The following is a 56,697-nucleotide window of genomic DNA, read 5'->3' on the forward strand; positions in this document are numbered from 1 at the left end:
GACCTCGGATCCGTGAACGCCTGCAGCGAGTCGTTCGAGTCCCGGCGCGGGAGCGGGATCGGGCACGGGGGTGGCCGGGACCAGCCCCTCGGTGACCGTGAACCAGTCGGACTTGAGTCCGAGCTTGGAGCGTGCCTCCTTGCCCGACACCCTGGCCGTTCCGTCGGACCCGACGACCTCGAGCGTGGTGACACGCCCGCCGTCGGTACCGAGATTGTTGCGCTCGACGACGGAGACGCTGTGCAGTTCCCCGACGCCGAAGGCCTTTCCGATCTCGCCGGCGGTGAGGGTCTGTGTCCAGTTGTGGTTGGGCGAGAGGGAGTCGCCGAGGTCCTCGACGGCGTCGAAGTCGCCGCCCGCGGTGTACCCGCCCGTGGAGGAGGAGAACTCGGCGGCGACGGGCTGTCCGCCCCGCGTGATCACCTTGCCCGCCGTGCTCCGAACCGCCTCGGTGGTGCGGGGGTCCTCCTTCTCCGATCCCCCGTAGACCTGACAGTCCTGGGTGTCGCAGGTCTCGGCATAGGGATACCGGTGCTCGGCGGCGGCATACGAGCGCGCGGCGATCGCCTGGGCGCGCAGGGCCTCCGCGCCGCCGGTGTCGGCCCAGTCGGCGCGGGCCTCGACCGGGACGACGCCGAGGAGGTAGTCCTCGATGTCGAGGTTGTTCAGGACCCGTGGCTCCGCGCCGTCGAGGGCGACGCCGAGCGATCCGCGGTACGCGGCTCCGCCGCAGAGGGTCAGGTGCTCGTTCGCGGGACGGTCGGGTCCGAGGTCGACGGGGTCGATCCACGGATGGTCGGTGGCGCCCTGCCACAGCACCTCGCCGTCGCAGCCCCGAGTGACGACCACGCCCGCGCCGCCGCCGGGGGTCGGCGTCAGGTGTACGCCGTCACCCGGTGCGACGTCGCGGCCCGCGACCCGAGCACCGGTATCCGAGAAGGCGTTGAGGGTGCCACCGTCGAGGCCGACGAGGCGGACACCGATCCGGGTTTCGGCGAGCTGACCGAGTTCGGTGCCGCTGTAGTAGTGGCCGACGATCCGCTCGGCGGACCAGCCGTCGTTCCTGGCATATCCGTATGCGCCCCACTGCCCCATGCCTCGCCCGTGCCCGTTGCCGCGCCCGGAGACGGTGAACGGGGTGTCCGCCGCGACCGCGACCGCGACATCGGGGCCGGAGCCACGGGTGTCGGTGACGACAACCCCGACCGCGCCCGCCGCGAGAAGCGCCGGAACCGTGCCGAGCGCGAGCGCCCACCGGATCGGCGAGGTGCGGCCTCCACGGTCGATGCGCCCACGCGGGGTCGTCGTGCGACGGACTTTCGCCATGTCCGGCCTCCTCGGTGGGCTGCGGCTTCGCTGGGTCGAGTCGAACCAGGTCTCGATAAAGTCTCAATCTAAGGTTGAGGCTTAGGCATTGTGTGGCTAGTGTTGCAAGAGTGTCTGGCGTTAGCAACATCTGTCACACCAGTCACACGAGTAACAGCAGTACGACCTCCGTCCCACCAACTAGGGAGCCGACTTGCCGCACCGTCGACCGAAGTCGTCGATCGTCCTGGGGACGGTCGCTGCCGTTGCCATCGCAACCCCTTTCGCGGTCTGGGGCGTCACCAGCACGTCCGGCGTCCGCTCGACCGCCGACACGACACCCGTCGCGATCCCCACCCAGATCGACGAGATCGCGCTCACGCAGGTACCCGACATCGCCATCCCGCTCGGCGACCTGATCGGAATGGGACTGCCCAACTTCCGCCTGTCGGACCTCAAGAAGCTTCCGATTCCGTCGGAAATCCTGGTCCCGCAGGGCCTTCCGCTCCCCGAGGGCGTGACGCTGCCGGAGACGATCAAGATCCCGACCGAGCTGATCCCCTCGCCGCCGGGCGAGTCCACCGCACCGGAGCCCACGCCGTCCGCACCCACTCCGCCGTCTGCCACCGCACCCGCCGACGTCGCCGCTCCCGTCACGCCGGGTGCGCCCGAGCAGCTCGGCGCCGCGGTCAAGGAGATCACCCGCGACACCCCGTTCAGCATGGTCGCGCTGACCTCCGAGCTCGGCGCCACCGCGGCCCAGATCCGCGCCCGGCTCGCGGACGGTTCATGGGGGCCCTGGTACTCCACCGAACAGCTCGAGACAAACCGGTCCGATCAGACCGCGCCGTCCGGCAAGACCGGCACCGAGCCGATCTTCGTCGGCGCGACCACTGCGGTGCAGGTGCTGGTCACCGAGGCCGCCGACGCGCTCGGCATCCCGGCGACCGGGTCCTCGGACCAGGCGCCTACCGATCAGGCGCCGCTGCCCAACGAACTCACGCCGACCGAGCCGGGCGCCGAACCCATCCCGTTCGCACCCGCAGCGGTGAGCACGCCGCTGCGTGGCCAGGACCAGCAGCGCAACCTCGCCGACGCGGTCACCGCGGTGCTGATCCAGCCGGGTTCCGGCAACACCGACAACTCGCTCTCCGACATCGCCACCTCGATCGGCGGCAGCGGGCCGAAGGTCATCACCCGTGCCCAGTGGGGTGCCGACGAGTCGCAGCGCTGCCAGGACCCCGTCTACGACGACATGCTCGGCGGAGCGACGGTGCACCACACCGCCGGCAGCAACGACTACACCCGCGCCGAGTCCGCGGAGATCGTCCGGTCCATCTACGCGTACCACGCACAGACGCTCGGCTGGTGCGACATCGGCTACAACGCCCTGGTCGACCGCTACGGGCAGATCTTCGAGGGCCGAGCGGGCGGGCTCGACCGGAACGTGCAGGGCGCCCACGCGGGCGGATTCAACGAGAACACCTTCGGTATCGCGATGATGGGCGACTTCTCCACCGTCGCGCCGCCGCAGGCGGCGATCGACTCGGTCGGCCGTTTTCTCGGCTGGCGTCTCGCGAAGGCGGGCCTCGATCCGACGGGACGCACCACGATGTGGTCGGAGGGAACGGACTTCACGCCGTACGCGCAGGGTCAGGCGGTCGACCTGCCGATCATCTTCGCGCACCGCGACGTCGGACTGACGAGCTGCCCGGGTGACGCGGCCTACGCGCTGATGGACCAGATCCGTGGAATCGCGAAGGCGAACCCGGGCGGTGGATCGATCGGGTCGGGCGTGCTGGCGGCGGCACCGGCCAACCCCGCAGCGGACCCCGTCACCGCACCCGACACCGCTGCCGGATCGTCCGCGGACTCCGTCACCGCGCTCGTCAACGAGGTCCTGCGGCTCACCGATCAGTCCCCGATCGCGCAGAAGTGGCTCGCGGAGGGCGGAGACACCGGCCGTCTCGGTGCCGCGCTGACCGGTGAACTGCCCGCCAAGGCCGGGAACCTGCTGGTCAAGTTCGTCAACGGCGTCATCTCCACCTCACCGAACGGTGGTGTGTGGACGGTGCTGGGCGAGATCTACGACGCGTGGGAGTCCAGCGGTCTCGATGCGGGCGCGCTCGGTCTGCCGGTGAGCGACGAGTACCCGGTGCCGGACGGCATGCGCACCGACTTCGAGCAGGGGTCGTTGATCTTCAACCAGGTCACGGGGATCGTCACGACCGTCCTCAAGACGTACGGCGACACCTACCAGCAGGCCCTGACCGCGCCCGCCGACGCCGCCGCTCCGGTGGCACCGGCACCAGCCGAGGCGGCGCCCGCGCCGGCTCCGGCACCCGCCCCGGCCGAGGCACCGGCCCCGGCACCCGCCAGCTGACAGCCCGAACGCGGCAGGGGCCCTCCGGTCGGAGGGCCCCTGCCGTCGTCTTCGGTTCAGTTCCACCAGCGTTCGAGCACCCGCGCGACACCGTGGTTGGAGTTCGACGCCGTCACCTCGTCGGCGGCGGCGATCGCGTCGTCGTGGGCGTTGGCGACCGCGACACCGTGCCGCGCCATCGTCAACATCGGGATGTCGTTCGGCATGTCTCCGAACGCGAGGATCGCCGAATCGTCCATGCCGAGGTGCTCGGCGAGTGCAGTGAGTCCCGACGCCTTCGTCACCCCGGGCGCCGACACCTCGATCAGACCGTTGTTGGTCGAGTAGGTCAGGTCGACGCTGTCGCCGACCAGCGGGGTGAGCCGCTCGATCATGAACGAGCTCGCGATGCCGGGCATCCGGATGAGGAGCTTGATCGCCGGGTGCGCCAGCACCTCCTCCGTCGACACCTCCGTGTTGTCCGGGTTCAGCCAGGCGTGCTGGTAGTCGGGTGAGCTGACGAACTGCGGGGTCGCGGCGTCGTGGGCGCTGGCCCCGACCCGTTCCGCGGCGAGCCCGCAGCCGGGCAGCGCGGCGACCGCCAGCTGCGCCACCCAGGTCAAGGTGTCGGTGTCGACGGTGCGGGCGCTGATCACCCGGTCGGCGTCACTGTCGTAGAGGACCGCGCCGTTCGCGCAGACCGCGAGGGGTGCGTAGCCGAGGCCGTCGACGACCGGCCCGATCCACCGCGGCGGACGGCCCGTGGCCAGCACGAACCGGGTTCCGTCCGCGACCGCGGCCTGCACGGCGGCGCGGGTGCGGTCGCTGATCCGTTCGTCGTCGCCGATCAGGGTGCCGTCGACGTCGCTGGCGATCAGTTCGGGTTTCGCGTGGCTGTTGTCCTGCACTGCATCCATATTGCCGCACACCTCCGACGGACACATGCGAGGTCACCGCGGCGAGCCGCGCATCGTCACCGCGGCGGCCGCATCGTCGGCGTCGGCGGGTCATTCCCCGGTGCCGGCCAGTGCCCGCTCCAGCGCGTCGGTCGGCGCCGTCTCCACCTTCGGCGGGCGGTTCGAGAACATGTCCAGCACCGCCTTCGGCCGGGCAAGCCACTCACGAGCGGTGTTGCGCGCCACCGTGATCGAGCGGCAGTCGTGGCAGTAGCCGCGGACTCCGTGGGCGTCGATGCCTGCGTGCTCGCAGAGCGCGACCGCTCGCGACACGTGCGGTTCCTGGCTGACGATCAGCGCGCGCGTCACCCCGTACGTCTGCGCAGCGCGCACGCAGGTGTCGTAGGTGTCGAGCCCGTATCCGTCGCCGACGATCAGGTCGCGGTCCACTCCCTTGTCGACCAGGTAGTCCGTCATCGCGGCGATCTCGTCACCGGAGGTCCCGTTCGCGTCGCCGGACACGAGCACGGCGCGGGCCTTGCCCGTCCGCACGAGTTCGGCTCCGACGTCGAGGCGTCCGGCGAGCATGGGCATCGGGGCGCCGCCGCGCACCTTGGCGCCGAGCACGATCACCACCGGCGCGTCCGGAGCGTCGTCGACCTCGTGCACCCGGCCCGCCGCAGCGCCCGCGACCACGGCCATCGACCCGACCGCGGCGAAGACGCCTGCCGCGACGACGGCACCACCGGCGACCAGCAGCAGGCGAACCCTCCGCCGGACGGGCACGTCAGGCGCCGCCGCCCGCTGCCCGGCGTGCGGCCTTCGCCTGCGCCTCCTCGGCGTCCATCCGGTTGGCCTCCTCCAGCGTCGGCGCGCTGCCGCCGAGCCGGGCTGGAACCCAGTACTCCCCGGCCGGGTGGTCGTAGCTCTCCTGCAGCGTGTGCAGCATCGACTCCATGGTCGCGTGCAGCTTCGCCGACAGCGCCTCGGCCGGCTCGATGGGGGCGATCGGTTCCCCGACGGCCATCGAGATCGGAGTGTTGGTGCGGCCCAGGCGCTTCGGGAACCCCTTCGTCCACACCCGCTGCGATCCCCAGAGCACCAGCGGGATGATCGGCACACCGGCCTCGATCGCCATCCGAGCGGCGCCGGACTTGAATTCCTTGATCTCGAAGCTCCGGCTGATCGTCGCCTCCGGGAACACCCCGATCAGTTCGCCGGCGCGCAGCGCCTCGACGGCGGCGTGGTACGAGTCGGCGCCCGCCGAGCGATCGACGGGGATGTGCTTCATGGTCCGCATCATCGGGCCGGAGATCTTGTTGTCGAAGACCTCCTTCTTCGCCATGAACCGGACGTACCGCTTGACGTCGCGCGCGGGGATGCCCGCGTAGGTGAAGTCCATGTAGCCGGTGTGGTTGATCGCGATCACCGCGCCACCGCGGGCGGGGACGTGTTCCGATCCCGAGATGGTGAACTTCAGGCCCTGCGCGAAGAACAGCGTGCGGGCGACACCGATGATCGAGCGATAGAAGGGTTCCACGCGGCCAGCCTAGTGTGCGCCCGGACACCGCGCTCCTCCCCGGGACCTTGGTCCCGATCCGGGCACCGGCCACGCGCAACCCGGGGACGGTTTGCCCCACCGCCTACCCTGGTAGGCGTCGCACATCCGTAGGAGGCAGTTGAAGTGCAGGTCACGAGCGTCGGACACGCCGGATTCCACATCCAGACCGAGGCGGGGTCGATCCTCTGCGACCCGTGGGTGAACCCGGCCTACTTCGCGTCGTGGTTCCCGTTCCCGGACAACACGGGCCTCGACTGGGACACGCTCGGCGACGTCGACTACCTGTACGTCTCGCACCTGCACAAGGACCACTTCGACCCGAAGACCCTGGTCGATCACGTCAACAAGGACGCGACGGTCCTGCTGCCCGACTACCCGGTGCCGGACCTGCGCCGCGAGCTCGAGAAGCTCGGGTTCACGAAGTTCTTCGAGACCGAGGACTCGGTCAAGCACACGGTGAGCGGCCCCAAGGGCGACCTCGACGTGATGATCATCGCGCTGCGCGCCCCCGCGGACGGCCCGATCGGTGATTCCGGTCTCGTCGTCTCCGACGGCGAGACGACCTGCTTCAACATGAACGACGCCCGCCCCGTCGACATGGACGTGCTGCACGACGCGTTCGGCAAGGTCGACATCCACCTGCTGCAGTACTCGGGTGCCATCTGGTACCCGATGGTCTACGACATCCCGGCGGGCACGAAGCGGAACTTCGGCAAGCAGAAGCGCCAGCGCGGCATGGACCGCTGCCGCTCCTACATCGAGCAGGTCGACGCGACGTGGGTGGTGCCGTCGGCAGGCCCGCCGGTGTTCCTCGACGAGGCGCTGCGCGACCTCAACGACGACCACGGCGACGAGGGCAACATCTTCCCCGACCAGATCGTGTTCCTGGAGCAGATGCGCATCCACGGCAACGACGGCGGGCTGCTCATGATCCCCGGTTCCGTGGTGGACATCCACGGCTCCGAGCAGACGCTGACGCATCCGATCCCGGACGCCGAGGTCGACGCGATCTTCTCCGACAAGGCCGCCTACATCGAGGCGATGGCGCAGCGGATGGCGCCGGTGATCGCGGCGGAGAAGGCGTCGTGGGCGCCTGCGGAGGGCGAGCCGCTGCTCGCTCCGCTGAAGGCGAAGTTCGAGCCGATCATGGCGCAGTCGGACCTGATCTGCGACGGCATCGGCTACCCCATCGGCCTCGTGATGGGCGACGAGACCGTCGTCCTCGACTTCCCGAAGCGTGTCGTCCGCGAGCCGATCGACGGAGAAGGCAAGTACCGCTACGGTTTCCGCATTGCACCGGAGCTGGTGCGTACGGTGCTGCGCGACGACGAGCCGGACTGGGTGAACACCATCTTCCTGTCCACCCGCTTCGAGGCGTGGCGTGTCGGCGGCTACAACGAGTTCCTCTACACCTTCTTCAAGTGCCTCACCGACGAGCGGATCGCCTACGCGGACGGCTGGTTCGCCGAGGCGCACGACGACTCGGCGTCGATCGAGCTGGGCGGCTACGAGATTCAGCGCCGCTGCCCGCACCTCAAGGCGGACCTGTCGAAGTTCGGTGTCGTCGACGGCAACACCCTCACCTGCAACCTGCACGGCTGGCAGTGGGACCTCGAGTCCGGCCGCTGCAAGACGTCGAAGGGCCACGAACTCCGCACGGCCAAGCTCTGACCCCCCTTGCCTGGGGCACAATGTCACATCGTGTGCATCTGACGCGCACGATGTGACATTGTGCCCACGCCGGGGCGCCCAGCTGTCATCCCACGGCTGTCAGGCGACCGCGTCGGGCGCTGCCATCCAGGTGTTGCAGGCGCTCAACAGGTTTCGCTCGGCACCCCGGACGAACCACGCACCGGAGTTCTCCGGGGTGCCGTGGTCCCGGTCGCGCCCTGCATAGTCGCCGCGGTTGCGGTTGTCCTCCGCAGCGAGGGCGAGCGTCGTGGGGTCGACGGTCGCGGCGAGGTACATGCCGGACAGACACTGTGCCTGCAATTCCAGGCGCCTGCTGACCTCCAGGCCCGCAGGCGTGTCCCGTCCTGCATCCTTCCGCTCACGCTGCGCTGCGGTGGACGTCCCGCTCAACCACTGGACATGGTGCGCGTACTCGTGCGCGAGCATCGCGAAGGCCACCGCGGGCTGCCCATCCGGTCCGGTTCTCGTGGACAGGTAACTCTTCGGCACGATGTGGATCGAGCCTGCGCAGTGGAAGCTGTTCTCGTGCGGGACGTCGCAGTCGCTGCTCGTCACCTCGACGGAGATCTCGAACTTCGGTGTCGCCCAAGGAAGTTTCAGCTTCCTGAGGACGGGCTCCCAGGACCGGTCGAGGCACTCCAGGGCGGTCGCGAACCACTCACGCACCCCCTCCTCGAACCGCGACCACTGCGGTAGTGCACATCCCGCACGGGGCAGCGAGACGTCCGCCATCAGCGGGTTTGTCGCTGTCGCCGCCACCGCTGCCGGGGTAGTCGCCGTGGTCGGTACCTGTTCGGCCGCGGGCGCTGCCGCACCCCCGAATCCCGTGCGCTCGCCCGAGCATGCGGTCACGGCGGCCGCCACCAGCAATGTGGCTGCGAGCGCACGGAAACGGACCGTCATCGAATCCCCCTGACCGGACGTCCCCACGCCCGACGAGACTGTAGACCCTCGCCGGGCGGCCGGGGGGGACCCGCCCACACTCCTGACGGTGAGGCTGACTACATTGGCGTCCGATCACGACACGGCTGGGGGGCTTGCATGGGGGGAATGGCGGCGGACGCCGACGCGCTGACGGCGTTGAGCGGCACACTCCGGGCGCTCGCCGAGGAGGCTGCGGACCTGCGAACCGGGCGAGCTGCGGGCTACCTTCCGATCATGGGCGGGGTGATGCCGTCGGTTCTGGAGGCGTCGTCGATCTCGGCGGATCTCATCGACGGCACGCTGGTTCCGGCCCTTGCCGAACGCCTCGGGGAGACCGGTGAGGTGATGGGCCGCATCGCCGACGAGTACCGCGACGCGGACGATGCGGCGGCCGCCGGACTCGCCGCCGCGTACACCTCCGCGACGGGCGACTGGTCGGCGGAATGAACCGTACGGACATCGACTCCTGGAACCCTCTGGCGCTCAGTGACATCGCTCGGTCGTGGACCGAGTTCGGGGCACGCGTCGAGGAGCTGATCGACCGCTATGTCTCCTCCGTGACCAAGGTCGGCGACAACTACTGGGAGGGGATCGCCGCGGAGGCGGCGCAGAATCGCGCGCAGGCGGACCGCTCCACGGTGGTCACGGTCGTCGATCACATTGCCTCGCTGGCGCAGCGTGCCGAACAGGGCTACCACGAGATCGACGCGCCGCTCCGACGCGCCCGCGCCGCCATCGCCGGCGCCGAAGCCGACCTGTTCGTCGTCTCGGACACCCTTCAGGTGACGGACCCCGCGCCGTCCGAGGAACGCGCCACCGCGCTCGCCGACTGGCAGCGGGAGATCCTCGAATCAGCAGCTGCGACGGCGGACGCCGACCGCCAGGTACGGGACGCACTCGCTGCAGCTCGGGACGGCCTGCGAGCCGTGTTCGTCACAGCGGTCGGGCTCGGCGCCGATCAGGGACGTTCCGACGCGGACGCGCTCGCCTCGGGTGATCTCGATCCGGAGCAGCGTCGCCGTCTCGTGGAGGCAGGCACCCTGACCGCCGACCAACTCGCCGATCTCGTCTCCGGAGGCACCACCGCGATTCCCGCGTCTCAGATGGAGTACCTGAACCAGGTGGCACGCGAGCTCGACGGTCGGAGCCCGGACGAGATCGCGAAGCTCATGGAGTCACTGCCTCCGGATGCGCGGACCGGACTGGCCAACTCGCTCCAGTTGGTGTCGAACCCCGACGTCACGACAACGGTCGCAGGCGATTCCGAGGTGCCAACTGCCGGAGGGAAAGACCTGTTGCCGGACGGGATCCGGGAGTCTCTCACTCGCGACGACCTCGTCGTCGGCGGCTACGAGTTCACCAACAGCGGGATGATCTCCACCGTCGAACTCAACGGTGTCGCGGACAACCAGGCGATCGCGCAGATCGCGGCGGCAGCCGACCCCGCATACAGGTCTGGAACCGATCTCGACCGGGCGCTGCTCGACGTCGGCAATCAGTATCTCGAGGCGCAGATCAAGCACGAACGCGACCCGAACGCCGACTTCTCGATCTTCACCGTCGACGGCCACTCGAACTTCGACCCCCGAATCACGGAGGGCATCTTCGCCGCCGTCGCCGACGACAAGGAGGCAGTGCTCGCCAAGGTGGAGGGGGAACACGGCGCGTTGTTCGTCGAGAACGTCCTCACGCGGGACTGGCCTGACGACGGCAAGGAAGTATCGGCGCTGTTCGCCTTCGCCGACGGCGACGCCACCATCACCGACCCTGCCGACCGCTATGACGTCGGGAAGGCGGTCCTCGCCGAGAAGGTCATGGAGTCTGTCGGGCAGCAGATCAGCACCAAGGAAATGTGGGATTCGCTGTCAAACGTAACCGGCACCGACAATTTGTCGGTCGGACAACTTAACCCGGAAATGATTCGGACACTCGCTCACTCGATGTCGCCGTACATCCCGGACCTCGCAGGCGGAAACTCATCGGCGAGCACGGCATTCGACCAGGGCGGTGGTTGGAATGAGTGGAACGGCTGGGAGGAGGGAAAATTCGGCGGAGCGTCGCAGGTGTTCGGGCTGATGACCACGGACCAGGCCGCGTCAGCCGAGTTCGTCAGCGCAGCGTGGCAACACCAGTATTCGTTCGAAGCCGGGTACGCCGCCGAGCCGGAAAGTCCCTTTGCGAACAGAAACTTGACGAACGCGGGCGTCGTGATGGGTCTCGTCGACAAGGGGCTCTACCTCTCCACCGACAACGCACATCAGAACGAAGCAGACCAGGCGAAGGCCATCTACGACCGCAAGTCCGACGCTTTCAACTTCTGGAAAGGTATCGGATCGATTGCCGCGGATCCTCTCGGTATCACCGGTGCCGCGATTACCGGGCTCGTTGACGCCGGTGGCGATCCACTGAAGGAGTCCTTCATCGGCAAGGAACCCGACCCTGCAAAGCCGACGGAATTGGATGGGCCAGGCCTCACCGCTTCCCAGTACCGCATTCTGTCGTCGCTACCCCAGCTTCCGGGCGATGTGATTGCTGACTTCCCCGACCTGATCGATGGCGACCAACTCCGGAGCTGGGAGCAGCTGCAAGCAGGCCAGGCTTCCGGCGGTCTCAGAGCAGACCTACGGACGATGTTCAGCAGGATCGGCCATCCAAGTGATGGCCACGAATCAGTAATGAAGGAGGCATACTCGCTTGTCACTCTCAAGGATGGCTGACAAATCCACACCGATCCTGTCGGCTGCATTCGTGTTCGCGCTCCTGACGGCCACAGCTTGCGCGACCGAACGCGACGGCGTGGAGGACGCGCCTCCACAACAGCCGGCGCCGCCGCTGTACAGCACCGTATGGTCGGCGGACGCAGGCACAGACCTGTTCGGACGTCCCGGCGAACTGATTCGTGCAACATCCGAGGCAGCCGAATTCTCGACGTATGCCGGCAGCGGCCACTCGTATCCCGGGTATGTCGATGCACTGAACACTTCCCGCGAAGCGCCAAACCCGGGAATCGACCCGATACTCCTATCGGTGACTGGATCGCCGCAGCGACCCGTCACCTTTGTCAGACACATCGTCGAAATGGAAAGCGGTCCGCATTCCGTTGCCGCGACGGTGTGCGGGTTCACGGTCCAACCCACTCCTGGCGAGAACTACAGCATGAATCCGCTTCGCCGGCCCATCCGAATAGGGCTGCGGAATCCCACGTCCGACGCGGGAGCGCCAGGCCAGGAAGATTCCGACCCGCTCACAACGGCGGCGGCAACAACCCGAACACCGACCTGGAACGTCTTCGAGGGGTGGAGCATCGAAGAAATCACGCTCCTCGAGGATGAGGACATCCCGGAGGCGTGCGTCGACTGGTGGCAGGGGAAGTTCCCCGAGTTCACACGAAAGCCCGGTGGCAACATCCTCTTCCCACCACCCGGCTACGTGTACCCCACCGCACCGGTCGCGGCGCAGTACCCCGAGTGGATTCCGCCCAGTGGCGACAACTGACGCGCTGACGGCGCTGTAATCGGCTCCCCTCTCGACGGACGCGCCGAGGCCCCAATTCGTCCCACATCGCAACTACGGTGAAGCCATGGCACCGACACGCAGGGCGGTCGACGAGTTCCTCACCGCCTACGGCAACACGCTCGTCGCCTACGACGCTGCCGGCACAGCGGCCATGTGGGGGATGCCCGGGACGATCGTCACCGACGCGTTCACCGGATCGCTGTCGAGCCGCGGCGAGATGGCCGAGGGGCTCCGACAGGGCTACCCGCTGTATCGCAGGCTCGGGCTCGGCGGAATCACACACACAATGCTCGAGTTCGCGCCGCTCACGGAGGTCGTCGTTCGGATTCGGGTGCGCTGGCATTTCACCGACGCATTCGGCGAGCTCCTCACCGACAGTGACTACGAGTACGTCCTCCGCGCCGACCCGGATGGGCTGCACATGTACGTGGCCGTCGACATCGACGCCGACACGAAGCTGCGCGAGCTCGCCGCACGACTGGGAGTCGAACTCCCCGACCGGTGACATCCGCGAATGCCGAACGGGCGGTTACCGTTCCATCCACTCGCACGATGGTCCGGTAGCCGCCCGTTCGGGACTGTTCAGCTCAGGGTGCGCGCAGCACGTCCGTTCCGACGAACGGCTGCAGCGCCGCGGGGACCTTCACGGATCCGTCGGCCTGCTGGTGGTTCTCGAGGATCGCGACCATCCAGCGGGTGGTGGCGAGGGTGCCGTTGAGGGTCGCGGCGATCTGCGGCTTGCCGTTCTCGTCGCGGTACCGGACTCCGAGGCGGCGGGCCTGGAAGGTGGTGCAGTTCGACGTCGACGACAGCTCGCGGTAGCGCTCCTGCGTCGGCACCCAGGCCTCGCAGTCGTACTTGCGGGCCGCCGAGGAACCGAGGTCGCCGCCTGCGACGTCGATGACCCGGTACGGGACCTCGATCGCGGCGAGCATCTCGCGCTCCCAGCCGAGGAGCCGCTTGTGCTCGGCGTCGGCGTCCTCGGGCTTGCAGTAGGTGAACATCTCCACCTTGTCGAACTGGTGGACGCGGATGATGCCGCGGGTGTCCTTGCCGTAGCTGCCGGCCTCGCGGCGGAAGCACGACGACCAGCCCGCGTACCGCTTCGGGCCGGTGGACAGGTCCAGGATCTCGCCCGAGTGGTAGCCGGCGAGCGGAACCTCGGAGGTGCCGACGAGGTACAGGTCGTCCTGTTCCAGGTGGTACACCTCCTCGGAGTGCTGGCCGAGGAAGCCGGTGCCCTGCATGACCTCGGGACGCACCAGCACCGGCGGGATCATCATCGTGAACCCGTTCGCGGTGGCCTTCTGCGCGGCGAGCTGGAGCAGTCCCAACTGCATCAGCGCGCCGTAGCCCGTGAGGAAGTAGAACCGGGCGCCGGACACCTTCGCGCCGCGCTCCATGTCGAGCAGGCCGAGCGACTCACCGAGTTCGAGGTGGTCCTTCGGCTCGAAGTCGAACGTCGGCAGCTCGCCGACGGTCTCCAGGGTGATGAAGTCGTCCTCGCCGCCTGCGGGGGCGCCGTCCTGGACGATGTTGGAGATCGCGCGCTGCGCGGTCTCCAGTGCGGCGTCGGCCTCGTGCTGCGCCGCCTCCGCGTCCTTGACCTGCTGCGCGAGTTCCTTCGCCCCGGCGAGCAGCGCGGGCCGCTCCTCCGGAGACGCCTGCCCGACCTTCTTGCCGAGTGCCTTCTGCTCCGCGCGCAGGTTGTCGCCCGCGAGGACGGCGGCGCGGCGGGACTCGTCGGCCGCCAGGAGCGCGTCGACCAGCGCGGGATCCTCACCCCGCATCCGCTGCGACTGGCGAACGAGATCCGGGTTTTCCCGCAGGAACTTCAGGTCAATCACGCCTGAAACCCTACTTGGTCGGTCCTCACAAGGATGCTTGTGGACTGGTCGGGCACGCCGACCGCGCGTCCGGTTTCGGTGTGTCGGCGGTCCAGGCGCGCTGGGCAGGCATGATGGAGGCGATGTCCGACGAACGCAACGCCCCTGGCGACCACCCGACACCCGACGGCGGTGACACTCCGACGGCCGGCAGGTCCGGCGCTCCCCGCGGGGACGCCTGGGCCGGGCTTTCGCGCTGGACGGGCGGCACCCAGATGTCCGCCAAGACCACCCGTCGGGCCCTCGTCGCCGTCGCGCTCGGCGCCGTTCTCGCGGCCCTCGCGACGATCGTCGTCTCGGGCGGGTTCAAGGGCGGCGACGAGCTCACCACGCACGCGGGCAGCGCCGGACCCAACCCGACCGGTGCGGTCGCGGGCGAGGCGTTCGCGACCGCGACCTCGGGCGACTGCCTGACCTGGTCCGCGGCCGACGCCAGCGACCTGGAACAGGTCGAGTGTTCCGACGAGCACCTGTTCGAGGTGGCGGCAGACATCGACCTGGCCGTGTTCCCGGGCGCCGAGTTCGGTCCGGGTTCCCGATTCCCCAGCGTGCTGCGGTTCTCCCAGCTCCGCGACGAGCACTGCACGCCCGCCGTCAACGAATACCTCGGCGCGCACTTCGACCCGCACGGCAAGTTCAGCGTCGGCCTGATCAACCCCGGCGAGGCCGGGTGGGCGGCAGGAGAACGCACCATCCGGTGCGGCCTGCAACGGTCGAGTACGACCGGCACGATCCTGTCCGTGACGAACTCGGTCGCCGGCCAGGACCAGTCGAAGGTGTGGGACGCGGGCACCTGCATCGGCATCAACCAGAACGTGCCGAGCGATCCGCTGGACTGCGCGCAGGCGCACGCGTTCGAGGTGATCTCGGTGGTGGATCTGGCCGCGAAGTTCCCCGGCGGGTACCCGGCGATCGCGGATCAGGACGCGTACCTGGAGGAGACGTGTACGCAGGCCGCGGCGGAGTATCTCGGTTCCCCGGATGCCCTGCGGAACAAGACGCTGACCCTGTTCTGGGACAACCTGGAGCTGAGCAGCTGGCTCGCCGGCAGCCGCAAGGTCAACTGTTCCGTCGGCAAGGAGGTCGACGGCGGCGGCTTCTCGCCCATCGTCGGCAGCGCCAAGGGTGAGATCCTGATCAACGGCGCGCCGCCCGTCGCGCCGCCCCCTCTGCCCGAGGGCCGATCCGTTCCGACGCCGCTGCCCGGCGCCGCGCCGCTGGAGAACTGAATGCCGGTCACCATGTCCGAGGCCCGGTTCGACGACCTGGTCTCCGAGGCCCTCGACCTCATCCCGCCGCGACTGGCCGCTGCAATCGACAACGTCGTCGTGCTCGTCGACGCCCGCGACGAGGAAGACCCCGGGCTGCTGGGGCTGTACCAGGGCATCGCGCTCACCGAGCGGGACAGCCACTACGGCGGTTCGCTGCCCGACACCATCACGATCTACCGCGAGGCGATCCTCGAGATGTGCGAGTCGGAGGAGCAGGTGGTCGAGGAGGTCGCGATCACGGTGATCCACGAGATCGCGCACTACTTCGGCATCGAAGAGGACCGTCTGCACGAGCTCGGCTGGGGCTGACCGGCCTCCACCGGACGACACACGTCCCACCCCTGCATCCGAGCTGTTCGGCCCTGCGGAAATCGCGGGAACCGTTCCGGACCGCGGTGCGTCCAACCTCCTGACGGATCAGTTCGATCGAGCCAGGAGGGCCGCACGTTGTCCGGACACGTCTTCGTCTCACCCGAGGCACTGCTCGCCGCGGCCGCCCAGCTCGAGGCGCTGGCAGAACGGCTGCAGGCGACCGTGAACTCCTCCGCGCCCGCCCTCCACATGCCGCCTGCCGGCACCGAGGAGGTGTCGATCCTGACGGCGTCGCATTTCAACTCGATCGCCGACAGCTTCCTGCCCGCGGCGGCCACGGGTATCGCCGAGTTGTGGGCGGCCGCGGCGACGCTGCGCAAGCAGGCCGCCGAGTACGAGGGCCTCGACACCTCGTTCGGCACCACGCTCGCCGCCGGTATGTGACCGCCCACCCTTCGACCGTAGGAGCTTCGCCATGACCTTGGGATTCACCGGCGTCGTCTGGTATCCGCGCGGCGCGACCGTGAACTCGACCACCCTCAACGGCGGTATCGGCCCGGCGCCGCTGACCGCTGCCAGCAGCGCGTGGGCGTCGGTGTCGACGAGCCTCGCCGACGCCACACTGACGATCACGAAGGTGATGGCCGATCTGGCGGTCGGCTGGGAGGGCACCGCGGCGACCGCGGCGCTGAGCAGGCTGGCCCCGTTCCAGGTGTGGACGGAGGAGGCGTCGGCGCAGGCGGCCACGGCGTCGGCGAAGGCCGCAGCCCTCGCGACCGCGCACACGGTGGCCCGCGCGACCATGCCGAGCCTGGCGGAGATCGCGGTGGTCCAGGCCGCGAAGGTCGCCGCGTACGCGGCCAGCGGCGCGCTCGCCGGTGCGGGGGCCGCCGCCGAGGCCGCGGACCGGGCGATGGACCTGCGGGCCTCGCTGGTGATGGAGGCCTACGAGTCGGCGTCCACGATCGTGACGACACCGCAGAGCTTCACCCCTCCGCCGCCGCTGTCGAACGCCGCGGCGGCCGCACCCGGGGACACGCAGCAGCCGCCGGTGCCGACGAACGACCCGCTCACCGACTTCCTCGTGAACCCGGCCCAGGCCGTGCAGAACGCGGTCGGCGCGGCGCTCGCGCAGCCGGCGAATCCTGCGGTGGTCAGCGCGGCTTCCCAGGCCGGCAGCATCGTCGGAACGGGTCTGAGCACCGTCGCCCAGGCGTCCGCGTCGTTCGCACCCGCGGCGGCTGCCGCCATCGGCGGTGCGGGCGTCGTGCAGACGGACCCCGCCGCGGCGCGCGCGACGACGGGCGCACAGACCCATGCGGCCCGAGCGGGTTCCGGGGGCATGTCAGGGCTGCCCGGCTCGTCGGGATCGTCGCGAGTGACGCTCCCCGACGGCTGGGGCGGCGGCGCGGGGAACGCCGGTCGCGCGGCGCCCACCGGCGTTGCCGCGCCGATCGCCGAGCCGGTTCGCGTCGAGCCCGCGGCGGGCCGGTCGCAGCACGTCGGTGCACCGATGGGCTCCGGCGGCGCGCACGCCTCCGAGGAGGAGGAGCGCCGCAGCCGCGGCTATCTGAAGAACTTCGAGCACTTCGAGGACGGCCGCGTCGTCATCCCCTCGGTCATCGGAGGCGACCGGTGACGCCGGCCGGCCTGAGACTTCCCGCCGTCACCGTCGGTGTGGACGAGCTGGACCTGCTGACCCAGCTCGCCCGTATCGACGAGCTGCCGGTGGTGCTGGACGCGAGGTCCCGATTCGACACCACCGTTGCGCGGGACGCCGCGTTCGAGTCCTGCCGCGAGTCGCTCACCGAACGCGGGCTGCTGCCGGGGGGCCACCCCCATCCCGACGTCGTCGACCGGCTCACGATTCTCGCCCGCCCAGACGTCGAGCTGGCAGTGCGCTGGTACCGCGAGGGCACGGTGTCCCGGATGTGCATCGCCCAGGTCGGACAGATGACGGTGCTGGCGCTGCGCGGACCGGACTCCTACGTGCTGGCGGAGGTCCCGGCGGTCGAAGCAGAGCTGGTGCTCGACGTCATCGGGCGCAGCGTGGCACTCGACGTCGACTCGATCAGCGCGCCCACGGACCGGCTGGTGCTCGCCCTCGACGACCTCACCCACCCGCAGTCCGTGGTCCGGCGCCTCTCCGAGCTGGGCGCCCGGGAGACCGAGACGCTGGCATGGGCGCTGTCCACCTGCACTGCGCACGCCGAGATCGTCGCGCTCGTGCAGGGCGACGGACGCCGGTGGACGAGTGCCCCCGTGACGGTGTTCGACACCGCCGGGGGCCGGATCGTCGGAACCTCCAGCGTCTCTCCGGACGGGACGGCCTGGTCGACGCTGGGTCCGGGAGGCGACGCCCGGCTCCGTCAGGCGATCGGTGAACTGCTGACATGGGCGGCGGCTCCGCACGGAGCTGCCTCGTCCTGACAGGTACCCGGACAGGCTCCCGGTACCCTTCGCAGTGACATTCCGCGATCGAGACGTGTGGGTAGGGCAATGGGTGAACCGGTCGGACCGGCACAGGACGAGTCGCAGATCGACTGGCGGCGGCTCGAAGAGGTGCAGCTGACGCCGATCCTGTCGGCGTCCCTCGACGCGTTCTACGAGCTCGGTTACCACGGGACCACCGTCCGGGAGGTGGCGCGCCGCGTCGGAGTGACGGTCCCCGCCCTGTACTACCACCACGAGAACAAAGAGGGCCTGCTGATCGCCCTGCTCGAACTGTCGACGGCCGACGTGCTGGCGCGGGCCCACGCCGCCGACGCCGACGGCGGCGACGACCCGGTGCAGCGACTCGCGAACGTCGTCGAGGCGATCGTGCTGCGGATGACGACCCGACCCCGGCTGGCCGCCCTCGAAGGCGAGGTGCGCTACCTCAGCACCGAGAACCGTCAGCGGTATCGCGAGGTGCGCAAGGGAATCGAACAGGTTGTGTTGCGGGTCGTCGAGGACGGGGCCGCGAGCGGCGCCTTCGACGTCGACGACCCCGCCGAGACGACCCGAGCGATTCTCGGTATGTGCCAGTCGATTCCGCGCTGGTACCACGCCGAGGGCACCCTCTCGCCGCAGGAGGTCGCGGGCAAGTACGTTGCGATCGCCATGAAGATCGTGCTCACTGCACCCGAATCACCCTGACTTCCCGGGGATGTAGGCGCGACTACTTCCCGAACACCGCCGGACGCTTGGCGAGGAACGCGTCGACACCTTCGGCGAAGTCCGCCGACACGAGCAGGTCGAGCTGCCCGGCGCGCTCCCGTTCGAAGGCGGGGTCGAGCTGTCCGAGGGTCGCGTCGTTGATGGCGGACTTGGTGGCCGCGAATGCCTCCGAGGGTCCCTCGACGAATCGCTGCAGCAGGACTTCGACGTCGGCGGCGAAGGTGTCGTCCGGGTAGACGTCGGCGATCAGGCCGGCGGCGAGGGCGTCGGTGGCGGGAAGCCGCTCGGCGAGCAGCGCCATCTTCAGCGCCCGGGCCCGCCCGATCGACGCGGCGACCAGGGCCGTTGCCCCGCCGTCCGGCATGAGGCCGATCCGGGTGAAGGCGAGCAGCAGGTAGCTCGACTCGGTCGCGACGGTGACGTCCGCGGCCAGGGCGAGGGAGACGCCGACGCCTGCTGCGGGACCGTTGACGGCGGCGACGACGGGCCTCGGGAAGGCACGCAGGGTGGCGGCGACGCGGTTGGCGGCGTCGAGGGTGGAGGCGTCGGCCGGCCCGGGACCGCCGATCTTGTCCATGGCCGCGCCGAGGTCGGCGCCGGTGCAGAACGCGCGGCCGTTGCCGGTGAGGAGCACCGCCCGGACCGTTCGGTCGTCGGCGTGCTTGTCGAGCGCCTCGGCGACCGCGAGGAGCGTCTCCGTGGTGACGGCGTTCATCGACTTCGGGCGGTTGAGGCTGATGCGGAGGATGCCGTCGACCAGGTCGACCAGGACCTCGGAGGTGTCGGTGCTCATTGCTGTCCTTCTCTCTGGTTCGGTGTTCGCTGCGTCGTGGGCTACGTCAGCGACAGCGCGACCTTGCCTGTTGCGCTTCGTGATTCGAGGCTGCGCAGCGCGGCGGCGGCGTCCTCGAGCGGGAAGATCGTCGGTTCCGCGACCTGCAACTCGCCGGACGCCAGCAGGGGTTCGAGTTCGGCCCACTGCCGCGCCGGGTACCCGAAGTCGGTGCGGACGTACTCGCCCCATCCGGCGCCGACGACGGAGATGTTGTTCAGCAGCAACCGGTTCACCTTGACGGTGGGGATCTCGCCGCCGGTGAAGCCGAGGACGACGTGCCGGCCGTTCGGGGCGAGGGCGCGCAGGCTGTCGAGGAAGCGGTCGCCGCCGACGGGGTCGAGGACGATGTCGACGCCGCGGCCGCCGGTCAGTTCGGCGACGGCGTCCTTGAACCCGTCGGCGAGGACGGTGTGCGTGGCGCGGTTGGCCTTCGCGACGGCGGCCTTGTCCTCGGTGCTGACGACGGCAACGGTGTCGAGGCCGAGCGCGGCCGCGACCTGCAGGCAGGCCGTGCCGAGGCCGCCAGCGGCGCCGTGCACCAGGACGGTCTCGCCGGCGCGGTGGCGGGCGCGCTCGGTGAGCGCGAAGTGTGCGGTGAGGTAGTTCATCAGGAAGCCGGCACCGGCGGTGAGGGTGACGGCGTCGGGCAGCGCGAACACCGTGCTCGGGTGCACCGCGACCGTCCGCTGCCAGGCGCCGCCGAGTGCGAGGACCACCACCCGGTCGCCGGGGCGGAATCCGCTGTCCGCTGGCGCTTCCCGGACGATTCCCGCCCCTTCGACGCCGGGCACGAACGGCGTCGGGCGGACGACCTGGTAGCCGCCGGAGGTCTGCAGGAGATCGGGGAACGAGACGCCCGCGGCGTCGAGGTCGACGACGACCTGGCCGGCGGGATCGGGCTCGGGCAGGTCGACGGCCCGCACGCCGTCGGGTCCGATGGCCTCGATCACCTGCACAGCGCGCATGTCGACTCCCGCTTGGTTCGAACTTCCGGCCGCGTTCACGGCCGATTTCATCAGTACCAGACCGAACTGAACGTGCGCTAGCTAAAGTTCACCATTGACTGCGGTGCGGCCCCGTGGTAACCCTCTTAGCGAGCGTTCAGTAATCGATTACCGAAACGATATCGAGGAGGATTCATGGCCGACGAGTCGACCACCGCACCCGAGCCCGCCGCCCTGTACGAGCGCCGCGGCAACGTCGCACTCATCACCCTGAACCGCCCGAAGGCGATGAACTCCGTGAACGGCGCGCTGTCCACTGCCGTCGGCAACTTCCTCGAACAGGCCGAGGCCGACGACGAGGTGCGGGTCATCGTCATCACCGGCTCGGGACGCGCGTTCTGCGCAGGCGCCGACCTCAAGGCGATCGGGTCCGGCCAGTCGCTCGAGGCCGAGGGCCACCCCGAGTGGGGCTTCGCCGGCTACGTCCAGCACTGGGTGAGCAAGCCGACGATCGCCGCGGTCAACGGCTTCGCCCTCGGCGGCGGCACCGAACTGGTCCTCGCCAGCGACCTCGCCGTCGTGGACGAGAACGCCCAGCTCGGCCTCCCCGAGGTCAAGCGCGGCCTGTTCGCGGCCGCCGGCGGCGTCATCCGGATGCAGCAGCAGATCCCGAAGAAGGTCGCGCTCGAGCTCGCGCTCACGGGCGAGCCGATCACCGCCGCCGAGGGCAAGGAACTGGGCCTGGTCAACCGGGTCGCCCCCGCGGGCACCGCGCTCGACGTCGCGCTCGAACTGGCCGAGAAGATCGCCGTCAACGCGCCCCTGTCGGTGCGCGAGTCGAAGGCGATGATCCACCGCACCGCCCTCGGGGCCGACTGGGAGCCCGGCGTCTGGGAGGCGAACCTGAACTCCATGAAGATCGTCTTCACCAGCGCCGACGCCATGGAAGGCCCTCGGGCGTTCGCCGAGAAGCGCGCCCCCGTCTGGCAGGGCAAGTAACCATGATCCCGACCCGGCGCTCTGTCGAACCCCCTCCGGGGCGCCGGGTCGCCACAACCACCCCCACGAAAGGAACACCGTCATGACGAACGCAGTCATCGTCGACGCCGTCCGCCTCGCATCCGGCAAGGGCAAGATGGGCGGCGCGCTGTCCGGGACGCACCCGGTCGAGCTCCTCGCCACCGTCCTGCGCTCCATCGTCGAGCGCAACAACCTCGACCCCGCGCAGGTCGACGACGTGATCGGCGGCTGTGTCGCCCAGGTCGGCGAGCAGTCCCTCAACATCTCGCGCACCGCGCTGCTCTCGGCGGGCTTCCCGGACTCGGTGCCCGCCACCACCATCGACCGCCAGTGCGGTTCCAGCCAGCAGGCCGCGCACTTCGCCGCGCAGGGCATCATCGCCGGCGCCTACGACATCGTCATCGCCTGCGGTGTCGAGTCGATGAGCCGCATCCCGATGGGCACCGCCACCCTGGGCAAGGACACCCACGGTCCCGGCATCCACGCCCGCTACCCCGCGGGCCTGGTCAACCAGGGCATCTCGGCCGAGCTGATCGCCGCCAAGTGGAAGCTGGACCGCGACACCCTCGACGCCTACTCCGCGCAGTCGCACCAGCGCGCCGCCGCCGCGATCGCCGCGGGCGCCTTCGACAACGAGATCGTCCCGATCGACGTCGCGAACGCCGCCGGTGAGACGGCCGCGCACCTCGTCGACGAGACCGTGCGTGCCGCCACCACCGCCGAGGGCCTGTCCGGCCTCAAGCCGTCGTTCCGCACCGACGAGTACGCGGCCCGCTTCCCGGAGGCCGGCTGGAACATCACTCCCGGCAACTCGTCGCCGCTGACCGACGGCGCGTCCGCCGTGCTGATCATGAGCGAGGAGGCCGCGAACAAGCTGGGCCTGACCCCGCGCGCCCGCTTCCACTCGTTCTCCGTCGCCGGCGACGACCCGGTCTTCATGCTGACGGCGCCGATCCCGGCCACCCACAAGGTGCTCGCCCGCGCCGGTCTGAGCATCGACGACATCGACGCCTACGAGGTCAACGAGGCGTTCGCACCGGTGCCGCTGGCCTGGGCGCACGAGTTCAACGCCGATCCGGCGAAGCTGAACCCGCGCGGCGGCGCCATCGCACTCGGCCACGCGCTCGGCTCCTCGGGCACCCGCCTGCTCACCACCCTCGTGAACCAGCTCGAGGCGACCGGCGGCCGGTACGGCCTGCAGACGATGTGCGAGGGCGCGGGCATGGCCAACGCCACCATCATCGAACGCATCTGAGACCCCTTCTCTTCCAGACAGATTCGAAAGGTACATCCATGATCGTCAACGACAGCGTTGCCGTCGTCACCGGTGGCGCGTCGGGCCTCGGCCTCGCCACCACCAAGGCCCTGCTCGCCGACGGCGCACAGGTCGTCATCATCGACCTGCCGTCCTCCAACGGCGAGACCGTCGCCAAGGAGCTCGGTGACCGGGTGCGCTTCGTCGCCGCCGACGTCACCGACGAAGCCGCCGTCGCGGAGGCCCTCGACGTCGCGGAGTCCCTCGGACCGCTGCGTGTCGCCGTCAACTGCGCCGGCATCGGCAACGCGATCAAGACCGTCAACAAGAACGGCGCGTTCCCCCTCGCCGACTTCTCGAAGATCATCAACGTCAACCTGATCGGCACCTTCAACGTGCTGCGCCTGGCTGCCGAGCGGATCTCGAAGACGGAGCCGATCGACGGCGAGCGCGGCGTCATCATCAACACCGCCTCCGTCGCGGCCTTCGACGGCCAGATCGGCCAGGCCGCCTACTCGGCGTCGAAGGGTGGCGTCGTCGGCATGACCCTGCCGATCGCGCGTGACCTCGCGTCGCTGCTGATCCGCGTCAACACCATCGCGCCGGGCCTGTTCAAGACGCCGCTGCTCGGCTCGCTGCCCGAGGAGGCCCAGAAGTCCCTCGGCGCTCAGGTGCCGCACCCGTCCCGTCTCGGTGATCCCGCCGAGTACGGCGCGCTGGCCGCTCACATCGTGGCCAACCCGATGCTCAACGGCGAGACCATCCGTCTCGACGGCGCCATCCGCATGGCACCCCGCTGACGCACGCCAGAACCGAGGAGGGGCCGATGACTGCACAGCCGCAGACCGCTGCCGCATGGCGGGACTTCGAACCGATGCAGCTCGGCCCCATCCTCGGCAATGCGCTGGACGCCTTCCACGAGAACGGTTTTCACGGGACCACCGTCCGCGACCTGGCGCGCCGGGTCGGGGTGACGGTGCCCGCCCTGTACTACCACCACGAGAACAAGGAAGCGATGCTCGTGGCGCTTCTCGAGTCGGCGGTGCGCGACCTCATCGACCGCTGCCGTGCTGCGGTCGCGGAGGGTGGCGACGATCCGGTCCTGCGCTTCTCGTACTTCTACGAGGCCGTGGTGCTGAACATGACGCACCGCGCCCGCCCGTCCGCCCTCGACTCCGAGGTGCGGCACCTGTCGCCGGAGAACCGCCGGAACTACGCCGCGGTCCGCAAGGAGCTCGAACTGATGCTGCTCGACCTCGTCGCCGACGGGGTCGAGCGGGGTGTGTTCGTCGTCGACGACGTACCCGAAACGGTTCGTGCCCTCCTCGGCATGGGTCAGTCCATCGCCCGCTGGTTCCAGCTGGACGGCCCGCTGACCCCCGACCAGGTCGCCGCCCGCTACACCGCCATCGCCCTCCGCGTGGTCGGTGACCCCTCCGCATCCTGACCCACCCGCACCCGAGGAGAGCCACATGCTGACCACCGCATTCACCGAGACGTTCGGCGTCCGTCATCCCATCGTCCAGGGCGGCATGCAATGGGTCGGCCGCGCCGAACTCGTTGCCGCCGTCGCCAATGCCGGTGCACTCGGCATGATCACCGCGCTCACACAGCCCACGCCGGAGGATCTCGCGAAGGAGATCGCGCGCACCCGGGAGCTGACCGATCAGCCGTTCGGCGTGAACCTGACGATCCTGCCCGCGATCACGCCGCCGCCGTACGAGGAGTACCGGCAGGTCATCATCGACTCCGGCATCAAGATCGTCGAGACCGCCGGCTCCAGCCCCGCCCCGCACCTTCCCGACTTCCACGCGGCGGGCGTCAAGGTCCTGCACAAGTGCACCAGCGTCCGGCACGCCGTCAAGGCACAGGATCTCGGCGTAGACGGCATCAGCATCGACGGCTTCGAGTGCGCGGGCCACCCCGGCGAGGACGACATCCCCGGGCTGGTGCTCATCGCCGCCGCGGCCGAGCAGATCACCATCCCGATGATCGCCTCCGGCGGCTTCGGTGACGGTCGCGGCCTCGTCGCCGCGCTGGCGCTCGGCGCCGACGGCATCAACATGGGCACCCGCTTCATGTGCACCGAGGAGTCCCCGATCCACCACACGATCAAGGAAGCGATCGTCGCGGCGAAGGAGACCGACACCGAGTTGATCTTCCGACCGCTGCGCAACACCGCACGCGTCGCGAGCAACACCGTCAGCCGCGAAGTGGTCGAGATCCTCAGCCGCGGAGGACAGTTCGAGGATGTTCGTGAGCTCGTCGCCGGTGCACGGGGGCGCCTCGTGTACGAGAACGGCGACCCGGAGGCCGGTATCTGGTCGGTCGGCACCGTGCAGGGCATCATCCACGACATCCCCACCGCGGGCGAGCTCGTCGAGCGGATCGTCGCGGATGCCGAGTCCCTGATCTCGGAACGTCTCGCGGGCCTCATCGGCGGCCGCGCCACTCAGACCGTCAACGCCTGACCCAGAGGGAGAAACAACCATGCAGCGCAAGCACTTCGAGGCCGACCACGAGGACTACCGCGGCACCGTTCGCGAGTTCCTCGCCCGTGAGGTCGAACCCCACTACCTGCAGTGGGAGGACGATCGCCTGATCGACCGGGCGTCCTACGTGGCCGCGGGCAAATCCGGCATCCTCGGCCTCGGAGTCCCCGAGGAGTTCGGCGGCTCCGGCGTCACCGACTACCGGTTCCGCCAGGTGGTCGTCGAGGAAATCTGCCGCATCAACGCCACGTCGTTCGGCGGCAGCCTCGCGCTCCAGGACGACATCGCCATCCCCTACATCCTTCATCTCGGAACCCACGAGCAGAAGGAACGCTGGCTGCCGAAGATGGCGACCGGTGAGCACATCGGTGCCATCGCGATGACCGAGCCCGGCGCCGGCTCCGACCTGCAGGGCGTCAAGACGACCGCGGTGCGTGACGGCGACGAGTGGGTCATCAACGGCCAGAAGACGTTCATCACCAACGGCATTCACTCGGACCTCGTGATCGTGGTGTGCCGCACCGACCCCGGCGCCGGATCGAAGGGCTTCTCCCTCATCGTCGTCGAGCGGGACACCCCCGGGTTCAGCCGCGGCCGCAAGCTGCACAAGGTCGGCCTGGCGTCGCAGGACACCGCGGAGCTGGTGTTCGAGAACGTCCGCGTGCCCGCGGGCAACCTGCTCGGAGTCGAGGGACGCGGCTTCATCCACCTCATGGAGAACCTGCCCCTCGAGCGCATCGGCATCGCTGTCGGCGCCATCAGCGCGGCCCGCGCCGCCTACGAGTGGACCAAGCAGTACGCGTTCGAGCGCAAGGCATTCGGCAAGCCGATCGGCGATCTGCAGAACACCCGTTTCGTGCTCGCCGAGATGCTCACCGAGATCGAGATCACCGAGTCGCACATCGACCGGTGCGTCATCGCCCTCAACGCCGGCGAACTGACCGCGGTGGACGCCTCGAAGGCGAAGTGGTGGGCCACCGAGCTCCAGAAGCGCGTCGTCGACCGTGGCGTGCAGATCCACGGCGGCTACGGCTTCATGATGGAGTACCCGATCGGCCGTGCGTACGCCGACACCCGTATCCAGACGATCTACGGTGGTACCACCGAGGTCATGAAGGAGATCATCGGCCGCGACATCGCCGCCGAGTTCAAGTAGTCCCACGTTCCCGGGTGAAGGGCGCCTTCGGTCGATCTGTCCACCGAAGGTGCCCTTCACCCATTTCCGAAGGAGGACATCGGTGTTCGATCTGACAGGCAAGCGCGCCCTCCTCACCGGCGGGTCCGCCGGAATCGGGCTCGGCATGGCACGGGGGTTGGCGAAGGCAGGCGCGGACGTCGTGCTGTGGGGCCGCGGGCAGGAGCGGCTGGACGCCGCAGCCGCCGATCTCGCAGAACGCGGCAGCGGGCGAGTCGCCACCCGTTCGGTGGACGTCTCCGACGAGGACGCCGTCCGCGCCGGGGTCGCCGCGGCCGCCCGGGAGTTCGGCGGCCTCGACGTCGTCGTGGTGAACGCCGGTGTGGGCGCCGAACTGGCGAAGTTCGTCGAGTCGTCGACCGATGCCTACCGAAAGGTGTTGGCCACCAATCTCGACGGCGCCTACTTCACGTTGCGCGAGGCGGGGGCGGAGCTGGTCCGCCAGGGTACCGGCGGATCCGTGATCGTCACGTCCAGCCTCGGCGCGCTCCAGGGCGCGGCCCGGAACCAGGCGTACGCCATGACCAAGGCGGGCGTTCTCGCCATGGCCAACGGTTGTGCGGTCGAGTTCGCGCGCGAGGGCATCCGCGTCAACAGCGTCCTGCCCGGTTGGATCGCCACGGACATGACCGGCGGCCTTCAGGAGTGGCAGGCGTTCACCGACAACGTCATCTCCCGTGTCCCTCTGGGGCGCTGGGGAACACCGGAGGACTTCGAGGGTATTGCCGTCTACCTTGCGAGTGACGCGTCCCGTTTCCAGACCGGGACGTCGACGTTGATCGACGGCGGCTACTCGGTCTTCTGACCACCCCTGCCCCACCACTTCCCCGAATGGCTGAAAGTGCCGTTCGTGCGATCTGACGGCATGAACGCCACCTTCAGCCCACAGCGGCAGCCGCCCCACGAAAGGCTGAAGGTGGCGTTCATGCGGTTCACCCGCTTGAACGCCACCTTCAGCCGAAATGCCGTGAGTTCCTGAGAGGACGGGTCAGGCGCCGAGCAGGGCCTGCTTCGCGTCGGCGTACTCACGCGAGAGGCGGGCGACGAGCTCGGACGTGGGCAGCACCGCGTCGACCGATCCGACGCCGTGGCCGGCGCCCCAGATGTCGCGCCACGCCTTGGCGTCGCGGCCCTTGCCTGCCGTGTCGTCGTCGCCGGTGCCGAAGTCCATGGCGGTGGGATCGGACTCCTTCAGGTTCTCGGGGTCCAGCCCGGCGGCGGTGATGCTGCCGCGCAGGTAGTTTCCGTGGACACCGGTGAACAGGTTGGAGTAGACGATGTCGCCGGCCTTCGAGTCCACGATCATCTGCTTGTAGCCGTCGACCGCGTTGGCCTCCTCGGTGGCGATGAACGCCGAACCGACGTAGGCGAGGTCCGCACCCGCGGCCTGCGCCGCGAGGATCGAGCGACCGTGCGCGATCGACCCGGACAGCAGCACCGGCCCGTCGAACCACTGCCGGATCTCCTGGATCAGCGCGAACGGGGACTGCGTGCCCGCGTGACCACCGGCGCCGGCGGACACGGCGATGAGGCCGTCCGCGCCCTTCTCGACGGCCTTGCGGGCGAAGCGGTCGTTGATGATGTCGTGCAGGACGATGCCGCCGTACGAGTGGATCGCCTCGTTGACGTCCTCGCGGGCGCCGAGGGAGGTGATGACGATCGGCACCTTGAACTCGACGACGGTGGCGAGGTCTTCCTCGAGCCGGTCGTTGGACTTGTGCACGATCAGGTTCACGGCGAACGGCGCGGACGGTGCCTCCGGGTTGTTCGCGTCGTGCTTGGCCAGCGCCTCGGTGATCTGGGTCAGCCACTCGCGCAGCTGCGACTGCGGGCGCGCGTTGAGTGTCGGGAACGATCCGACGACGCCGGACGTGCACTGGGCGATGACCAGGTCGGGGCCGGACACGATGAACATCGGGGACGCCACGACGGGCAGGCGCAGCCGGTCCTTCAAGATCGAGGGCAGGGCCATGTGATTCTCCTTGTGCAGGTTCGGTCGTTAGAGCATCTCACCTTTACTTAGCGATCGCTAGGGTGCCCATCACACAGCTCGGCAGCGGCTTCCGCCACGGACAGGCGATCAGGCTCCGTACGCGGCCGCCGCCTCCGGCGTGAGGATGCCCGGGACCAGGAACTGCGTGAGCATCCTGCGGTGGTCGGGATCGGAATCCGAGCCGAAGTCCATCCGTCCGACCAGGATCAGTTCCACCAGGGCGATCCACTGGCAGATCTCCGCATTGGTGCGGTCCGCCCGGATCTCGCCGCGCTCACGTGCGGCATCGATGACCGGACCCCACATCTCCTCGGTCAGGCGGGCGGCCAGACCCGAACTGCCGACGAGCGCCGTCGCCAGGTCCATGTGCTCCGGACTGACGATCAGCCGGACCACCGGATCGGCCCGGCCCCGGTCGACCAGGTAGATGAGCCCGTCGACGATCTGGTCGGCGAAGGTCTTCCGTCGGCGCAGGTACGTGCGTGCCTTCGTGAACATCCGCCGTGAACGCACCTCGATCAGTGCGGTGATCAGGGTGTCGCGGTCCTTGAAGTAGCGGTAGACGGTGGGCCGGGAGATGTCGGCTTCCTTGGCGATGTCGTCCATCGTCGTCTTCGCGACACCGAATCGCTCGAAGGTGCGTTCGGCCGCCTCGAGGATCTGTCCGCGCGCCTTCTCGGGATCCTCACTCAGCACACTGCCTGTTCGCCGCCGCGCCATCGCACCCTTCTCCTGGTGTGGGCCGAGCGCCCTACCCCCGGCCTGGATGCTACCGCCTCACCTGCGACGCGATGTCACTCCGAATCGCCGAACAGGTCGGGCAAGCCGGCCGAGATCCGGTCCGGGAACTCGGGTGCGCGCTTCTCGAGGAACGACTCCACTCCTTCGTGCGCGTCGCCGGACGTGCCGCGAAGGTAGACCGCGAGCGAGTCGGCCCGGTGCGCGACCTCCGGGCTCTCGGCACCGAGCATCCGCCACATCAGCTGACGGGTGAGTGCAACCGACACCGGCGCCGTTCCCTCGGTCATCTCCCGCGCGACCTCGATCGCCCGGGCGAGCACCCGGTCGGCGGGGACGATCTCGCTGACGAGCCCGCCGGCCAGCGCCTCCTCGGCCGACACCATCTTGCCGCCGAGCGTCCAGCGCAGGGCGGTCGCGATGCCGACCACCCGCGGCAGGAACCACGACGAGCAGGCCTCGGGGACGATGCCTCGGCGCACGAACACGAACCCGAAGCGGGCGGTGTCCGACGCGATGCGCACGTCGGCCGGGAGCGTCATCGTGACGCCGACGCCCGCGGCGGGACCGTTGACCGCGGCGATGACGGGCTTGGTCGAGCGGTAGAAACGGAGTGCGACCCGACCACCCTGATCCGCGGGCGCGCCCCCGGTATCCGGGTCGTTCTCGAGAACGAACGTGTCGCCGCCGCCACCGAGATCCGCTCCGGCGCAGAAGGCTCGGCCGGTGCCGGTGACGACGACCGCGCGAATGCCGTCGTCGGCGTCGCACTCGTCCATGAGTTCGATGACGCGTTCACACATCTCGTTGGTGAAGGCGTTCAACCGGTCCGGCCGGTGCAGTCGGAGCACGGCGATGTCGCCGTCCCGCTCGAGCAGCACCGTCTCGTCGAGTGCGGTCGTCTCATCGCTCATGGAGTCCCCTGTCATGTCCGTCATCGCACCTTCGCGAATCGTTCTGCCACGTCACGGTACTCGTCCCGGATGGCGGTCTTCGACAGTTTCCCGCTGGGCAGCCGGGGCAGCGGCTCGTCCCGGATCACGACGTACCGCGGCACCTTGTAATCGGCGACCACCTTGTCACAGTGTTCGACGATCGCTGCGGCGTCGACGTCGCCGCGGACCGTGACGATCGCGGCAGGCGTCTCGCCGAATCGCGCGTCCGGAGCCGCGATCACCGCGACCTCCTCGACGCCGTCGATGGCGCCGATGACCCGCTCGATCTCGACGGGCGAGATGTTGATGCCGCCGGTGATGATCAGGTCCTTCATCCGGTCCACGAACTTGACGCGACCGCCGTCGTCGAGGGTTCCCAGGTCTCCACTGTGCAACCAGCCGTCCCGCAGGGCCTGGGCGGTCGACTCCTCGTCGCCCCAGTAACCCGGGGTGACACCGGGCCCCCGGAGCACGATTTCGCCCTCCTCACCCGGGTCGGCGTCGGTACCGTCGGGGCGAACCACCCGGAGTTCGGTGAAGATCGACCCGGTCCCACAGGTCCCGGGGTGGGTGAACGCCTCCTCTCGGGTGGTGGCGGTCGCGACGCCACCGGCCTCCGTCATCCCATAGATCTGGCGCAGCTGAACATCCTTGTCCGCCCACGCCTTCAGGAGCGCGGGCGCGACCGCGGCGCCGCCGACGATCGCGGTGCGGAGCGACGACATGTCGGCGGCCGCGAACTCCGGAGTGCGCGAGATGGCCTCGAACACCAAGGGCACGCCGAACAGGGCGTTGACCCGATGCTCACCCAGCAGCTTCGCCGCCCGTCCGGGGTTGAGTTCCTTCTCGATCACCAGGGTGTTCCCGAGCACCACCGACATCACCAGGCCCCACACGAGACCCGGGGTGAAGACGAGCGGAAGCAGGAGCAGCGACGTCCCGCCCGGACGGAACCCCTCCTCGGTGAGGGTGGCCTCGAAGACGATGTTGAGCAGCGTCTTGTTGGTGCAGACCACGCCCTTGGACAGCCCGGTCGAACCGCTGGTGAAGAGGATGGCGACCGGGTCGTCGTAGTCGCGGTCGATGCGGAAGTCGTCGCGGCCGCCGTCGCGCAGTCCGGCGAAGTCGTCGAAGGACAGCGCCTGGAAGGCGCCGCCGAGTTCCCGGGTCTGCTCGATCTGCTCGGCGTACTCCGCGGGAGCGATCGTCAGCACGGCGCCGGCGTCGTCGAGGACCTTGCGCAGCTCCGCCGGCTTGAGGCGCGGGTTCAGCGGGACCAGGACGGCACCGGCCTTGAGCACGCCGAGTGCGAGCACCGGCCAGGTGATCGAGTTGGGGCCGAGTACCCCGACCCGATCACCGGGCGCGATGCCGGCGTCGACGATCCGGCGAGCAACCCGACTCGACCAGTCCTGCAGTTCCCGGTAGGTCAGTGTCTCGTCGTCGACGATCAGCGCCCGCTGATCGCCCTTGGTGTCGGCCCACCAGTACAGTGCCGAACCGATCGTCGCAGCCATGTCGTCCTTCTACAGTCGAGATTTCGTGGGGTGGTCGGGGCGTGTCTCCCGATCCCCCTCGGATGCACCCGGCGCGACAATCGTCGGCCTGCAAGGCGGAGGAGAAGCCGATACCGGGGTTGTATCGGCGCCGACGACAACGCGGGAGGCAGGCGATTGGGACGTCGGGAGCGCCGACAGGGGATTGGGAGATACGCCCTATGAAGCCGCGGTCGGGTTCAGGTCCTCCTCGAACCACATCCCGACCCGGGAGAGGGTGCCGCCGTCGGTGGTCGGCATCGTGACGCCCGACATGTAGGCGGAGTCGTCGGAGACGAGGAACAGCGCGGCCTTCGCGTTGTCGACCAGTGACGGCGGACGGTTCAGCTTGAGCGGGATCGGCGAGACGACCGGATCCCACAGGCCTGCGGTCTCCTCGTACGACTGCCCGACGACCGGGGTGCCCGCGGGGGCGAGGAAGTTCGGGGACATGCCGTGGGTGGGTGCGATCGCGTTGGCGCGGATGCCGAACTTTCCGAGGTCGAGGCTCAGGCCGCGGATGAGGCCGTTGATGCCGGCCTTCGTCGCCTGGTAGAGCGCGATGCTGTGGTAGGACACGATCGAGGACGCCGACGAGGTTGCGAGGATGACGCCACCGCCGTTGGCCTTCAGCGCGGGCACCGCGGCCTGCGCGGAGTAGATGACACCGGTGAGGTTGACGCCGCAGACGTGCTGCCAGTCCTCTTCGGTGAGGTCCTCGAAGGCGACCTGCTCGCCGCCGGCGACGGACGGGACGCCGCCGCGCGAGACGACGCCCGCGTTGGCGAACATGATGTCGAGCTTGCCGAACTCGTCGACGGTGCGGGCGACGGCGTCGACCATCTGCGCCTTCTTGCTGACGTCGGCGACGATGTCGATGGCCGTACCGCCCTGTTCCTGCACGAGCTTGACGGTGCCTGCCGCGCGTTCCGGGTCGATGTCGACGACGGCGACCTTCGCGCCTTCGGCGGCGAACAGCTGGGAGGACTGCCGTCCGAGCCCCGAACCTCCACCGGTGATGATTGCGACCTTGTCGTTCAGTTTCATGTGGGCTCCTCGGGGTTCGACGAGTGGTGACGTCTGCCTGACGGCGTCTGTGATCGTGAATCGATCTGATGTGCACCGGATCTCGAACACGGTGCTTGTTTGTCGCGCTCGGGGCGGTGACCACAACCTCCGGCGCGATGTGACCCACGCTACGCCTCGAGCTGTGTTACGTCAATCAATTTTTGTTCTTTGATAAGCAGCGGTGGACGACTCCGAACAGGCCCGCGGACGCGGCGGCGATGCCACCGATCCAGAAGGCGAGAGTGAAGGCCGACTCGGACGGGGCACCGGTCCCCGTCACCGTCATCGAGGCGAGCAACACCGCGACCGCCGCGCTGGCGAGCGAGCTGCCGAAGATCCGGGCGATCGCGTTCACCCCGTTCACGACACCGGTGTCGCCCGCCTGCACCGATCCGACGAGCAGCGAGGGCAACGCGGCGTAGGCGCCGCTGACGAACACGTTGACCACCACCGCGGCGAGAACCAGCTGCCACGGACGGGCATGCGCGACGACCAGCACACCGAAACCGGCCACACCCACGGCGCACATCGCGATCAGCACCCGGTTGGCGCGGAACCGATGGATCAGCCGGCCACTCAGTGCCGCCGACAGCACACCTGCCACCGATCCCGGCAACAGGAACAGCAGACTGGCCTCGAGCACGCTGACACCGAATCCGTAGCCCGTGGTCTCGGGGTCCACCTGCACGAACTGCGCGATCCCGAGGAACTGGACGTACATCGCGGCGCCGACGAGAACCGCGGCGACGTGGGCGGGGGTCACCGCGCGTCCGATCAGGGTCCTCGGCGGAACCAACGGTGCGGCACACCGCCTTTCGTGGCGAAGCCAGTACGACAGCACGGCGAGACCTCCGGCCGCCAGCGCGAGCGCGGCTCCGATCCCCCACCGCTTCCCCTCTGCGATGGCGAGCAGCAGCGCACAGAGCCCGACGGCGAGCAGTGCGGCACCGATTACGTCGAACCGATCATCCCCTCGCTCCTTCCCTTCGACAGCGGGAATCGTCAACCAGATGACGACGAGGGACACAACACTGAGCGCCAGCAACATCCAGAAGACCCGGCGGTAGCCCCCGTCGCCGGAGACCAGCACACCCGCCGCGACCATGCCGACCCCGCCACCCGCCGCCATGATTCCCGACATCAGACCGATGGCATGGGTGAGTCGGCGTTCGTCGAGCACCGCGCGGAGCACCCCGACTCCGACCGGGAACAGCGCGAAGGCGGTGCCCTGCAGCACCCGTCCGACGAGCAGCAGCGGGAGCGACGGCGCGAGGACGCACAGGAGTGATCCGGCGACCACGACGACCAGCGTCCCGATCAGAACCGGACGCCCTCCGCGCTGGTCGGCGAGCCGGCCGAGAACCGGGGTGGACACCGCTGCCGCGAGCAGGTTCGCCGTGAGCACCCAGCCGACCGCGGTCGGTCCGACGTCGAGTTGCCGTGCCATGGTCGGAATCACCGGCACCACCGCGGCCTGCAGGATCGACAGTGTCATCACCGCGAAACACAGCGCGGCAACGACTCGACCGCCGCGAGCGGAGGTGGCGGGTGGGGCGACCCCGACGACCGCGGTCACCTGCCTGCCCACTGCGGCGTACGTTTGGCGGCGAACGCCCGCGGCCCCTCCTTCGCGTCCTCGCTCGTCATGACGATCCGCGCGGCGTTGCGATTGATTGTCCAGTCCTCCTGCGCCCAGCCGGTGTTCGCGGCCGCGCACTCGTGCATCACGCGCTTGCTCTGCTGCACGGCGACGGGCGCGTTCGCCGCGATGGTTCCCGCCAGCTCGAGGGCGACCTCCAGCGCGGTGCCCGCGGGGGCGACTGCGTTGACCATGCCCAGTTCGTACGCGCGGGCTGCGGACACCGGACGACCGGTCAGCGCGATCTCCGCCGCGACCTTGGGTGGCACCTGCCGGTGGATGCGCAGGATGCCACCGGCTGCGGCGATGAGTCCGCGGGTCACCTCGGGTAGTCCGAGCGATGCCTTCTCGTCGATGACGGCGAGGTCCGCCGAGAGCACGATCTCCGTGCCGCCACCGAGCGCGAAACCGTTCACGGCCGCGATCACCGGCTTCGGGATCCAGTGCCGGACGATGCCTGCGAAGTCGCGGTCGCGGTGTTCGGGGTCGTAGACGCCGCGTCCGGCGGCGATCTCCTTGAGGTCGGCGCCCGCGCAGAAGGCCCGGCCGGCCCCGGTGATCACGACGACTCGAACCTGCGGGTCGGCGGCAGCGCGTTCCAGCGCGGCACCCGCAGCAGCGGAGAGCGCGGAGTTCACGGCGTTGAGCGCGTCGGGGCGGTTCAGCGTCACGATCGCGACGTGCTCGCGCAGCTCGTACAGGGCGGCGGGCTCGGTTTCGGTCACGGTGTCTCCTGAGTGGGAAGGTCAGAGATCGAGGACGAGGCGGGGGGTGCAGCTGCGGGAGACGCAGATCATCATCGCGTCGTTGGCTGCCTGCTCGTCGTCGGAGAGGACGGAGTCGCGGTGATCGGGCGTACCGCCGAGAACCGCGACCTCGCAGGTACCGCAGGTGCCCTCGCGGCAGGAGAAGTCGACCCCGATCCCACGGCGCTGGAGTGCGTCGATGATCGACTCGTTCTCGGCCACCTCGACGACCCCGCCGGTACGTCCCAGTTCCACCTCGAACGCACCGTCCTCGGTGTCGCCGACGTCCTTGGGCGCGAACCTCTCCACGTGGAGCGTGACGTGATCGCGTTCGCGGCACGCCGATTCGATCGCCTGCAGGAGCGGTTCGGGTCCGCAGCAGTACACGGCGGTGCCGGGTGCCGCCGAGTCGAGGGCCCCGGCCAGGTCGAGGATGCCGTACTCGTCCTGTGGACGGAGGTGAACGCGGTCGGGGTGCGCGGCGGATAGGTCGTCGGCGAAGGCCATGCTCGCGCGGGTGCGGCCGCCGTACAGCAACTGCCACGGTGTCGACTTCGCGTCCACGTGGCGGAGCATCGGACGCAGCGGAGTGATGCCGATGCCGCCGGCGACGAAGAGGTAGGCGGGCGCCTCGCCGAGGGCGAAGTGATTGCGAGGACCGCCCACCTCGACGAGGTCACCGACCTCCAGCTTGTCGTGGACGTACGCCGAACCGCCGCGTCCGTTCGGTTCGCGCAGCACCCCCACGGTGAGCGACGACGTGTCGTCGGGGTCGCCGCACAGCGAGTACTGCCGGGTGACCTCGCCGAGGACGAGATCGAGGTGGGCGCCGGGTTCCCAGCGCGCCACGGTGCCGCCGTCCGGGTCCGTGAGGGTCACGAGCACGACACCGTCCGCGGCGGGCTCCTTGGCGCTCACCTGCATCCACCGTGCGGTCTGGTTGTCGGTCATCGGCGTGTCCACTTCACTCGATCAGAACTTGACTAAATCTTATGCAATTAGATTAATGAGGCGCAAGGCCGACGTAGAGAGCACTTGCCGACATGCCCGGCCGAGGTCTAAACCTATAGTTGTTAGCCGACCGGTCAGCCGGTCGACCGAAACCGACAGGAGCACACCCCATGGACGCACCCTCCCCTCCCGGATCGGTGCTCGATCTGTTCCGCCTGACCGGATCGGTCGCCGTGGTGACCGGTGCGGGAAGCGGGCTCGGAGCGGGATTCGCGCGGGCGCTCGCCGAAGCGGGTGCCGACGTCGTCGTCGCAGCGCGGCGCCGTGACCGACTCGAGGAGGTCGCGGCCGACGTGACCGCACTGGGTCGCCGCTGCCTCGTCGTCCCGACCGACGTGACCGATCCGGACCAGTGCGACGCCCTCGCCCGAGCGGCGGTCGCCGAGTTCGGCCGACTCGACGTCCTGGTCAACAACGCAGGCGTCACGCACGCCGCACCCGCCACCCACGAGCGTCCCGAGGACTTCCGGAACGTGTTCGACGTCAACCTGTTCGGCGCGTACTGGACGGCGCAGGCGTGCGCCCGGGTGATGCAGCCGGGGTCGAGCATCGTCAACGTCGCCAGCATGCTCGGACTGGTCAAATCGGTCCTGCCGCAGGCCGCATACGCGTCGAGCAAGGCCGGGCTGATCGGTCTGACCCGCGACCTGTCGAATCAGTGGTCCGGACGAAAAGGCATCCGGGTCAACGCGATCGCCCCGGGGTTCGTGGACACCGACATGATCGGCGAGATGTCGCCGGACACCCTGGCCCGCTTCGTCGGCGAATCCTCGCTCGGCCGCACCGCAACCCAGCGCGAGATCGACGCCGCGGTGGTGTTCCTGGCAAGTCCCGCGTCGGGCTACGTCACCGGATCGACCCTCGCGGTCGACGGCGGCACGTCCGGGCACTGAATCCATGCGAGAGGCCGACACCATGATCGACACCACCACCGTTCACCTTCCGGGCGACGGCGTCACCCTCACCGCGGACCGCTGGGATCCGGTGGACACCCGATCCCACGGCACGGTGCTGCTGCTGCACGGCGGCGGCCAGACGCGACATTCGTGGCAGCGCACCGGCGCCCGCCTGGCCGAGCACGGCTGGAGTGCCCTGGCGGTCGATGCCCGCGGGCACGGCGACAGCGAGTGGGCCTCCGACGGCAACTACGCGATCTCGGCGCACGCCCGCGACCTGGCGGCCGTCGTCGCCACTCTCGACGGGCCCCCGGTGCTGGTCGGCGCGTCGATGGGCGGGATGGCGTCGCTCGTAGCGCTGGGCTCGAACCCGACGCTCGGCCGGGCACTGGTGCTCGTCGACATCACGCCGCGGGCCGAACCCGAGGGCCTCGCGAAGATCTCCGCGTTCATGCGGGACGGGCTCGCCGGCTTCGCGACCCTCGACGACGCCGCCGCCGCGGTCGCCGCGTACAACCCGCATCGCAGGCGCCCCCCGCGCGCCGAAGGCCTCCGCAAGAACCTCCGCCAGCGGGACGGTCGCTGGTACTGGCACTGGGACCCGCGGATGCTCAGTCACCGCGAGAACGCTCCCGAACAGGCGGGTGTTCGCGAGGAACAGGCGCGGGCCGCCGCGCGCGCGATCACCGCCCCGACCCTGCTGATCCGTGGAGCACAGTCCGACGTCGTCAGCGACGACGGTGCCCGGGACCTGCTGGCCCTGATCCCGGGATCGCGGCAGGTCGACGTCGGCGGGGCCGGTCACATGGTGAGCGGGGACGACAACGACGTGCTCAGCGAGGGGCTGCTCGAGTTCCTGGCCGACGACGTGCTCGCGTGCCGCCCGACGTGACCGGGCACCGAACCGTCCACCCGTTACGATCGGTTCCACCAACCAGGCGCGCCGTCTGGTGCCGCCGAATGGAAAGCCCGAGATGCCTCGCCCGTCGAAACCGCTGATCAGCCGCGCCTCCGCGGTGGCTGCCTCCATCGAGATCATCGACACCGAGGGGCTCGACGCCTTCAGCCTGCCGCGGTTGGCGCAGCACCTCGGAGTCCGGGCACCGTCGCTGTACCACCATTTCTCCGACAAGTCGGAGATCCTCTCGGCGGTGGCCAGGCAGATCGCCGGCGCCGGGTCGATCCCCCGGCGCAAGCCGGGACCGGACTGGCCCGAGTACTTCGTCTCGATCGCGCTGAACTTCCGGCAGTCGATCCTGCGGCACCGGAACGCGGCCCCGATCCTGCTGCAGTACCTGCCGCGTGACCTGCTGCTGGGTACCTACGAGGAGACCGCCCGGTTCCTGGAGGCTTCCGGGGTCCCGGCGAGGCTGCACGTGCAGATCCTCGACGGCATGGAACGGCTGTCCCTGGGTGCCGCCCTCACCGAGGCGATGCGCGGCCCGAGCACCCGTAAGACCATCTTCCCGAACGTCGATCCGGAGTCGCAGCCCACGCTGGCCCGCGCCCTGGACGAGAACGAGCTGACCTCCAAGAAGCTCTACGAGGAGATGGTCCGCAGCTTCCTCTACGGCGTCACCCGCAACGAGGCGGGCGCGGACGCCAGGTCCGCCTGACCGAGGGACCCCTCGCGGGCTGCTCGTGCGTTCCCTCCCGAATGGACCATTCGGGAACACCGGGCGAAGGCGTCAGTGGCGTTCGAACAGGTCCACCGCGGTGGTGATCCGCTCGTCCGGCAACTCCTCGGCGATGTGCGTGCCGGTGCGCAACCATCCGCCGCGCAGCGCCGAGCGGAGCCAGTTGTCGAGGCCGCGCTGGGTTTCGAAACGGAGCACGATGACGCAGACGTCGGAGGTGCTGCTCTCCTTGAGCCATCCGCCGCCGAGGAACCCCGGAAACATCCGGGCCAGACCGAGGCCGCTCTGGATCCAGTCGGTGAACTCGTCGTCACGTCCGGGTCGAATGCGACGCACGATCGTGGTCGTCACGTTCTCGCCCGCGCCCGGCACGGTGCGGTCCGGCCCACCCCCGTCGGTGCTGTTCACTGTCTCTGCCTCGGTTCCCGCGCACTTCCACCCGCACAGACTTCCGTGTGCGACCACCTCAAAATAGCAGCGCGACGACAGCAGGCGATGCCCGCGGAACCGAGAATTCCACGGGCATCGCCTGACGACTGCCGCCGAGCCTGCTAGGCCGGCATGTGCACCGTCTTGGTCTCGAAGAACTCGTCGAGCCCCTCGACACCACCCTCACGGCCCACGCCGGACTGCTTGTAGCCGCCGAACGGGACGGTGAAGTCGATGACGGCACCGTTCACGCTGATCGTCCCCGTCCTGATGCGCTGCGCCAGCGCGTAGCCGCGGTCCAGGTCCTCGGTGTACACCGCGCCGGAAAGCCCGTAGATCGAGTCGTTCGCGATGGCGACCGCATCGTCCTCGTCCTCGTAGGTGATGAGCGAGATGACGGGACCGAACACCTCCTCCTGAGCGATCCGCATGTCGTTGCGGACACCGTCGATGAGGGTGGGGGCGACGAAGAATCCCTGGTCGATGCCCTCCGGGCGCCCGCCGCCGAGGACGACGGTCGCGCCGTCCTCCACCGCCGCGGCGATGTAGCCCTGGACGCGGTCGCGGTGACGCTCGCCGGCCAGTGGGCCGAGGAAGTTGGTCTGCTCCCATGGGTTGCCCATCGGCAGCGAGCCGTAGGCCGCCTTCAGTGCTTCGACGACCTCGTCGTGCCGCTTGCGGGACACGAGCACCCGGGTGAGGGCGATGCACGCCTGGCCGGACTGCATGCAGCTACCCATCGGCAGCGACTGCAGCACGTGGTTCAGGTCGGCGTCGTCCAGGATGATGGCGGCGGACTTGCCGCCCAGTTCGAGCGAGACGCGGGCGATCCGCTCACTCGCGAGGGCCGCGATGCGACGTCCGGCAACCGTCGAGCCGGTGAACGAGATGTGGTCGACGTCCGGGTTGGTGACGAGGGTCTCGGACACCTCGCGATCGGCGATCAGCACGCTGACGACGCCCTCGGGGATGCGACCCTCCGCGACGAGTTCGGCGATGACGTCGGCGAAGACGGCGGGCGAGAGCGGGGCGTCCGGCGCACCCTTGAGGATCACCGAGCAGCCGGCGGCCAGTGCGGGCGCGACCTTGAAGGCGATGGTGCCGATCGGCCCGTTCCACGGAATGATCGCGGCGACAACGCCGGTGGGCTCCTTGAGGATTCGCGAGATGCCGCCGTCCGCGCGAGTGCGGTCCTCCCGCACCTCGAACGTGCGCGCCTCCTCGGCGACGGCGCGGAACAGGCCCGCGGTCATCTGCTGGGTACCCGCGCTGACCGCCACGGGGATGCCCACTTCGAGGACGCCGATCGTCGTCAGTTCCTCGGTGCGCTGCTCGAGCCGGTTCGCGATCTCCTCGACCACGTCGGCGCGCTCGGCCATGGTCTTGCCCGACCACACGCCGTCGTCGAAGGCCTTGCGGGCAGCGGCAACGGCGCGTTCGACGTCTCCCGCCGTGGCGGTACGGATCCGGGCGGCGCGCTGCTCGCTCCACGAGTCGACGAGATCGACCCACTCGTCGCCGGTCGAGTCGACCCAGCGACCTCCGATGAAGACCTGCTCGCGATCGGCGACCTGGGGGGCCGACGCGGTGGTGTCGGTGATGGTCATTGTGTGGCCTCTCAGCTCAGCGGTTGTTGTAGCCGGCGTCGACCGGGAGGGTGACGCCGGTGATGTAGCGGGCCTCGTCGGACGCGAGGAAGACGATGGCGTTGCTGATGTCGACGGCCTCGATCAGCTCGACCGGCATCGGGTTCTTGTATGCGTCGTCGTTCGCGACCTCGGGGTGGGCGTTGACGAACGCGCCGTACTCCGCGTTGGCGACCATCGGGGTGTTGACCCCGGTCGGGTGGATGGTGTTGACGCGGATGAAGTGCTTGGCCAGCTGCTTCGAGTACAGCCGCATCAGGCCCACGACGCCGTGCTTGGCGGCCGAGTAGCCGGCCTGGCCGGGGAACGTGTTGAGGCCGATGCTGGTCAGGCCGGCCGCGGAGCTGGTGATCGCGATGGACCCGCCCTCGCCGCGCTCGATCATGCCGGGCACCGCGACCTCGAGGACGTGCCACACGCCGGTGAGCATGGTGTCGACGGCATCGTGCCAGGCCTGCGGCTCGCTGCCCTGGTCGATCACGGGCATGATGCCCGCGTTCGGGACCAGGATGTCGACGTGCCCGAACTGCTCGATGCCCGCGTCGTAGGCACGCTGGACGTCCTCCCGATTGCGCACGTCGCCGACCGTGGTGACGATGCTGCCGCCCACCTCCTTGACCAGTCGCTCGGTTTCCGCGAGGTCTTCCTCGGTGGCCATCGGGTAGAACACCGACGGAATCTGCGCGCAGATGTCCATGCCGATGATCGCCGCGCCTTCCTCGGCGAGGCGGACCGCGTGGGCACGCCCCTGCCCCCGCGCCACACCGGTGATGAATGCAACCTTGCCTGCGAGCCTGCTCATGGGATTCCTTCTCTCGATGACTGTGTCAACCCGGGCTCGCTCGTCGGTCGGAGACCGCTCGCCCCGGGGAATCGACCACCCGATGTGCGGGCGGGATCCCCGCAACCGCTGTGAGTGCCGTCACACGACGCTACCTCCGGACGGTCCGACGGTCAACACCTGACAAAAATCGTCCTGCGTCTCATGTACTGTCGACCCGACCTGGTAGCAGGCATGGGCCTCGTCCTGCTCGAACGAGAGCAACCGGCACATCCGCACGGCACGGTCGTCGTCGGGATCGATTCGCATCAGCGCGATCTGGGCGCCCGCGTCGCGCACCGCGACGAGCGCCCGCACCAGCAGCGCCGACCCCAGCCCCCGACCGGAGGCGCGGTCCGAGACGACGAGCGCCCCCAGCCACGCCGCACGCAACTCCTCGTGCTCGTGCAGCCCCGGATCGAAACGCACGTAGCCGGCCGGCTCACCTCCCACCGACGCGAGTACCACGAGCCCGGAATCGTCGGTGCGAGAGAGACTGTCGCGGTGTCGCGTCGGCATCGCCGTTGCCGCCACGACCGCGTCCACCTCTGCCGAGGCCGCGTCCCACGACACCGGCTCCGACAACACCGCCTCGGTCGTCACAGGATCGAGGGGGTCCGCCCACGGCCCCGACAGGTGCCGCAGCAAGGTCCACTGCCGCCGGACGGCAGGAACGCCGAATCGTGTCGTCAGCCGGTCCGCGGCGGGGTGCGAACCGTAGGCCCACGCCCGCAGCATCCGGGCACCGGTCCCGGCCCAGCCGCCGTCACCAGCGGCGTCCAAACCCAGTTCCTCGACCAGGAGCGTGGCGATCCCACGCGACCGGTAGTCGGGGTCCACGACGAACTGAACGGCACCGAGCCCGTCACCGTCGACGGCGAGACGCAGGTAGGCGACCACCACCCACGGTGCGTCGTCACGAACACTGAGGTCACGCCGGGCCCGGATCGGCAGGTGCCACACCCGTTCCCCCTCCGACGAGCGGGCATTCAGGTCACGCGGGTCGATGGCCGAGAAGCCGGCCTCGGCGTCGTACTCCGCCGCGCGTCGCACCAGCGCGAGCACCTCGTCACGGTCGTCGACCGCCAACTCGTCGCACCACCGGTAAGAGATCATTCCAACTCCTCGTCGAGCGAATGTGCGGGTAAATCTAACGGTCATCGGTTTATGCCGCAAGGGCCCGAGAGAGACCGAGGGTTTACAACCTAAACCTAAATGGTTTAGATTTAGGCTCAGGATCGGCGGTCCGGAGCGAGCGCGCCCCGCGACCCGGCCGACGACGCAGACGAGAATGGAGGTAACCCGATGACCGAGGTCGGAGCACCCCGCGAAGAACGCATCCGGCGGGCACTGGACCACCTGCGCAACGACACGACGGACGAGTTCGAGCACCTCACCTGGTTCGAGCCCGTCGAGTTCACCGACCCGGAGATCGCGAAGCGCGAACGGGACCGCGTCTTCGGCCGGGTCCCGACCATCGTTGCCCACGGCTCCGAGATTCCGCGGGCGGGAGACTTCTTCACCCTCCAGTTGCCGCGCAACAACGTCATCGTCGTCCGCCAGCGGGACGGGAGCGTCAAGACCCTCGTGAACCAGTGCCGCCACCGCGGCGCCATGGTGGAGAAGGAGGAGAAGGGCCGTTGCCGCCTGTTCTCCTGCCCCTACCACCGCTGGTCGTACGACACCGACGGAACGCTCCGCACGATCACCCGGGACAACACCTTCGGCGACGCCGACCGCTCGGAGCGCAACCTCGTCCAGCTGCCCACCGAGGAGCGGCACGGGTTCATCTGGGTCGTCGACGACGCGAACGCGACCATCGACGTCGCCGACTGGCTCGGCCGCGACATGGACGACATCCTCTCCTCGCAGGATCTGGGCACGAAGGTGACGACCCGCGTCCAGGTGTTCGAGGAGCCTGTCAACTGGAAGTTGATGCAGGACGCGTTCCTCGACGGCTACCACATCCAGTACGCACATCCGAACACCGCGGCGAAGCACATCCACACCAACGTGATGGCCTTCGAGGACTTCGGTCACCACTGCCGGTTCATGAACCTCCGCAAGACCATCGACCGGTGGATCGAGGAGGATCCCGGCGACCGCAGTCTCGCCGAGCACACGACCGAGACGTACTTCATCGGACCCAACAGCACCCTGCTGCGCCAGCCCGATCACTACCAGCTGCTCACCTTCCGGCCGCACCCGAGCGATCCGCAGCAGTGCCGCATGGAGATCCGCCTGGTCTGCCCGACCCTCGAGGACAGCGGAATGACCGAGGAGCGCTGGAACCGCATCTGGGACAAGAACGTCGAGATCCTGGTCGCGGTCCTGCACAACGAGGACTTCCCGATCCTGCGCGACTCGCAGCGAGCCATGACCAGCGCCAACGCCGGCAACATGCTCCTCGGCCGGAACGAGGTCGCCAATCAGGTCTTCCGCCGCGAAATCCAGACACTCGTCAGCGAGAACTGACACCGAACACCAGGACGGGACGCCGTGGAGCGTCCCGTCCGTAGGAGGCTCACGTGGAGAGCGATCTCTTCGAGAAGGATCACGAACTGTTCCGCGACTCGGTCCGGGGGTTCGTCGACAAGCAGGTCGTCCCGAACCTGGAGAAATGGGACGCCGACCGGCTGATCGACCGCGAGACCTGGCTCGCCGCGGGCCGTCAGGGCCTGCTCGGCCTCACCGTGCCCGAGGAGTTCGGTGGCCCCGGCGAATCCGATTACCGGTACCGGGTGGTGATCCAGGAGGAGATCGCCCGCGTCGGCGCGTCGGCGCTGCAGTCCGGGTTCTCCACCAACGACGACATCGCCCTGAACTACCTGTTGCGGCACGCCGACGACGAGCAGAAGCGCCGCTGGCTGCCGGGCTTCGTGACCGGCGAGACGATCGGGGCGATCGCGATGAGCGAGCCCGCCGCGGGAAGTGACCTGCGCGCCGTAACCACCTCCGCGGTCGAGGACCGCGACGAGTGGGTTCTCAACGGCGCCAAGACCTTCATCACCAGCGGCATCCTCGCCGACCTGGTGATCGTCTTCGCGAAGACCGACCCGGACGCCGGCTCGAAGGCGTTCAGCCTGTTCGTGGTCGAGGACGGGACCCCCGGTTTCTCGCGCGGCCGCAAGCTCGACAAGGTGGGCCTGCACGCGCAGGACACCGCCGAGCTGTTCTTCGACAACGTCCGGATCCCTCACGAGAACCTCCTCGGAGCCCGAGGCGCCGGCTTCGCGTACCTGATGCAGTCGCTTCCCCTGGAGCGGCTCGGAATCGGCATCGCCGCACAGGTTTCGGCGGAGGCTGTGTTCGCCTGGACGATGGACTACGTCCGCGAACGCACCGCATTCGGCAAGCGGATCGGCGAATTCCAGGGCATGGGATTCGATCTAGCGAAACTCCGCACCGCCATCGAGGTCTCCCGGAGCTACATCGACCGCTGCATCCGTGAGTACAACCAGGGCACGTTGACCGCCGTCGACGCATCGAAGGCGAAGCTGTGGGCCACCGAGTTGCAGGGACAGGTCGTCGACGCCGGCGTCCAGTACCACGGCGGCTACGGCTACATGATGGAGTACCCCGTCGCCAAGGCCTACATAGACCACCGCATCCAGCGAATCTACGGCGGCACCAACGAGATCATGAAGGAAATCATCCACCGGGACCTGATGAAGGCCTGACGTTCGCGCGGCGTGCGACACCTCTGTGGGGCGGATCGAAAGATCCGCCCCACAGTCGTGTCCGGAGCCGGGGTGACACGTGCGAGATCCCGGACGGGGGGTTGACCATATTTACTAATGGCGATAGTTTATTTTTCGTGAGGCAGGACACCCGCGAGATCTGCTGTCGCACACCGTATGCGTACTTCGCCGGACCGGCGGAGCACCGAACGCCGACCCGGGCGAACGATCTTCAGTCCGGGTCTCCGAGATCGACACCCGAGAGAAATGCCCTGAGCATGTCGACGAAGAGCAGCTCGTCGGCGTCTCTCGCCACCGACCCGGTGCGCTCGCGCGACTCTGCTGCACCGCCCGACGGGAGTTCGATCAGCGCCGGACGACCGGTTGCAGTACAGACCGCGGACCCGACCGTCATCCGGTGGGCCGCCTCGAGCAGGAACAGATGGTGGGAGGCCGGAACGCCGTGCGCACCCAGAAGGTCCGAGTACTGCGCATAGAGCTTGTGCAACAGCGACTCGGGGAACCAGGCGAACACCACCGGAACCAGGTTCGGGTGGCGGAGCAGCGTGTTCCGGAACTCGAGAGACTCCGCGATCAGCCACTCCCTCCACTGCCCGGGGGCCGGATCCGGGATACGCGGAGTCTCGAGGACGATCGCGCGTGCGACCTCGGCCAAGATCTCGGTCCTGTCGGCGAAATGGTTGTACAGGGACGGTGCCCGCACACCCAGCGCGCTCGCAACGCGTTCGAGGCTGAACCCCTCCATGCCGTCGCGATCGATGATCTCGACGGCAGCAGTCACCACCGCCTTCCGGGTGATCGCCGGCTTGCGTCCCACAGATCCTCCTCCAGGTCCCCGCGACATGCTACTCGCGTCCGCACCGCCAACCGCTCGCCACAGCAGCACCACGCCGAAGCCTCTGTCCACCAGCAGCATTCACCACGAACCCACGACGAGGAGCACGTCGATGCGTGACACCACGATTCTCCGCGCCATTCATTCCTGGACGGCTCGTCAGCCGGACGCCCCAGCCCTGACGTCCCCCGATGTCTCACTGACCCGGAGCGAACTGGCCACCGCCACCGACCGCGCAGCGCGGCACCTCGCATCGGCCGGCGTGCGACCCGGCGACCGGGTCGGTGTTCTCGGCGGCCTGTCCGCCGACTGGGCGATCGCCGCCCTCGGCGCGATCCGCCTCGGTGCCGTCGTGTGCCCTCTCAACGAGCGACACACGCCGTTCGAACTCGGCGACGTGTTCGCCAAGCTCACGCCGCGGGTTGTCGTCGCGGCCGGCGGTCACCGCGACGTCGCCGAGGTGGCGGGCAAGGGGATCGCCGACCCTCCGCACGTCCTGGATGCCGGCACACTGTCGAACATCGACGTGGACGTCGCACTTCCTCCGCTCACCGGCGACCCGTCGGACAGGGTGTGCATCATCGCGACGTCGGGGTCCACGGGTCTGCCGAAGGGCGTGGTCTACACCCACGAATCGCTGCTCGGCGCGTTCTTCGAGTGGTCCCTCCAGGCGCCCGAACTCATGGGTGCACGCACCCTGAACGTGAGCTCGATGTCGTTCGCCGCGGGGCTGCTCAACGGGTTCCTCGCACCGCTCGTGCTCGGTGGCAGCATCGTCATGCTGCCGAAATGGGATCCGCAGGAGGCGATGTCTCTCATCTCGTCCGAGCGCATCGCGACGATGGCGGGAACCACGATCTTCTTCGAACAGATGGCCGCGCTGCCCTCGTTCCGGGACACGGACCTGTCCTCCCTCGACGTGGTCTTCATCGGAGGAAACCCGGTGACCCTCGGTCTCATCGAGGCGTGGTCAGCCAAAGGTGTCGGCCTCCGGCAGGCGTACGGGCTGACCGAGTCGCTGTCGATGGTCACCTTCCCGACGGTCGACCTCTCCGTCCGCAAGCCCGAATCGGTCGGATACGGCGGCGTTCTCACCTCCGTCGAGATCATGGACGTCGACGGGACGCCCTGTCCCTCCGGGACATCCGGCGAGATCTGGATCTCGGGTCCCGGCGTGGCCAAGGGCTACTGGGACGACGCCCAGCTCACCGAACAGACGTTCGCCGGTGGCTGGCTGCGTACCGGCGACGTCGGCGTCAAGGACGACGAGGGTGCCATTCGGGTGGTGGGGCGCACCAAGGACGTCGTCATCTCCGGGGGCATGAACATCTACGCCGCCGAGCTCGAACGCGCGATCCTCGAACTACCCGAGGTACTGGAAGCGGCGGTGATCGGCGTCGACGACGACGAATTCGGGGAAACGCCCGCGGTTCTCCTGCGCACGAGCGACGCGGTTGCGCCCGAGCGGATCGTCGACCACTGCCGTGAACGTCTCTCCAGTTACAAGGTCCCGCGCTACGTGGTGTTCCGCGACGATCCGCTGCCGCGCACCTCCAGCATGAAGATCGACAAGAAGGCGCTCCGAAACCAGTACACGAGCATCCCTGGGCAGCACAGCCGATTCGGACGCAGACACTAGCAGCGGCCCACCTGTCACAGACATCCTCGACCTCATGGGAGATCTTCCGTCATGAACACCGAACTCGACCTCCAGGCTGTCCGGGACCGCGCCCTACGGAACCTGTTGACACACCTGAGTGAATCCGTGACCGACCAGTGGGACGACATCGCCCCGTTCGAGCCGACCGACTACCACGATCCGGGTCTGGCGGTGCTCGAACGCGACCGTATCTTCGGGGAGGTTCCGTTCATCGTCGCCCACAGCTCGGAGCTTCCCGCCGGCCACGACTTCGTCTCGCTCGAACTCCCGCGGAACAAGGCGATCGTCATCCGTCAGAAGGACGGCGGAGTGAAGGCGTTCGTGAACGCCTGCCGCCATCGTGGCGCCGAGCTGGTGACGGAGCCGTCCGGCAAGTGCCGTATCCTCTCCTGCCCGTACCACCGGTGGTCGTACGACCCCGACGGCCGGTTGCGCACCGTCACGCTGGACAACACCTTCGGGGACTTCGACCGTTCGAAGTTCGGGCTCGTCGAACTCCCCGTCGAGGAACGTCACGGATTCGTCTGGATGATCGACAACGCGGAACGCACGATCGACGTCGCAGCATGGCTCGGCCCCGAGATGGACGCCATTCTCGCCGGATTCGGCATCGACCGACTCGTCAGCGTCGACCCGCACACCTATCGCCGGCCGGTGAACTGGAAGATCATGCAGGACGGATTCCTCGACAACTATCACGTCAAGTACGCGCATCCGAACACGGCCGGGAAGATGCTGCACACCAACGCGGTCGCACTCGAGGACTACGGCCGGCACTTCTGGTTTCTCACCAGCCGTAAGAGCATCGACCAGTTCATCGGTCAGGACATCGCTTGGGATGCATCGATGGAGAACCACACCATCGAGAGCTGCTTCCTCGCCCCGAACACGATGCTGCTCAAACACGCCACGCACATCGAGTTGCTCACGTTCCGTCCGGTGGGCGCGGACCCGAACGAGTCGATCATGCAGATGCGGATCATGGCGCCCACCGTCGAGGCGAGCGGACTGACCGAGGAGCACTGGACCAAGCGCTGGAAGAAGAACTGGGGGCTGCTCATCTCGATCCTGCACGACGAGGACTTCCCGATCCTCGACGGATCCCAACGGGCACAGTCGAGCCTCGACGCCGGGACGATGCTCCTCGGCCGCAACGAGCTGGCAAGCCACCTCTTCCGCCGCGAGGTGCGCCGGCTCGTCGAACGGGTCCCGGGGGCCTGACCGGGGGCCGCGCTCCCGAGGACACCGAACCGCACAGGATGTCGACGCCACCCGTCCTCACCGCGGAGCGACGTCACCGCCGCTCGGGTCGGGTCCGATTCCACTGATCTCGGTGATGACCCAGTCGTCTGTGCTGTCGATGCTCAGCTTGTAGGTGGCGGTGGACTGGATTCCTTCCGGCGCCTGGGCGTTCGAGGTGAAGACGCTGACGAAGCAGTCCACCGTGTACACGCCGTTCTCCCCCGGTGTCGCCTTGGCCGCGATGGGTTGCGCGGTCGAACTCCACTGCAGCGGCACGACGATCTGCTCCATCGAGGTGGCGGCCTGGGTGAGTCGGTCCCGGAGTTCCGGCGCCGTACCGGCGGTGAGCCTGTCCTTCCAGGTCCCGAGGTCCTTGAAGTCCATCTGTGCGGCGGCGGTTGCGTAGTCGAGTGCCACCTGCTCGGCGTGCTCGCGGTCACCGGCGTCCGCCCGGATCGCGTTCAGCTCGTGCTTCGCCTCGTACAGTTGCCAGCCACCGAAGGCCACCGCCGCGGCGACGACCACGACGCCCGCTGCGACTGCGTACCTGCGCCTGCCAGAGTGCGGGTCCTTCGGAAGGCCTGCCTCGTCCACTGATTCCCGGGTGATGTCTGCTGTCGTCGTCATGGTTTGTCCCTTCGTCGTGCGTGGTCGGTGGTGTCAGTTCTCGGCGGTGAGCCGCAAGGTCAGGGCATCACCGGATTCGGTTGCGGTGAGCATGTTGTCCATCAGCCGTCCGATGTCGACGGTGCGGACGGAGTTCGCCGCCGCGGTCACCGCCGGCAGCAGATTCACCCCGATGGTCTCCAGATCGGGTGCGGCCGCGTCGAGGAACGTCTGGAGCTCGCCGATGAAGGGGCTTGCCCCGTTGGCGATACCCGCGTTGAGGGGACCGCGGTCGGCCGCGAATCGGATGCCCGCGAGCAGGTCCTGGAATCCGGAACCGAACGCAGCCAGATGCGGGGTCGCCTCGGCCATTCCCTGTGGGATGGGCCGACTGGTCTGCAGCAGCGGTTGCAGCGTGCGCAACACGGTGGTGAGACTGTCCGCGTTCCGGGTGAGGGTCGTGGCCATGACTTCACCTGCACGACTGATGTTCCCGGACACCCGGGTGTCGTCGGGCAGTGCCTCGTCCAGCGTTCTGAAGATCTCCTGAACCTGGTCGGGGCTCACCTGGGTGAGCAGGTTCGTCAGACGTTCCGAGAGTTCCTCGAACGTCGTGGGGACCACCACCCGTCCGGGCGACACCACGTCACCGTCCGCGAGGTAGGGCCCACCGGCGGTGGCCGGCCACACCGCGAGAACCGGCTCTCCGAGCGCCGAGAGGTTGTCCACCCGGAAGGTGCTGTCCACCGGGACGGGATGCCCCCGGTCGTACTTCCACGCGACGTCCACGGACTCGGCCGACGCGACGATGCCGGTGATCTCACCGATCTCTACTCCGCGCAACAGCACCCGTGCTCCCACCACGAGACCGTTGGTGTCCGGAATCTGGACCGACGCGGTTTTCACGTCCTCCGCGATCCCGGTCCGCAGGCCGGCGTGGAACATGTACGCGAACGACACCACGGCGATGGCCGCCATTCCGACCGTCGAGAGGATCGTCTTTCTCGTCATCGGACGGCTCCCAGCACACGCAGCACGTTCTCGGTGTCGGCGAGTGTCTCGCCGCTCGCGGACTCCACCCCCACGATGTCGACTTCCGGATGATTGGCGAACGGAATCACCGTTGTCCGGAGGAGTTCCGACAACTGCGCGGCCGCGGACGTGTCGCTCAGTGAGATGTCGGTGGTGTCGGCGAGCGATTCGAACATCGGTACCAGCCACAGCCCGCCGTTGTAGAGGCTGCCGACCGACGGCAGGATCTGGCCGATGTGGGACACCACGGAGGTCGCCAGGCGGCGCCAGTAGTGCACCGTCGACGCATCGAACAGGGTCGCCAGGGAGGCACCGTTGGCATTCACCGATTCCGCGGTCGCGTTCATCCCGCCGAGCAGCCGGTCGATCTCGGCGGTCCGGCCCGCCAGATCGCGCAGGTCGGTTGACACCACGGCGGCGAGATTCCGGATCTCCGGTACCGGCGGCATCACGGTGTTCACCTCCGCCATGACGTCCTGGACCCGCTGGATGCTGCCGCCGTTCACGAAGGTTGCCAGCACCGCCATCGTGTCCTCCAGTTGCGGTGGCGAGGTCGTACGCGCCAGCGGTACGGTGCCGCCCTCGTCGAGGAACCCAGTGACCCGGCTGTCCGGCTCGCGGACGAGCGCGACATAGGTGTCACCCAGAAGGGTGTTCTGCCGCACGATCGCCCGGATGTCGGACGGGATCCGGGTGTCCTCCGCGACCACCGCGACCACGGCGACGCTGCCGGCCTCGACTTCGATGTCCCGAACCTCGCCCACCCGGATCCCGTCCAGGATCACGTCCGCGCCCGAGGGCAGGTTCATCGCGCTCTCGAACTCGATCGTGATCTCGTAAGACGCTCCGAGTCCGCCACGGACCGACGGCAGGTCCTCGGGACGCAGGGAGCACGCCGATGTCGTGAGGACGAGCAGCAGGGCCGCCGTCGACAGCACCCCACGGATGAGTGTGGCGGTCACAGGTGCGGTCCCTTCGTCAAGGCGTCGCCCAGCAGGTTCGCCGGATCGATCGCCGTGCCGTCGCCGAGCGTGACGCTTGGTGGAGTGAAGCGGACCACCAGCCCGCCCGGGTCCGCCGACTGCTGCCGGAGGACGGCCGCGAGCGACGGCACCACGCCGACGAGCCCCGAGAGGTCACCGGCACGCCCGGCTGCGAGCGCGACTGCCTGCGTGACCGGCCCGTGCACGAACGGCCAGATCTCGCCTCCGTAGCGGGTCTGCACGTCGTACAACGTGGCGACGAGCCATCCGATGCCGACACAGACGTCGATCGTGCCGGGGAACAGATCGATTCCGGCGGTGGCGATGTCGGGGAGTTGTGTGGCGAGGGAGGTGATCGCGCCCCAGTCGGCGAGCGTCTGCTCGGTCAACGGCGCCATCGCCGAGACCGCGGTTCCGAGGTCGGCCACCATCCGGTCCGGATCCTCCATCGCGGCGGCGGCGTTCTCCACCAGGTCGCGTGCGTTGTCACCTTCACCCCGCAACGCCTCGGCCAGGCCGGCCACCGCACCCGCGACTGTGGCTTCGCTGCCCTCCGGAGAGAGCTCCCCGAGGAAGTCGGCTGCCGAGCCGACGATCTCGGATATGGTTCGTGGTGTGTGACTGTGCTGCAGTGGAATACAGGTGCCCGGTTCGAGCGCCGGTCCCGACGCCAGGTTTCCGACGAGTTCGAGGCTCCGATCCGCGAGGATCGACTTCGACCGGGTCACCGCCTGGACGTCGGCGGGGAATGCACGGTCCACGCTGGTGGTGAAAGTGACCTCGACCCGATCGCCACGTTCCACGATCGAATCCACCGTGCCGACCTCGAATCCCATCTGTGTGACGGGGTTCCCGGTGTAGAGGCCCACCGAGTCCGGCATCTCGGCGCAATAGGTCGCGCCCTTGCCGGGGCCGGGCGGCGCGTCCGCGTGTGCGACGGCACCCCCTCCGGTGGCGCAGAGCATGGAGACCGTCATCGCGGTCGCCACCACACGGCGTCGAACGACTGCCATCTCAGCACTCCCGTCCCGGGACCGGGAGGCAGATGTCGGAGGCCATCAGGCGCCCCCCACCGACTTCCGCGATTCCCTCCGGGGTGAGCCACGCCGCGAGGTCCTCGCGGGCCGCGGTCAGCGCGTCGATCGCGGGGCCCATCGTGGTGTTGAAGTCCTCGATCGTGGTCCGCGCCTCGGCGATCCGGCTCGCGAGTTCGTCGCTGTGGTTCAGGTAGTACTCCTCGAAGGGTGCAACGGTCATGAGGATGTCCCCCAGCAGTCGGTACGCCTCGTTGAATCCGGCGTGGTTGGTGTTGTAGGTCGACAGCACGAGGTCCATCTCCCGGATGGTGTGGAAGATCATGTCGCGGTCGGTGTTGAATCCGGTCAGGTACTCCGATGCCAGCGCGGTGATCGTCCGCACCTGCTCGCGTTGTCGGTTCATCACCCGTGCGAGCGAGGTCATGCCCGAGATCATCGATCCGATCGAGTCCGGATTGGACCGCAGCGCATCCGCGACCTGGTGCAGGTTCGCGTCGATGTCCGCGGCGTCCACCTCCTCCGTCACCGTCGGCGCCGCCTGGAGGACGTCCCCGATGGAGTACGGAACGGTGACCTGGGCGGCCGGGAGGGGCCGGTCCCCGATCGGCTCGGCGCCCATCGGGACAAGGGTGATCGCGTAACCCCCGACCGGGGTGAGCATCCGGACGTCTACCCGCGACTCAGTCCCGACCTCGACGTCCTTCTCGACGTCCAGGGTCACGCGGACGGTCTCGGCCGCGAGGTGCATGTCGGACACGGATCCGACGCTGACACCGGCGACCCGCACGTCCTGGCCGACGGAGATCGCGGAGACGTCGGTGGTCTCGAACGACACCTTCTTGCGGCCCGGCGGATTCGCGTACAGCATCGCGGTGGCCACCAGAGCGATCACGACGACGGTCGCGGCGGCGGCACCGATCCGACGATCGTCGTCCCACCAGGAGAGCACACCGCGCAGGCGTTTCCGCCGGTTCACCGTGCGTTGCACACGACCACCTCGCTTCCGTTCAGCAGGACGTCGACCGCGGTGGGTAGTTGCGCGACCCCGTGCGCACATCCGCCGGCACCGGCCGATGTCGGGATCTGGATTCCCGCCACCGACGCGGGCAGCAGACGGAATGCCCTCGCAGCCTCGTCGATCGACGAGAATGCTTTTTTCACAGCACCTTCCACGTCGAAACCCGGCCCGATCCCGTACGCGTCGAGCAGCCGCTTGATCGGCGTGAGGAAGTACGGACCGTAGGAGGCGGTCTTCGCGAACTCGTCCAGCACCGTCATCGCGCTGGCGATGGGATGGCTGACGGACCGCATGAACTCGACGACACCCTGTGACCTGCCGCCCATCGAGTCGGCGATGCGTGCGAGGTTGTCGGTGAGGGTCGAAATCACCTGTTCCCGGTCCGATGCGAGTTCCGCGAGCTTCTGGGTGTCGTCCAGCATCGGTTCGAGCCCACTGCCGTCGCCCTGGAGCACGGCGAGGGCGTTCTCCGAGAACCGGTTGATCTCGTCTGTGCTCATCGTCGCGAGGACGGGCTGCAGGCCGTTGAAGAGGTCCGTGATGTCGAAGGAGGGCCGGGTGTTCTCGAGCCCCAGTCGTTCGACCGGGTCGCCGCCGCCGGTTCCGAAGTCGGCGTCGACGTAGCGGACGCCGGTGAGGTTCTGGTACTTGACCGACAGCACGGTGGTCGCCGAGAGCTGGTACGCACGCTCCATGGTGAATCGCACCTCGGCGACGGTCGCGCCGTCGCGGTTCACCAGGTCGATGGACTCGACCTTGCCGATCCGCACGCCCCGCGTCCGGATGTCGCCGTTGGAACCCAGCCCCGACACGTCGGAGAATTCCGCCGTGTAGCTGTGTGTCTCCCCGGACACGGGGCTGCGCATCGCGGCGAGGACCAGAACGAACAGCAGGATCGAGACCACTACGGCGACGACGAGTTTGACGACCGTCGCCAGCAGTGCGGCGCGCGTGCTCACCGCTCTCCTCCCGGCTGCGCCGCCGGTGCCAGCCCCAGAGGAGCGGCGAGGGCAGGCAGGTCGTCGAGAACGATCCGCAACCGCAGTCGCTGCCCGTTCGGACCGTCCACGAAGGCCGAGTCGAGACGACGGGCGAGGTCGCGGGCGGACTCGGGGGTCATTCCCCCGCCGCTCAGGTGCGGGAACAGATCCACGGCGGTCGTGGCGGAGTCGATCAGCGGGGTCAGCTCCGCACCGTGCGACGCCAGCAGGGCACCCGCCTGCCCGAACAACTGGTTCCCCGCCAACGCCAGACCGGCGTCGGACTCGTCGAACACGGCATCGTCGACGCCGACGGATCCGTCGGGCAGCCTGTTGTAGGACTCGCTGTCGTAGATGTTCATCAGGGCAAGCACCGCCTGGTCGACGAACTCGGGTGCCACCTCGAGGAGGTCGTCGAACCGTGCGAGCAGGTCCGACGGCAGCGCCTGCTGGGTCCGCGCCACCCGATCGGCCACGAGCACTCCCGTGTCGATCCACGGTGTCACGCTGTCCAGATAGTGCACGGACTTGTCGAGCGATTCGATCATTCCGCCGGTCAGGGTGCCGTCGATCGTGCCCGACCCGCGCTCGATCATCGTCGACATCGTGTAGTCGCCCCGCGGCACGAGGGACCGCTCCGTCCCGGATCGCAGTGGTGCGCCGGTGGGCATCGCCACGAGATTGACCGCGGACGTACCGAAGTAGTTCTCCGGCCGGTAGTCCAGTTCGAAATCGTCTGTCAGTCCGGCGATCTGGCTCTCGTCGAGCACCAGCTTCATGCGGACCGCGCCCGACTCGGTGCGATCCAGCTCCGCCACCTGCCCGACGGACCGGCCGCGGAGGACCACCTTGGTTCCTTCTGCCACTCCAGGTCCGACGTACGGCACCTCGATCCCCACTGCCACGCCCTCCGGTTCGCTCCACCGCGGGTACAGGGACACCACGGCCACGGCGCCCGCGCACAGGGCGGTGACCACACCGATCCCGGTGACGGCGAGCAGCCGCGACTGGTGGCGCGCCGAACCCCGGATGAAGTCCTGATTCCTGGACACACTCATTCCGTCACCCCTTGAAGACCAGTTCGGGGCTCAGACCCCAGATGGCCACGGTCATCACGAAATTGAGAACGACGATCGCGACGAGGCTCGCACGGATCGCGCGTCCGGACGCCGACCCGACACCGGCCGGGCCTCCGGACGCGAAGTAGCCGTAGTAGCAGTGGATCAGCGTCACGACCGCGCAGAAGACGAGCACCTTCGTCACCGACGCGAGAAGATCCCCGACGCTGAGGAACTGGCCGAAGTAGTGGTCGTACGTTCCGGCCGGCTGGTCGTGGAACGTCTTCACCACGATGCCGCCGGTGACGAAGCTGACGACCAATGCCATCAGGTACCCGGGCAGAACCACCAGCATGCTGCCGACGAGTCGGGTCCCCACCACGAAGGGAATCGCCTGCAGACCGATCGACTCGGTGGCGTCGATCTCCTCCGAGATGCGCATCGCGCCGATCTCGGCGGTCATCCGGCACCCGGCCTGGGCGGCGAACCCGATGCCGGTGATGATCGGCGCGATCACCCGGACGTTGCCGAACGAGCCGATGATTCCCGTCAGTGCACCGAATCCGAGCAGGTCGAAGGCCATGAACGCCTGGATCGCGACGACGGCACCCACCGCGATGCCGAGGAAGAACATCAGGCTGATGACGCCGCCGTCGACCACCAGGGATCCGTTCCCCCAGGCCATGTTGTTCATCGTCGTCACGGTCTGCTTGCGGTAGTGCCGAATCGTTCTGGGCAGTAGCCAGATCGTCCTGCCGATGAAAACGGCGATCTGCCCGATCTCCTCCACACCGCGGCGGCCCGCGTCGGCGACCGCGGTCACGGCA

General features: G+C 68.6%; 55 protein-coding genes (2 of these 55 only partly in view). 26 read left to right on the plus strand and 29 right to left on the minus strand.

Annotation, left to right across the window (positions count from 1 at the left end; all coding sequences use genetic code 11):
* Positions 1 to 1,326, minus strand: partial view of a SpoIID/LytB domain-containing protein gene (locus tag ACFSJG_RS07720; protein ID WP_378484616.1) — the 5' portion only. 213 nt of this gene lie to the left of the window's left edge; only the first 1,326 of its 1,539 coding nucleotides appear in the window; it begins with the start codon at positions 1,324 to 1,326; its stop codon lies off the left edge, out of view.
* A 193-nt stretch (positions 1,327 to 1,519) separates the two neighbouring features.
* Here ACFSJG_RS07720 and ACFSJG_RS07725 point away from each other — a divergent pair, with 193 nt between their 5' ends.
* Positions 1,520 to 3,688 carry an N-acetylmuramoyl-L-alanine amidase gene (locus ACFSJG_RS07725; protein ID WP_378484617.1) on the plus strand — a complete coding sequence of 723 codons (2,169 nt, stop codon included), beginning with the start codon at positions 1,520 to 1,522 and terminating at the stop codon, positions 3,686 to 3,688.
* A gap of 56 nt (positions 3,689 to 3,744) precedes the next feature.
* Here the strand turns inward: ACFSJG_RS07725 and ACFSJG_RS07730 are convergent, their stop codons facing one another.
* The 3 genes from ACFSJG_RS07730 to ACFSJG_RS07740 all read right to left on the minus strand — a co-directional run bounded on the left by ACFSJG_RS07730 (position 3,745) and on the right by ACFSJG_RS07740 (position 6,103).
* Complete coding sequence (locus ACFSJG_RS07730) at positions 3,745 to 4,584, minus strand: HAD family hydrolase (RefSeq protein WP_378484618.1); 840 nt, start codon at positions 4,582 to 4,584, stop codon at positions 3,745 to 3,747.
* Positions 4,585 to 4,674: 90 nt separating this feature from the next.
* Positions 4,675 to 5,349, minus strand: a complete 675-nt coding sequence (locus ACFSJG_RS07735; RefSeq protein ID WP_378484619.1) for a SanA/YdcF family protein — start codon at positions 5,347 to 5,349, stop codon at positions 4,675 to 4,677.
* Position 5,350: 1 nt separating this feature from the next.
* Positions 5,351 to 6,103: a lysophospholipid acyltransferase family protein gene (locus ACFSJG_RS07740; protein WP_378484620.1), complete on the minus strand. Its 753-nt coding sequence runs from the start codon at positions 6,101 to 6,103 to the stop codon at positions 5,351 to 5,353.
* A gap of 144 nt (positions 6,104 to 6,247) precedes the next feature.
* Between ACFSJG_RS07740 and ACFSJG_RS07745 the strand changes: the two genes are divergently transcribed.
* Positions 6,248 to 7,795, plus strand: coding sequence for a Rieske 2Fe-2S domain-containing protein (locus tag ACFSJG_RS07745; RefSeq protein ID WP_378484621.1), 1,548 nt, complete (start codon positions 6,248 to 6,250; stop codon positions 7,793 to 7,795).
* 99 nt (positions 7,796 to 7,894) lie between these two features.
* On the opposite strand, the gene ACFSJG_RS07750 is transcribed toward ACFSJG_RS07745, so the two are convergent.
* Positions 7,895 to 8,719, minus strand: a complete 825-nt coding sequence (locus ACFSJG_RS07750; protein ID WP_378484622.1) for a neutral zinc metallopeptidase — start codon at positions 8,717 to 8,719, stop codon at positions 7,895 to 7,897.
* A 147-nt stretch (positions 8,720 to 8,866) separates the two neighbouring features.
* On the opposite strand from ACFSJG_RS07750, the gene ACFSJG_RS07755 reads away from it, so the two are divergent.
* From ACFSJG_RS07755 to ACFSJG_RS07770, 4 genes are all read left to right on the plus strand, one after another.
* Positions 8,867 to 9,187 carry a hypothetical protein gene (locus ACFSJG_RS07755; protein ID WP_378484623.1) on the plus strand — a complete coding sequence of 107 codons (321 nt, stop codon included), beginning with the start codon at positions 8,867 to 8,869 and terminating at the stop codon, positions 9,185 to 9,187.
* Complete coding sequence (locus ACFSJG_RS07760; protein ID WP_378484624.1) at positions 9,184 to 11,457, plus strand: TPR repeat domain-containing protein; 2,274 nt, start codon at positions 9,184 to 9,186, stop codon at positions 11,455 to 11,457. Before ACFSJG_RS07755 ends, ACFSJG_RS07760 begins: the two co-directional genes overlap by 4 nt.
* Positions 11,450 to 12,235 carry a hypothetical protein gene (locus ACFSJG_RS07765; protein WP_378484625.1) on the plus strand — a complete coding sequence of 262 codons (786 nt, stop codon included), beginning with the start codon at positions 11,450 to 11,452 and terminating at the stop codon, positions 12,233 to 12,235. Before ACFSJG_RS07760 ends, ACFSJG_RS07765 begins: the two co-directional genes overlap by 8 nt.
* Before the next feature lie 85 nt (positions 12,236 to 12,320).
* Complete coding sequence (locus ACFSJG_RS07770) at positions 12,321 to 12,761, plus strand: hypothetical protein (RefSeq protein ID WP_378484626.1); 441 nt, start codon at positions 12,321 to 12,323, stop codon at positions 12,759 to 12,761.
* Between the two features lie 82 nt (positions 12,762 to 12,843).
* On the opposite strand, the gene serS is transcribed toward ACFSJG_RS07770, so the two are convergent.
* On the minus strand, positions 12,844 to 14,103 hold the full coding sequence (gene serS / locus ACFSJG_RS07775) for a serine--tRNA ligase (RefSeq protein WP_378484627.1): 1,260 nt from the start codon (positions 14,101 to 14,103) through the stop codon (positions 12,844 to 12,846).
* A 254-nt stretch (positions 14,104 to 14,357) separates the two neighbouring features.
* Between serS and ACFSJG_RS07780 the strand changes: the two genes are divergently transcribed.
* The 6 genes from ACFSJG_RS07780 (at position 14,358) to ACFSJG_RS07805 (ending at position 18,863) form a co-directional block, all read left to right on the plus strand.
* Positions 14,358 to 15,371, plus strand: a complete 1,014-nt coding sequence (locus tag ACFSJG_RS07780) for a septum formation family protein (RefSeq protein ID WP_378485253.1) — start codon at positions 14,358 to 14,360, stop codon at positions 15,369 to 15,371.
* Entirely contained in the window at positions 15,372 to 15,722 is a 351-nt protein-coding gene (locus ACFSJG_RS07785; RefSeq protein WP_378484628.1) for a metallopeptidase family protein, read from the plus strand. It begins immediately after the preceding gene.
* A gap of 138 nt (positions 15,723 to 15,860) precedes the next feature.
* The gene (locus ACFSJG_RS07790; protein ID WP_378484629.1) at positions 15,861 to 16,169 is read left to right on the plus strand and encodes a PE domain-containing protein; all 309 of its coding nucleotides are present in this window, start codon (positions 15,861 to 15,863) and stop codon (positions 16,167 to 16,169) included.
* 31 nt (positions 16,170 to 16,200) lie between these two features.
* Positions 16,201 to 17,364, plus strand: coding sequence for a PPE domain-containing protein (locus tag ACFSJG_RS07795; RefSeq protein WP_378484630.1), 1,164 nt, complete (start codon positions 16,201 to 16,203; stop codon positions 17,362 to 17,364).
* Positions 17,361 to 18,155 (plus strand): ESX secretion-associated protein EspG, encoded by a 795-nt coding sequence (locus ACFSJG_RS07800; protein ID WP_378484631.1) that lies wholly within the window; start codon positions 17,361 to 17,363, stop codon positions 18,153 to 18,155. Before ACFSJG_RS07795 ends, ACFSJG_RS07800 begins: the two co-directional genes overlap by 4 nt.
* A 69-nt stretch (positions 18,156 to 18,224) precedes the next feature.
* Positions 18,225 to 18,863, plus strand: coding sequence for a TetR/AcrR family transcriptional regulator (locus ACFSJG_RS07805; RefSeq protein ID WP_378484632.1), 639 nt, complete (start codon positions 18,225 to 18,227; stop codon positions 18,861 to 18,863).
* Between the two features lie 22 nt (positions 18,864 to 18,885).
* On the opposite strand, the gene ACFSJG_RS07810 is transcribed toward ACFSJG_RS07805, so the two are convergent.
* The gene (locus ACFSJG_RS07810; RefSeq protein WP_378484633.1) at positions 18,886 to 19,677 is read right to left on the minus strand and encodes an enoyl-CoA hydratase; all 792 of its coding nucleotides are present in this window, start codon (positions 19,675 to 19,677) and stop codon (positions 18,886 to 18,888) included.
* A gap of 41 nt (positions 19,678 to 19,718) precedes the next feature.
* Positions 19,719 to 20,684, minus strand: a complete 966-nt coding sequence (locus ACFSJG_RS07815; RefSeq protein WP_378484634.1) for an NADPH:quinone oxidoreductase family protein — start codon at positions 20,682 to 20,684, stop codon at positions 19,719 to 19,721.
* A gap of 174 nt (positions 20,685 to 20,858) precedes the next feature.
* On the opposite strand from ACFSJG_RS07815, the gene ACFSJG_RS07820 reads away from it, so the two are divergent.
* The 7 genes from ACFSJG_RS07820 (at position 20,859) to ACFSJG_RS07850 (ending at position 27,430) form a co-directional block, all read left to right on the plus strand.
* On the plus strand, positions 20,859 to 21,662 hold the full coding sequence (locus ACFSJG_RS07820) for a crotonase/enoyl-CoA hydratase family protein (protein WP_378484635.1): 804 nt from the start codon (positions 20,859 to 20,861) through the stop codon (positions 21,660 to 21,662).
* An 82-nt stretch (positions 21,663 to 21,744) separates the two neighbouring features.
* Positions 21,745 to 22,938 carry a thiolase family protein gene (locus tag ACFSJG_RS07825; RefSeq protein ID WP_378484636.1) on the plus strand — a complete coding sequence of 398 codons (1,194 nt, stop codon included), beginning with the start codon at positions 21,745 to 21,747 and terminating at the stop codon, positions 22,936 to 22,938.
* Between the two features lie 38 nt (positions 22,939 to 22,976).
* Positions 22,977 to 23,738: a 3-hydroxyacyl-CoA dehydrogenase gene (locus ACFSJG_RS07830; protein WP_007533116.1), complete on the plus strand. Its 762-nt coding sequence runs from the start codon at positions 22,977 to 22,979 to the stop codon at positions 23,736 to 23,738.
* Between the two features lie 26 nt (positions 23,739 to 23,764).
* Entirely contained in the window at positions 23,765 to 24,385 is a 621-nt protein-coding gene (locus ACFSJG_RS07835; RefSeq protein ID WP_378484637.1) for a TetR/AcrR family transcriptional regulator, read from the plus strand.
* 25 nt (positions 24,386 to 24,410) lie between these two features.
* Complete coding sequence (locus ACFSJG_RS07840; protein WP_378484638.1) at positions 24,411 to 25,409, plus strand: NAD(P)H-dependent flavin oxidoreductase; 999 nt, start codon at positions 24,411 to 24,413, stop codon at positions 25,407 to 25,409.
* Between the two features lie 19 nt (positions 25,410 to 25,428).
* Positions 25,429 to 26,586: an acyl-CoA dehydrogenase family protein gene (locus ACFSJG_RS07845; RefSeq protein WP_378484639.1), complete on the plus strand. Its 1,158-nt coding sequence runs from the start codon at positions 25,429 to 25,431 to the stop codon at positions 26,584 to 26,586.
* Between the two features lie 82 nt (positions 26,587 to 26,668).
* A complete protein-coding gene (locus ACFSJG_RS07850) occupies positions 26,669 to 27,430 on the plus strand; it encodes an SDR family NAD(P)-dependent oxidoreductase (RefSeq protein WP_378484640.1) in 762 nt (253 codons plus the stop codon).
* 183 nt (positions 27,431 to 27,613) lie between these two features.
* Here ACFSJG_RS07850 and ACFSJG_RS07855 read toward each other — a convergent pair whose 3' ends face one another.
* The 8 genes from ACFSJG_RS07855 to ACFSJG_RS07890 all read right to left on the minus strand — a co-directional run bounded on the left by ACFSJG_RS07855 (position 27,614) and on the right by ACFSJG_RS07890 (position 36,230).
* A complete protein-coding gene (locus ACFSJG_RS07855; RefSeq protein WP_378484641.1) occupies positions 27,614 to 28,597 on the minus strand; it encodes an NAD(P)H-dependent flavin oxidoreductase in 984 nt (327 codons plus the stop codon).
* A gap of 108 nt (positions 28,598 to 28,705) precedes the next feature.
* Positions 28,706 to 29,338 (minus strand): TetR/AcrR family transcriptional regulator, encoded by a 633-nt coding sequence (locus ACFSJG_RS07860; protein ID WP_378484642.1) that lies wholly within the window; start codon positions 29,336 to 29,338, stop codon positions 28,706 to 28,708.
* 74 nt (positions 29,339 to 29,412) lie between these two features.
* Complete coding sequence (locus tag ACFSJG_RS07865; RefSeq protein WP_378484643.1) at positions 29,413 to 30,270, minus strand: enoyl-CoA hydratase-related protein; 858 nt, start codon at positions 30,268 to 30,270, stop codon at positions 29,413 to 29,415.
* Positions 30,271 to 30,290: 20 nt separating this feature from the next.
* Positions 30,291 to 31,808, minus strand: coding sequence for a class I adenylate-forming enzyme family protein (locus ACFSJG_RS07870; RefSeq protein ID WP_378484644.1), 1,518 nt, complete (start codon positions 31,806 to 31,808; stop codon positions 30,291 to 30,293).
* Positions 31,809 to 32,006: 198 nt separating this feature from the next.
* The gene (locus tag ACFSJG_RS07875; RefSeq protein WP_378484645.1) at positions 32,007 to 32,873 is read right to left on the minus strand and encodes an SDR family NAD(P)-dependent oxidoreductase; all 867 of its coding nucleotides are present in this window, start codon (positions 32,871 to 32,873) and stop codon (positions 32,007 to 32,009) included.
* Between the two features lie 175 nt (positions 32,874 to 33,048).
* A complete protein-coding gene (locus tag ACFSJG_RS07880) occupies positions 33,049 to 34,482 on the minus strand; it encodes an MFS transporter (protein ID WP_378484646.1) in 1,434 nt (477 codons plus the stop codon).
* Positions 34,467 to 35,258, minus strand: a complete 792-nt coding sequence (locus ACFSJG_RS07885; RefSeq protein ID WP_378484647.1) for an enoyl-CoA hydratase-related protein — start codon at positions 35,256 to 35,258, stop codon at positions 34,467 to 34,469. Before ACFSJG_RS07885 ends, ACFSJG_RS07880 begins: the two co-directional genes overlap by 16 nt.
* A gap of 21 nt (positions 35,259 to 35,279) precedes the next feature.
* The gene (locus tag ACFSJG_RS07890) at positions 35,280 to 36,230 is read right to left on the minus strand and encodes a PDR/VanB family oxidoreductase (protein WP_378484648.1); all 951 of its coding nucleotides are present in this window, start codon (positions 36,228 to 36,230) and stop codon (positions 35,280 to 35,282) included.
* Between the two features lie 170 nt (positions 36,231 to 36,400).
* Between ACFSJG_RS07890 and ACFSJG_RS07895 the strand changes: the two genes are divergently transcribed.
* From ACFSJG_RS07895 to ACFSJG_RS07905, 3 genes are all read left to right on the plus strand, one after another.
* Entirely contained in the window at positions 36,401 to 37,183 is a 783-nt protein-coding gene (locus ACFSJG_RS07895; protein WP_378484649.1) for an SDR family NAD(P)-dependent oxidoreductase, read from the plus strand.
* A 22-nt stretch (positions 37,184 to 37,205) separates the two neighbouring features.
* A complete protein-coding gene (locus ACFSJG_RS07900) occupies positions 37,206 to 38,078 on the plus strand; it encodes an alpha/beta fold hydrolase (protein ID WP_378484650.1) in 873 nt (290 codons plus the stop codon).
* Positions 38,079 to 38,160: 82 nt separating this feature from the next.
* Positions 38,161 to 38,802 carry a TetR family transcriptional regulator gene (locus ACFSJG_RS07905; RefSeq protein WP_378484651.1) on the plus strand — a complete coding sequence of 214 codons (642 nt, stop codon included), beginning with the start codon at positions 38,161 to 38,163 and terminating at the stop codon, positions 38,800 to 38,802.
* 72 nt (positions 38,803 to 38,874) lie between these two features.
* Here ACFSJG_RS07905 and ACFSJG_RS07910 read toward each other — a convergent pair whose 3' ends face one another.
* The 4 genes from ACFSJG_RS07910 to ACFSJG_RS07925 all read right to left on the minus strand — a co-directional run bounded on the left by ACFSJG_RS07910 (position 38,875) and on the right by ACFSJG_RS07925 (position 42,834).
* Entirely contained in the window at positions 38,875 to 39,231 is a 357-nt protein-coding gene (locus ACFSJG_RS07910) for an antibiotic biosynthesis monooxygenase (RefSeq protein ID WP_378484652.1), read from the minus strand.
* A gap of 143 nt (positions 39,232 to 39,374) precedes the next feature.
* Complete coding sequence (locus ACFSJG_RS07915) at positions 39,375 to 40,859, minus strand: aldehyde dehydrogenase (RefSeq protein WP_378484653.1); 1,485 nt, start codon at positions 40,857 to 40,859, stop codon at positions 39,375 to 39,377.
* A gap of 16 nt (positions 40,860 to 40,875) precedes the next feature.
* Entirely contained in the window at positions 40,876 to 41,700 is an 825-nt protein-coding gene (locus ACFSJG_RS07920; protein WP_378484654.1) for a mycofactocin-coupled SDR family oxidoreductase, read from the minus strand.
* Between the two features lie 120 nt (positions 41,701 to 41,820).
* Positions 41,821 to 42,834: a GNAT family N-acetyltransferase gene (locus ACFSJG_RS07925; RefSeq protein ID WP_378484655.1), complete on the minus strand. Its 1,014-nt coding sequence runs from the start codon at positions 42,832 to 42,834 to the stop codon at positions 41,821 to 41,823.
* 189 nt (positions 42,835 to 43,023) lie between these two features.
* On the opposite strand from ACFSJG_RS07925, the gene ACFSJG_RS07930 reads away from it, so the two are divergent.
* A complete protein-coding gene (locus ACFSJG_RS07930) occupies positions 43,024 to 44,193 on the plus strand; it encodes an aromatic ring-hydroxylating oxygenase subunit alpha (protein WP_378484656.1) in 1,170 nt (389 codons plus the stop codon).
* Between the two features lie 53 nt (positions 44,194 to 44,246).
* A complete protein-coding gene (locus ACFSJG_RS07935; protein WP_378484657.1) occupies positions 44,247 to 45,398 on the plus strand; it encodes an acyl-CoA dehydrogenase family protein in 1,152 nt (383 codons plus the stop codon).
* A gap of 232 nt (positions 45,399 to 45,630) precedes the next feature.
* Here the strand turns inward: ACFSJG_RS07935 and ACFSJG_RS07940 are convergent, their stop codons facing one another.
* Positions 45,631 to 46,236, minus strand: a complete 606-nt coding sequence (locus ACFSJG_RS07940; protein WP_378484658.1) for a TetR/AcrR family transcriptional regulator — start codon at positions 46,234 to 46,236, stop codon at positions 45,631 to 45,633.
* 130 nt (positions 46,237 to 46,366) lie between these two features.
* Between ACFSJG_RS07940 and ACFSJG_RS07945 the strand changes: the two genes are divergently transcribed.
* Together ACFSJG_RS07945 and ACFSJG_RS07950 are read left to right on the plus strand one after the other, a co-directional pair.
* Positions 46,367 to 47,893, plus strand: coding sequence for a class I adenylate-forming enzyme family protein (locus tag ACFSJG_RS07945; protein WP_378484659.1), 1,527 nt, complete (start codon positions 46,367 to 46,369; stop codon positions 47,891 to 47,893).
* A gap of 51 nt (positions 47,894 to 47,944) precedes the next feature.
* Entirely contained in the window at positions 47,945 to 49,135 is a 1,191-nt protein-coding gene (locus ACFSJG_RS07950) for an aromatic ring-hydroxylating oxygenase subunit alpha (protein ID WP_378484660.1), read from the plus strand.
* A gap of 57 nt (positions 49,136 to 49,192) precedes the next feature.
* Here ACFSJG_RS07950 and ACFSJG_RS07955 read toward each other — a convergent pair whose 3' ends face one another.
* The 8 genes in view from ACFSJG_RS07955 to ACFSJG_RS07990 are tightly spaced (at most 33 nt apart) and all read right to left on the minus strand, a layout consistent with a single transcriptional unit that may run on beyond the window.
* Entirely contained in the window at positions 49,193 to 49,783 is a 591-nt protein-coding gene (locus tag ACFSJG_RS07955; protein ID WP_378484661.1) for a hypothetical protein, read from the minus strand.
* A 33-nt stretch (positions 49,784 to 49,816) separates the two neighbouring features.
* Positions 49,817 to 50,773, minus strand: coding sequence for an MlaD family protein (locus ACFSJG_RS07960; protein ID WP_378484662.1), 957 nt, complete (start codon positions 50,771 to 50,773; stop codon positions 49,817 to 49,819).
* Positions 50,770 to 51,756 (minus strand): MlaD family protein, encoded by a 987-nt coding sequence (locus ACFSJG_RS07965; RefSeq protein WP_378484663.1) that lies wholly within the window; start codon positions 51,754 to 51,756, stop codon positions 50,770 to 50,772. The genes ACFSJG_RS07960 and ACFSJG_RS07965 overlap by 4 nt, the downstream gene beginning before the upstream one ends.
* Positions 51,753 to 52,790 carry an MlaD family protein gene (locus ACFSJG_RS07970; protein WP_378484664.1) on the minus strand — a complete coding sequence of 346 codons (1,038 nt, stop codon included), beginning with the start codon at positions 52,788 to 52,790 and terminating at the stop codon, positions 51,753 to 51,755. Before ACFSJG_RS07970 ends, ACFSJG_RS07965 begins: the two co-directional genes overlap by 4 nt.
* 1 nt (position 52,791) lies before the next feature.
* Entirely contained in the window at positions 52,792 to 53,802 is a 1,011-nt protein-coding gene (locus ACFSJG_RS07975; protein ID WP_378484665.1) for an MlaD family protein, read from the minus strand.
* The gene (locus ACFSJG_RS07980) at positions 53,787 to 54,791 is read right to left on the minus strand and encodes an MlaD family protein (protein ID WP_378484666.1); all 1,005 of its coding nucleotides are present in this window, start codon (positions 54,789 to 54,791) and stop codon (positions 53,787 to 53,789) included. The genes ACFSJG_RS07975 and ACFSJG_RS07980 overlap by 16 nt, the downstream gene beginning before the upstream one ends.
* Entirely contained in the window at positions 54,788 to 55,870 is a 1,083-nt protein-coding gene (locus ACFSJG_RS07985) for an MlaD family protein (RefSeq protein WP_378484667.1), read from the minus strand. The genes ACFSJG_RS07980 and ACFSJG_RS07985 overlap by 4 nt, the downstream gene beginning before the upstream one ends.
* A gap of 4 nt (positions 55,871 to 55,874) precedes the next feature.
* Positions 55,875 to 56,697, minus strand: the 3' portion of a protein-coding gene (locus tag ACFSJG_RS07990) for an MlaE family ABC transporter permease (RefSeq protein WP_378484668.1). It continues 5 nt past the right edge of the window; 823 of the gene's 828 nt are visible here — the last part of the coding sequence; its start codon lies off the right edge, out of view; its stop codon occupies positions 55,875 to 55,877.

The organism is Rhodococcus gannanensis (assembly GCF_042681175.1).
Lineage (GTDB): Bacteria > Actinomycetota > Actinomycetes > Mycobacteriales > Mycobacteriaceae > Rhodococcus_G > Rhodococcus_G gannanensis.

Bases quoted from the DNA above. Each gene is read 5' to 3' on its own strand.
- ACFSJG_RS07835 (WP_378484637.1), top strand. From the start codon at position 23,765: ATGACTGCACAGCCGCAGACCGCTGCCGCATGGCGGGACTTCGAACCG.
- ACFSJG_RS07860 (WP_378484642.1), bottom strand. From the start codon at position 29,338: ATGGCGCGGCGGCGAACAGGCAGTGTGCTGAGTGAGGATCCCGAGAAG.
- ACFSJG_RS07810 (WP_378484633.1), bottom strand. From the start codon at position 19,677: ATGAGCACCGACACCTCCGAGGTCCTGGTCGACCTGGTCGACGGCATC.
- ACFSJG_RS07930 (WP_378484656.1), top strand. From the start codon at position 43,024: ATGACCGAGGTCGGAGCACCCCGCGAAGAACGCATCCGGCGGGCACTG.
- ACFSJG_RS07955 (WP_378484661.1), bottom strand. From the start codon at position 49,783: ATGACGACGACAGCAGACATCACCCGGGAATCAGTGGACGAGGCAGGC.
- ACFSJG_RS07830 (WP_007533116.1), top strand. From the start codon at position 22,977: ATGATCGTCAACGACAGCGTTGCCGTCGTCACCGGTGGCGCGTCGGGC.
- ACFSJG_RS07900 (WP_378484650.1), top strand. From the start codon at position 37,206: ATGATCGACACCACCACCGTTCACCTTCCGGGCGACGGCGTCACCCTC.
- ACFSJG_RS07770 (WP_378484626.1), top strand. From the start codon at position 12,321: ATGGCACCGACACGCAGGGCGGTCGACGAGTTCCTCACCGCCTACGGC.
- ACFSJG_RS07750 (WP_378484622.1), bottom strand. From the start codon at position 8,719: ATGACGGTCCGTTTCCGTGCGCTCGCAGCCACATTGCTGGTGGCGGCC.
- ACFSJG_RS07845 (WP_378484639.1), top strand. From the start codon at position 25,429: ATGCAGCGCAAGCACTTCGAGGCCGACCACGAGGACTACCGCGGCACC.
- ACFSJG_RS07870 (WP_378484644.1), bottom strand. From the start codon at position 31,808: ATGGCTGCGACGATCGGTTCGGCACTGTACTGGTGGGCCGACACCAAG.
- ACFSJG_RS07840 (WP_378484638.1), top strand. From the start codon at position 24,411: ATGCTGACCACCGCATTCACCGAGACGTTCGGCGTCCGTCATCCCATC.
- ACFSJG_RS07785 (WP_378484628.1), top strand. From the start codon at position 15,372: ATGCCGGTCACCATGTCCGAGGCCCGGTTCGACGACCTGGTCTCCGAG.
- ACFSJG_RS07895 (WP_378484649.1), top strand. From the start codon at position 36,401: ATGGACGCACCCTCCCCTCCCGGATCGGTGCTCGATCTGTTCCGCCTG.
- ACFSJG_RS07855 (WP_378484641.1), bottom strand. From the start codon at position 28,597: ATGGCCCTGCCCTCGATCTTGAAGGACCGGCTGCGCCTGCCCGTCGTG.
- ACFSJG_RS07950 (WP_378484660.1), top strand. From the start codon at position 47,945: ATGAACACCGAACTCGACCTCCAGGCTGTCCGGGACCGCGCCCTACGG.
- ACFSJG_RS07915 (WP_378484653.1), bottom strand. From the start codon at position 40,859: ATGACCATCACCGACACCACCGCGTCGGCCCCCCAGGTCGCCGATCGC.
- ACFSJG_RS07825 (WP_378484636.1), top strand. From the start codon at position 21,745: ATGACGAACGCAGTCATCGTCGACGCCGTCCGCCTCGCATCCGGCAAG.
- ACFSJG_RS07875 (WP_378484645.1), bottom strand. From the start codon at position 32,873: ATGAAACTGAACGACAAGGTCGCAATCATCACCGGTGGAGGTTCGGGG.
- ACFSJG_RS07985 (WP_378484667.1), bottom strand. From the start codon at position 55,870: ATGAGTGTGTCCAGGAATCAGGACTTCATCCGGGGTTCGGCGCGCCAC.
- ACFSJG_RS07730 (WP_378484618.1), bottom strand. From the start codon at position 4,584: ATGGATGCAGTGCAGGACAACAGCCACGCGAAACCCGAACTGATCGCC.
- ACFSJG_RS07920 (WP_378484654.1), bottom strand. From the start codon at position 41,700: ATGAGCAGGCTCGCAGGCAAGGTTGCATTCATCACCGGTGTGGCGCGG.
- ACFSJG_RS07890 (WP_378484648.1), bottom strand. From the start codon at position 36,230: ATGACCGACAACCAGACCGCACGGTGGATGCAGGTGAGCGCCAAGGAG.
- ACFSJG_RS07795 (WP_378484630.1), top strand. From the start codon at position 16,201: ATGACCTTGGGATTCACCGGCGTCGTCTGGTATCCGCGCGGCGCGACC.
- ACFSJG_RS07945 (WP_378484659.1), top strand. From the start codon at position 46,367: ATGCGTGACACCACGATTCTCCGCGCCATTCATTCCTGGACGGCTCGT.
- ACFSJG_RS07925 (WP_378484655.1), bottom strand. From the start codon at position 42,834: ATGATCTCTTACCGGTGGTGCGACGAGTTGGCGGTCGACGACCGTGAC.
- ACFSJG_RS07970 (WP_378484664.1), bottom strand. From the start codon at position 52,790: ATGGCAGTCGTTCGACGCCGTGTGGTGGCGACCGCGATGACGGTCTCC.
- ACFSJG_RS07815 (WP_378484634.1), bottom strand. From the start codon at position 20,684: ATGCGCGCTGTGCAGGTGATCGAGGCCATCGGACCCGACGGCGTGCGG.
- ACFSJG_RS07760 (WP_378484624.1), top strand. From the start codon at position 9,184: ATGAACCGTACGGACATCGACTCCTGGAACCCTCTGGCGCTCAGTGAC.
- ACFSJG_RS07865 (WP_378484643.1), bottom strand. From the start codon at position 30,270: ATGAGCGATGAGACGACCGCACTCGACGAGACGGTGCTGCTCGAGCGG.
- ACFSJG_RS07805 (WP_378484632.1), top strand. From the start codon at position 18,225: ATGGGTGAACCGGTCGGACCGGCACAGGACGAGTCGCAGATCGACTGG.
- ACFSJG_RS07820 (WP_378484635.1), top strand. From the start codon at position 20,859: ATGGCCGACGAGTCGACCACCGCACCCGAGCCCGCCGCCCTGTACGAG.
- ACFSJG_RS07905 (WP_378484651.1), top strand. From the start codon at position 38,161: ATGCCTCGCCCGTCGAAACCGCTGATCAGCCGCGCCTCCGCGGTGGCT.
- ACFSJG_RS07960 (WP_378484662.1), bottom strand. From the start codon at position 50,773: ATGACGAGAAAGACGATCCTCTCGACGGTCGGAATGGCGGCCATCGCC.
- ACFSJG_RS07755 (WP_378484623.1), top strand. From the start codon at position 8,867: ATGGCGGCGGACGCCGACGCGCTGACGGCGTTGAGCGGCACACTCCGG.
- ACFSJG_RS07780 (WP_378485253.1), top strand. From the start codon at position 14,358: ATGTCCGCCAAGACCACCCGTCGGGCCCTCGTCGCCGTCGCGCTCGGC.
- ACFSJG_RS07765 (WP_378484625.1), top strand. From the start codon at position 11,450: ATGGCTGACAAATCCACACCGATCCTGTCGGCTGCATTCGTGTTCGCG.